61 protein-coding genes, 2 tRNA genes, 3 rRNA genes and 1 pseudogene (1 of these 67 only partly in view) are annotated in these 42945 nt (G+C 41.0%); 60 read left to right on the forward strand and 7 right to left on the reverse strand.

Annotated features, from left to right (window positions below):
- The first annotated feature begins 131 nt into the window (after positions 1-131).
- Positions 132-204, forward strand: a tRNA-Gly gene (locus tag EHW90_RS00005).
- Between the two features lie 33 nt (positions 205-237).
- Here the strand turns inward: EHW90_RS00005 and EHW90_RS00010 are convergent.
- The 3 genes from EHW90_RS00010 to EHW90_RS00020 all read right to left on the reverse strand — a co-directional run bounded on the left by EHW90_RS00010 (position 238) and on the right by EHW90_RS00020 (position 2944).
- On the reverse strand, positions 238-1272 hold the full coding sequence (locus EHW90_RS00010) for a site-specific integrase (protein WP_124950209.1): 1035 nt from the start codon (positions 1270-1272) through the stop codon (positions 238-240).
- Between the two features lie 195 nt (positions 1273-1467).
- A complete protein-coding gene (locus EHW90_RS00015; RefSeq protein ID WP_124950211.1) occupies positions 1468-2328 on the reverse strand; it encodes a hypothetical protein in 861 nt (286 codons plus the stop codon).
- A 235-nt stretch (positions 2329-2563) separates the two neighbouring features.
- Positions 2564-2944 (reverse strand): helix-turn-helix domain-containing protein, encoded by a 381-nt coding sequence (locus EHW90_RS00020; protein WP_124950213.1) that lies wholly within the window; start codon positions 2942-2944, stop codon positions 2564-2566.
- Positions 2945-3113: 169 nt separating this feature from the next.
- On the opposite strand from EHW90_RS00020, the gene EHW90_RS00025 reads away from it, so the two are divergent.
- The 55 genes from EHW90_RS00025 (at position 3114) to EHW90_RS00280 (ending at position 37959) form a co-directional block, all read left to right on the forward strand.
- Positions 3114-3386 (forward strand): hypothetical protein, encoded by a 273-nt coding sequence (locus EHW90_RS00025; RefSeq protein ID WP_124950215.1) that lies wholly within the window; start codon positions 3114-3116, stop codon positions 3384-3386.
- A gap of 51 nt (positions 3387-3437) precedes the next feature.
- Positions 3438-3590 carry a hypothetical protein gene (locus tag EHW90_RS13230; RefSeq protein ID WP_167456736.1) on the forward strand — a complete coding sequence of 51 codons (153 nt, stop codon included), beginning with the start codon at positions 3438-3440 and terminating at the stop codon, positions 3588-3590.
- Positions 3591-3600: 10 nt separating this feature from the next.
- Positions 3601-3759, forward strand: coding sequence for a hypothetical protein (locus EHW90_RS13235; RefSeq protein ID WP_167456737.1), 159 nt, complete (start codon positions 3601-3603; stop codon positions 3757-3759).
- Positions 3756-4505, forward strand: a complete 750-nt coding sequence (locus EHW90_RS00030; RefSeq protein ID WP_124950217.1) for a phage antirepressor KilAC domain-containing protein — start codon at positions 3756-3758, stop codon at positions 4503-4505. The genes EHW90_RS13235 and EHW90_RS00030 overlap by 4 nt, the downstream gene beginning before the upstream one ends.
- An 8-nt stretch (positions 4506-4513) precedes the next feature.
- The gene (locus EHW90_RS00035) at positions 4514-4795 is read left to right on the forward strand and encodes a hypothetical protein (RefSeq protein ID WP_124950219.1); all 282 of its coding nucleotides are present in this window, start codon (positions 4514-4516) and stop codon (positions 4793-4795) included.
- 17 nt (positions 4796-4812) lie between these two features.
- Positions 4813-4968 (forward strand): hypothetical protein, encoded by a 156-nt coding sequence (locus EHW90_RS13240; protein ID WP_207667022.1) that lies wholly within the window; start codon positions 4813-4815, stop codon positions 4966-4968.
- On the forward strand, positions 4928-5170 hold the full coding sequence (locus tag EHW90_RS00040; protein WP_124950221.1) for an XRE family transcriptional regulator: 243 nt from the start codon (positions 4928-4930) through the stop codon (positions 5168-5170). Before EHW90_RS13240 ends, EHW90_RS00040 begins: the two co-directional genes overlap by 41 nt.
- A gap of 2 nt (positions 5171-5172) precedes the next feature.
- A complete protein-coding gene (locus EHW90_RS00045; RefSeq protein ID WP_124950223.1) occupies positions 5173-5820 on the forward strand; it encodes a YqaJ viral recombinase family protein in 648 nt (215 codons plus the stop codon).
- A 49-nt stretch (positions 5821-5869) separates the two neighbouring features.
- On the forward strand, positions 5870-6694 hold the full coding sequence (locus tag EHW90_RS00050; RefSeq protein WP_124950225.1) for a DUF1351 domain-containing protein: 825 nt from the start codon (positions 5870-5872) through the stop codon (positions 6692-6694).
- A 2-nt stretch (positions 6695-6696) separates the two neighbouring features.
- A complete protein-coding gene (locus tag EHW90_RS00055) occupies positions 6697-7614 on the forward strand; it encodes a recombinase RecT (RefSeq protein WP_124950227.1) in 918 nt (305 codons plus the stop codon).
- Between the two features lie 308 nt (positions 7615-7922).
- On the forward strand, positions 7923-8819 hold the full coding sequence (locus EHW90_RS00060) for a hypothetical protein (protein ID WP_124950229.1): 897 nt from the start codon (positions 7923-7925) through the stop codon (positions 8817-8819).
- Positions 8812-9237, forward strand: a complete 426-nt coding sequence (locus EHW90_RS00065) for a RusA family crossover junction endodeoxyribonuclease (RefSeq protein WP_124950231.1) — start codon at positions 8812-8814, stop codon at positions 9235-9237. The genes EHW90_RS00060 and EHW90_RS00065 overlap by 8 nt, the downstream gene beginning before the upstream one ends.
- A 158-nt stretch (positions 9238-9395) precedes the next feature.
- Positions 9396-10328 carry a phosphoadenosine phosphosulfate reductase family protein gene (locus EHW90_RS00070; protein ID WP_167456739.1) on the forward strand — a complete coding sequence of 311 codons (933 nt, stop codon included), beginning with the start codon at positions 9396-9398 and terminating at the stop codon, positions 10326-10328.
- Positions 10325-10642, forward strand: coding sequence for a DUF4406 domain-containing protein (locus EHW90_RS00075; protein ID WP_124950236.1), 318 nt, complete (start codon positions 10325-10327; stop codon positions 10640-10642). Before EHW90_RS00070 ends, EHW90_RS00075 begins: the two co-directional genes overlap by 4 nt.
- 53 nt (positions 10643-10695) lie before the next feature.
- The gene (locus EHW90_RS00080; protein ID WP_124950238.1) at positions 10696-11160 is read left to right on the forward strand and encodes a hypothetical protein; all 465 of its coding nucleotides are present in this window, start codon (positions 10696-10698) and stop codon (positions 11158-11160) included.
- A 49-nt stretch (positions 11161-11209) separates the two neighbouring features.
- The gene (locus EHW90_RS00085) at positions 11210-11533 is read left to right on the forward strand and encodes a hypothetical protein (RefSeq protein ID WP_124950240.1); all 324 of its coding nucleotides are present in this window, start codon (positions 11210-11212) and stop codon (positions 11531-11533) included.
- Complete coding sequence (locus EHW90_RS00090; RefSeq protein WP_124950242.1) at positions 11526-11741, forward strand: hypothetical protein; 216 nt, start codon at positions 11526-11528, stop codon at positions 11739-11741. The genes EHW90_RS00085 and EHW90_RS00090 overlap by 8 nt, the downstream gene beginning before the upstream one ends.
- Complete coding sequence (locus EHW90_RS13605) at positions 11742-12254, forward strand: N-6 DNA methylase (RefSeq protein ID WP_124950244.1); 513 nt, start codon at positions 11742-11744, stop codon at positions 12252-12254.
- The gene (locus EHW90_RS00100; RefSeq protein WP_124950246.1) at positions 12220-13206 is read left to right on the forward strand and encodes an N-6 DNA methylase; all 987 of its coding nucleotides are present in this window, start codon (positions 12220-12222) and stop codon (positions 13204-13206) included. Before EHW90_RS13605 ends, EHW90_RS00100 begins: the two co-directional genes overlap by 35 nt.
- Before the next feature lie 183 nt (positions 13207-13389).
- Entirely contained in the window at positions 13390-13929 is a 540-nt protein-coding gene (locus EHW90_RS00105) for a hypothetical protein (RefSeq protein WP_243113869.1), read from the forward strand.
- A 113-nt stretch (positions 13930-14042) separates the two neighbouring features.
- A complete protein-coding gene (locus tag EHW90_RS13365; RefSeq protein WP_243113870.1) occupies positions 14043-14486 on the forward strand; it encodes a hypothetical protein in 444 nt (147 codons plus the stop codon).
- Positions 14458-14712 carry a hypothetical protein gene (locus EHW90_RS00115; protein ID WP_124950248.1) on the forward strand — a complete coding sequence of 85 codons (255 nt, stop codon included), beginning with the start codon at positions 14458-14460 and terminating at the stop codon, positions 14710-14712. Before EHW90_RS13365 ends, EHW90_RS00115 begins: the two co-directional genes overlap by 29 nt.
- A complete protein-coding gene (locus EHW90_RS00120) occupies positions 14706-14978 on the forward strand; it encodes a hypothetical protein (RefSeq protein WP_124950250.1) in 273 nt (90 codons plus the stop codon). The genes EHW90_RS00115 and EHW90_RS00120 overlap by 7 nt, the downstream gene beginning before the upstream one ends.
- 126 nt (positions 14979-15104) lie before the next feature.
- Positions 15105-15332 (forward strand): hypothetical protein, encoded by a 228-nt coding sequence (locus tag EHW90_RS13330; protein ID WP_207667023.1) that lies wholly within the window; start codon positions 15105-15107, stop codon positions 15330-15332.
- Positions 15332-15745, forward strand: coding sequence for a DUF1492 domain-containing protein (locus EHW90_RS00130; protein ID WP_124950254.1), 414 nt, complete (start codon positions 15332-15334; stop codon positions 15743-15745). Before EHW90_RS13330 ends, EHW90_RS00130 begins: the two co-directional genes overlap by 1 nt.
- Before the next feature lie 169 nt (positions 15746-15914).
- Positions 15915-16331 carry a hypothetical protein gene (locus EHW90_RS00135; RefSeq protein WP_124950256.1) on the forward strand — a complete coding sequence of 139 codons (417 nt, stop codon included), beginning with the start codon at positions 15915-15917 and terminating at the stop codon, positions 16329-16331.
- Positions 16332-16488: 157 nt separating this feature from the next.
- Positions 16489-16968 (forward strand): phage terminase small subunit P27 family, encoded by a 480-nt coding sequence (locus tag EHW90_RS00140; RefSeq protein WP_124950258.1) that lies wholly within the window; start codon positions 16489-16491, stop codon positions 16966-16968.
- A gap of 2 nt (positions 16969-16970) precedes the next feature.
- Positions 16971-17654 carry a terminase large subunit domain-containing protein gene (locus EHW90_RS00145; protein ID WP_243113871.1) on the forward strand — a complete coding sequence of 228 codons (684 nt, stop codon included), beginning with the start codon at positions 16971-16973 and terminating at the stop codon, positions 17652-17654.
- 38 nt (positions 17655-17692) lie between these two features.
- The gene (locus tag EHW90_RS00150) at positions 17693-18646 is read left to right on the forward strand and encodes a GIY-YIG nuclease family protein (protein WP_124950260.1); all 954 of its coding nucleotides are present in this window, start codon (positions 17693-17695) and stop codon (positions 18644-18646) included.
- A 148-nt stretch (positions 18647-18794) separates the two neighbouring features.
- Positions 18795-19916 carry a terminase TerL endonuclease subunit gene (locus EHW90_RS00155; protein ID WP_330507711.1) on the forward strand — a complete coding sequence of 374 codons (1122 nt, stop codon included), beginning with the start codon at positions 18795-18797 and terminating at the stop codon, positions 19914-19916.
- A 1-nt stretch (position 19917) separates the two neighbouring features.
- Positions 19918-21174, forward strand: a complete 1257-nt coding sequence (locus EHW90_RS00160; RefSeq protein WP_124950262.1) for a phage portal protein — start codon at positions 19918-19920, stop codon at positions 21172-21174.
- Entirely contained in the window at positions 21164-21820 is a 657-nt protein-coding gene (locus EHW90_RS00165) for a head maturation protease, ClpP-related (RefSeq protein ID WP_167456740.1), read from the forward strand. Before EHW90_RS00160 ends, EHW90_RS00165 begins: the two co-directional genes overlap by 11 nt.
- A 13-nt stretch (positions 21821-21833) precedes the next feature.
- Positions 21834-22970, forward strand: a complete 1137-nt coding sequence (locus tag EHW90_RS00170; RefSeq protein ID WP_124950266.1) for a phage major capsid protein — start codon at positions 21834-21836, stop codon at positions 22968-22970.
- A 46-nt stretch (positions 22971-23016) separates the two neighbouring features.
- The gene (locus EHW90_RS00175; RefSeq protein WP_124950268.1) at positions 23017-23304 is read left to right on the forward strand and encodes a head-tail connector protein; all 288 of its coding nucleotides are present in this window, start codon (positions 23017-23019) and stop codon (positions 23302-23304) included.
- Positions 23301-23651, forward strand: a complete 351-nt coding sequence (locus EHW90_RS00180; protein WP_124950270.1) for a phage head closure protein — start codon at positions 23301-23303, stop codon at positions 23649-23651. Before EHW90_RS00175 ends, EHW90_RS00180 begins: the two co-directional genes overlap by 4 nt.
- Positions 23644-24063, forward strand: coding sequence for an HK97 gp10 family phage protein (locus tag EHW90_RS00185; RefSeq protein WP_124950272.1), 420 nt, complete (start codon positions 23644-23646; stop codon positions 24061-24063). The genes EHW90_RS00180 and EHW90_RS00185 overlap by 8 nt, the downstream gene beginning before the upstream one ends.
- A complete protein-coding gene (locus EHW90_RS00190; RefSeq protein ID WP_124950274.1) occupies positions 24063-24503 on the forward strand; it encodes a phage tail terminator family protein in 441 nt (146 codons plus the stop codon). The genes EHW90_RS00185 and EHW90_RS00190 overlap by 1 nt, the downstream gene beginning before the upstream one ends.
- 2 nt (positions 24504-24505) lie before the next feature.
- On the forward strand, positions 24506-25612 hold the full coding sequence (locus EHW90_RS00195; protein WP_124950276.1) for a phage tail sheath C-terminal domain-containing protein: 1107 nt from the start codon (positions 24506-24508) through the stop codon (positions 25610-25612).
- 10 nt (positions 25613-25622) lie between these two features.
- A complete protein-coding gene (locus EHW90_RS00200) occupies positions 25623-26057 on the forward strand; it encodes a phage tail tube protein (RefSeq protein WP_124950278.1) in 435 nt (144 codons plus the stop codon).
- Positions 26058-26070: 13 nt separating this feature from the next.
- Positions 26071-26514, forward strand: coding sequence for a phage tail assembly chaperone (locus EHW90_RS00205; RefSeq protein ID WP_124950280.1), 444 nt, complete (start codon positions 26071-26073; stop codon positions 26512-26514).
- 157 nt (positions 26515-26671) lie between these two features.
- Positions 26672-28843 (forward strand): phage tail tape measure protein, encoded by a 2172-nt coding sequence (locus EHW90_RS00210; RefSeq protein WP_124950282.1) that lies wholly within the window; start codon positions 26672-26674, stop codon positions 28841-28843.
- Positions 28827-29492, forward strand: coding sequence for a LysM peptidoglycan-binding domain-containing protein (locus tag EHW90_RS00215; RefSeq protein ID WP_124950283.1), 666 nt, complete (start codon positions 28827-28829; stop codon positions 29490-29492). The genes EHW90_RS00210 and EHW90_RS00215 overlap by 17 nt, the downstream gene beginning before the upstream one ends.
- A gap of 8 nt (positions 29493-29500) precedes the next feature.
- Entirely contained in the window at positions 29501-30718 is a 1218-nt protein-coding gene (locus EHW90_RS00220) for an XkdQ/YqbQ family protein (RefSeq protein WP_207667024.1), read from the forward strand.
- A gap of 1 nt (position 30719) precedes the next feature.
- Positions 30720-31049, forward strand: coding sequence for a hypothetical protein (locus EHW90_RS00225; protein ID WP_124950285.1), 330 nt, complete (start codon positions 30720-30722; stop codon positions 31047-31049).
- On the forward strand, positions 31046-31480 hold the full coding sequence (locus EHW90_RS00230) for a DUF2634 domain-containing protein (protein ID WP_124950287.1): 435 nt from the start codon (positions 31046-31048) through the stop codon (positions 31478-31480). Before EHW90_RS00225 ends, EHW90_RS00230 begins: the two co-directional genes overlap by 4 nt.
- Positions 31461-32534 carry a baseplate J/gp47 family protein gene (locus EHW90_RS00235; RefSeq protein ID WP_124950289.1) on the forward strand — a complete coding sequence of 358 codons (1074 nt, stop codon included), beginning with the start codon at positions 31461-31463 and terminating at the stop codon, positions 32532-32534. Before EHW90_RS00230 ends, EHW90_RS00235 begins: the two co-directional genes overlap by 20 nt.
- Positions 32531-33085: a putative phage tail protein gene (locus tag EHW90_RS00240; protein ID WP_124950291.1), complete on the forward strand. Its 555-nt coding sequence runs from the start codon at positions 32531-32533 to the stop codon at positions 33083-33085. Before EHW90_RS00235 ends, EHW90_RS00240 begins: the two co-directional genes overlap by 4 nt.
- A 3-nt stretch (positions 33086-33088) precedes the next feature.
- Positions 33089-33646 carry a hypothetical protein gene (locus EHW90_RS00245; RefSeq protein WP_124950293.1) on the forward strand — a complete coding sequence of 186 codons (558 nt, stop codon included), beginning with the start codon at positions 33089-33091 and terminating at the stop codon, positions 33644-33646.
- Between the two features lies 1 nt (position 33647).
- Positions 33648-34811 carry a hypothetical protein gene (locus EHW90_RS00250; protein WP_124950295.1) on the forward strand — a complete coding sequence of 388 codons (1164 nt, stop codon included), beginning with the start codon at positions 33648-33650 and terminating at the stop codon, positions 34809-34811.
- A gap of 14 nt (positions 34812-34825) precedes the next feature.
- Positions 34826-35170 (forward strand): hypothetical protein, encoded by a 345-nt coding sequence (locus tag EHW90_RS00255; RefSeq protein ID WP_124950297.1) that lies wholly within the window; start codon positions 34826-34828, stop codon positions 35168-35170.
- A gap of 44 nt (positions 35171-35214) precedes the next feature.
- A complete protein-coding gene (locus EHW90_RS00260) occupies positions 35215-35397 on the forward strand; it encodes a hypothetical protein (protein ID WP_124950299.1) in 183 nt (60 codons plus the stop codon).
- Between the two features lie 20 nt (positions 35398-35417).
- Entirely contained in the window at positions 35418-35903 is a 486-nt protein-coding gene (locus EHW90_RS00265) for a hypothetical protein (RefSeq protein WP_124950301.1), read from the forward strand.
- Positions 35904-35907: 4 nt separating this feature from the next.
- Positions 35908-36120, forward strand: a complete 213-nt coding sequence (locus EHW90_RS00270; RefSeq protein WP_124950303.1) for a phage holin — start codon at positions 35908-35910, stop codon at positions 36118-36120.
- Positions 36121-36996 carry a hypothetical protein gene (locus tag EHW90_RS00275; RefSeq protein WP_243113872.1) on the forward strand — a complete coding sequence of 292 codons (876 nt, stop codon included), beginning with the start codon at positions 36121-36123 and terminating at the stop codon, positions 36994-36996. It abuts the gene before it with no gap.
- A 9-nt stretch (positions 36997-37005) separates the two neighbouring features.
- Positions 37006-37959: a cell wall-binding protein gene (locus EHW90_RS00280; RefSeq protein WP_124950307.1), complete on the forward strand. Its 954-nt coding sequence runs from the start codon at positions 37006-37008 to the stop codon at positions 37957-37959.
- A 43-nt stretch (positions 37960-38002) separates the two neighbouring features.
- Here the strand turns inward: EHW90_RS00280 and EHW90_RS00285 are convergent, their stop codons facing one another.
- The 4 genes and pseudogenes from EHW90_RS00285 to EHW90_RS13915 form a co-directional block, all read right to left on the reverse strand.
- Positions 38003-38401 (reverse strand): hypothetical protein, encoded by a 399-nt coding sequence (locus EHW90_RS00285; protein WP_124950308.1) that lies wholly within the window; start codon positions 38399-38401, stop codon positions 38003-38005.
- Positions 38402-38479: 78 nt separating this feature from the next.
- A complete protein-coding gene (locus EHW90_RS00290; RefSeq protein ID WP_124950310.1) occupies positions 38480-38716 on the reverse strand; it encodes a helix-turn-helix domain-containing protein in 237 nt (78 codons plus the stop codon).
- Positions 38717-38781: 65 nt separating this feature from the next.
- Positions 38782-38991: a hypothetical protein gene (locus tag EHW90_RS00295; protein WP_124950312.1), complete on the reverse strand. Its 210-nt coding sequence runs from the start codon at positions 38989-38991 to the stop codon at positions 38782-38784.
- 261 nt (positions 38992-39252) lie between these two features.
- A pseudogene (locus tag EHW90_RS13915) lies at positions 39253-39648 on the reverse strand (hypothetical protein); the annotation flags it as partial.
- Between the two features lie 512 nt (positions 39649-40160).
- Here EHW90_RS13915 and EHW90_RS00305 point away from each other — a divergent pair.
- The 4 genes from EHW90_RS00305 to EHW90_RS00320 all read left to right on the forward strand — a co-directional run.
- Positions 40161-41692 (forward strand): 16S ribosomal RNA (locus EHW90_RS00305).
- 170 nt (positions 41693-41862) lie between these two features.
- A 5S ribosomal RNA gene (gene rrf, locus EHW90_RS00310) occupies positions 41863-41980 on the forward strand.
- 3 nt (positions 41981-41983) lie between these two features.
- Positions 41984-42056, forward strand: a tRNA-Ala gene (locus tag EHW90_RS00315).
- Positions 42057-42261: 205 nt separating this feature from the next.
- Positions 42262-42945: ribosomal RNA gene (locus EHW90_RS00320) — 23S ribosomal RNA — on the forward strand; it runs 2313 nt beyond the window's last position.
- The 16S, 23S and 5S rRNA genes sit together here with 1 tRNA gene alongside, the layout of an rRNA operon.

Raw genomic sequence — 42945 nt, forward strand, 5'->3', positions numbered from 1 at the left:
AAGCGAATTTGAGGTGTACTTTCTCACTAAGGCTTGAGACAAGCTCTTCGCCAAGTGAGAAATGTAGTTTGGTAGGCAGTTTTGAAGACACATCTTTACAAGTATTTATTATATTGATATAATAGTTGTATGCGCGAGTGGCTCAGTTGGTGGAGTACGACCTTGCCAAGGTCGGGGTCGCGGGTTCGAGTCCCGTCTCGCGCTTAACTAAAACCCTTGAATATTCAAGGGTTCTTTTTATTTGTGTGATATTTCGTGTGATATATTTTTGATGTGTTCAAGCACCTTGCTTGTAAATCTTTCATTGTAGTCGTCCATAACGCCTCTATATATATTCTTTAGTGTGCCGTCTGATGCCCAACCGCCGCGCTGCATGATATACACATCCGGCACACCTATGGCGTGCATCATACTTGCAGCGTAATGCCTTAAGTCGTGAAATCTGAAAGACTGTATCTCTAAATCTCTTAGTATCTTAGCAAAGCGATGTGTAATCTGATTAGGGTTCAGATCTACAAGCTTGCCGGTCGTGGGCAACTCTTTAATTATGTAGCCAGGCATATCTATATCACGCGTGCTTGATGTTGTCTTTGTGGTCTTGATTGTCCAGTCCTTGCCTTCTGTATATACAAGCGCCTTATTTATATGTATTATACCGCCCTCTACATCCTCTGCAGTCAATGCACACACCTCAGAGCGTCTGAGAGTGCCAAACGCTGCAAGGTATACAGCTATGAGCATGTCTCTGTCCTTTTCTTTGCAGTACTCTATGATAGCCTTTATATCCGCATCTGTAGGCACATATAGCCGAGGCTTTATTCTTTGTGGCAAGCTTACATTTATATGCATATTCGGATAGTAGGCTTTAAGGACTGCATACAAGAAGCCGTAAGCGTTTTTTACCGTCTTTGGACTTCTACCGACGGCATAAGAATTTACCCACCTTTGTATCAGATCCGGCGTAAATTTGCTTAAAGGAAGTCGCAAGTAGCCTTCAAAAGCATTATATATAAGTCGCTTGTAATTTACTAAAGTAGTAGGCGACAAGATATTAGATTTCATATTGCAATAATTGAGCATTGCATCTTCAAGCTTTATATCTGAATTTTTAGATACATCTACATTATCAAGCTTGTAAGCTGTGGCCATATGCTCTGCTTCCTTTTTTGTTTTTGCCGTGAAGGACTTGTAATGCTTTTTCCCTTTATCGTCCGTATAATCATAGATTTGGCATCTGTAACTGCCCGACGGTAGTTTCTTTGCTGTAGCCATTTAGACCTCCTTTTGAGTATAAAAATAACGCCTCTTGCGAGGTGCCTGCCTAAATGGTATAATAATAACTGATATTTATTTGCGAATATCGCAGTTGATTTAAGATTAGGCGCGGCCACGCAAGTGGCTAATCCTTGAGAGCCTCCGTATTGGCGTACGGGGGTTCTTTTTAGTTTTAATATTGTTTAAAATAAGTTACTTTTGCAAGATATCACCGTCATAAGAGAAATATTTACCTGCTGCATTTGCCGCCACATCCGACTTGCTAAAAGTTGCGTGTCCGTACTCTCCAAAATCAAGAGTTATCGTATCCCATGCATTGAAATATTCATCACCTAAGTCAAGTATCGGATCTGTTATATCAGACACAGAAGTTTCGGCTATTGCGTCTATAGGCAGTTGTATCTTGCTATTATCATTTACATGAGTTAGGTCTACTGCTATAGAAAGATTTTTATCATTCATAGTAACGCTTTTTAATTCTGCCCCCGGGGTCATGTGGTCAGGAAGTATCTCATTTACTTTTGCCACAAGTTCATCGCTTGAGACAGGGGCAACATCACTTGATGCACTTGCCTCATAAGGTTCGCCAGTCTCGGCATTAAAATACTTTTCTTGTAGAAGTGTACCTTTTCCGAGTGTTTTTGCGGATACTTCTTCTTTATCTATATGCTCCATAACTCTTACATAAAGCATTCCTGCAGTATTCTGTATACAAGTAGTGGTCTTTGTCGAAAAGTTGATTATAAAGTGAATTTCGTCGGGCTGCATGAAATTCTTATAGTAGTCAAATGCAAAATCTATAGGATTGGTTGCACTTGTCATTCTGTTTAGCTTCCACTTACCTGTAGTGTCGTCATTTACACGCATCGGGTCGTCAAGACTGTATTCCTTTTTCATCTCTTCTTTCTTATTTGTAGCCTCTGTGGTAGCGGCTTCAGAAGTTGCCTCGCTACTTGTTACAGTAGTGTCGGTAGTACTCTCATTAGATGCAGCAGCTCCGCCACATCCTGTAAGCACCATGGCCATAGCCACGGCTATCAATTCTTTTTTCATATGTTCCTCCAAAAAATTTATAAAATCCTACCCCCCACCTTGACAACCGAACAAACATTCGATATATTTATTACATCGCTATTTTAGTTGTGCAGGGTAACAGGAGGGGAAAATGTCTGATAAGGAAGTGTTTAAAGAGCTCTGCAGATTGCTCTTGCTTGCAAATCGTAGACAATTAAGATTGATACTCTTATATGTCAAAAATCTGCTTAAGGCTGACTGATGTCGGTCTTTTTTATTGCTCTTTTTCTTCTACTTCATTCGCACAAACGGTAATAATCTTTTCTAAGACCTTCCACTCTTCATCGTTTAATTTTGCGATGGCAGACACAAATCTTTTTTTAAATGTATTAGACGCATCCCACTGAATGTCGCCGATAAAACTGATAATTTCTTCATCTAAAGTCATATCTTTGAACATCTCGCCTGTGCCATATCTCAACCAATCTTCATTTACATTGAATTCACGGCAGATGGCCAAGATGTTTGAGTCACTCAGTCCGACAACTCCACTTTCTATCTTAGATATAGCGGCCTTTTTAACACCAATTCTTTCGCCGAATTTTTCTCCTGACAGACCTAACTCTTTTCTAAGCTCTTTAATTCTGTCGTTCATTACAACCTCCTTTCTTCTCTTCTTTCCCTATGCCTACAGTATATATAGAAGAAGAATAAAAGTCAAGAAAAAAGTTGAAAAAAGATACTAAAAGACTTGACAAAGTAGAAATCAGATACTATAATGTATCTATAAGATACAGATAAAGGAAACACAAAGGAGAACAAAAATGAAAAAATTTGAAGTAGGAAAGATTTACAGAGAAAGAAAGTACGAAGGAAGAATGGATGTGGAAATCAAGATAGTAAAAAGAACTGCTAAAACGGTGACTTTTATCTATACAAAGCCAAATTGGTGGGAGGATGACATAACCAAAGAGTACAGAAAAAAGATTAGCGATATGGGACAAGGTGAAGTTATTTACTTCGGTAGCAACTGGGCTACCCCGACCGTAGACCCTGAGCCTATAGAAGAGATTACAGAAGCTGTGATTGCTTCATAAATAACAGGGGCATAAAGCCCCGCCCCTTACGGGGTAGAAAGGAGTACAGAGATGACAAAGAAGGATACAAAGAAGATTGTAGCAATCTTAAAAGCAACACTGCCAAAGCTTAGCCAGGAAAAGCAAGAATACTTGCTTGGATTGGCGGAGGGAATGGAGATGGCAAGAGTGATTGCGGAGGATAAAGAGGAAAAGGCAAGCTAAAGGAGGGTAAATGACTAGAGAGGAAGCAATAGTGCAATTAGAAGATTTAAGAGAGCATTGTAAGGAGTACATAAAAGAAGACGAAGAAGGATTTAGTGTGTGGTCGGATGATGTAGAAGCATTGAATATTGCCATTGACGCACTTAGAAAACAGGAGGTAATAATTTGAACGAATTAAAACTCATAGAGCAAAGGAAAGTATTGGGAAAAGAGTTCAGAATATATGGAGATTTTGAAAACCCGCTATTCGTAGCCGTAGATGTTGCAGAGTGGATTGAGCATAGCAACACAACGGAAATGCTAAAAGGGATAGATGATGATGAAAAGCTGACTTCAATAATTCTTAGGGCAGGTCAAAGAAGAGCAGTAGCTATGCTGACCGAAGACGGATTGTATGAGGTTCTAATGCAGAGCAGGAAGCCGATAGCAAAAGAGTTTAAGAGGGAAGTAAAGCAAATTCTTAAAACCATCCGCAAGCACGGTTTATACGCTAAAGAAGAGCTACTGGATAATCCGGATATAGCAATAGCAGCTTTCAAGGCGCTAAAAGAAGAGAGGGAAGCAAGGAAAGCATTAGAGGTTGAAAATAACGCAATGAAGCCAAAGGCATTATTTGCCGATGCGGTATCGGCAAGCCACACATCAATCCTAATCGGTGAGCTTGCAAAGCTTATCAAGCAGAACGGCATCGACATCGGCCAAAAGCGACTTTTTGAATGGCTTAGAGAGCAGGGCTTCTTGATGAAATCGGGCAGTAGTAAAAACATGCCCACTCAAAGAAGCATGGAGCAAGGTCTCTTTGAGATAAAGGAAAGTAGCTATATAAATTCTGAAGGCGTGACCGTGGTCACTAAGACTACAAAGGTCACAGGGAAAGGACAGATATATTTCACAAATAAATTTTTATGTAAATAGGAGGAAACATGGAAGGAAGAATGATAAAAGGTGTTGTGATTCCTACATTGGCAAGGGGTACAGCAGAGGAAGAAAATGAAAGGGCTTTGAACGCCTTGGAGAATATAGTTTTTAAACAAAAAATGGATAGTGAGGATTTAAAGCGCAAATACAGGCTTGTATATGACGCTGCATCTAAGCAGCGAGCGGAGTTAAGCGCATTTAAAAATAGAATGTATGTAGCCTTCGCGGGGCTTTGCATGGCCGATGTGGTCTTCATCCTGATGCTTGTAAAGATGCTTATCAAATGACTTACAAGCATCAATGGATGATAGATTTTTTCAGTAATCTACTTGAAGAAAAGAAAAAAGAAGGAAATGACAGAGATGTGGCAGAAATAAAAAAGGCCATACAGGTCATAAAAAAACATGAGGAGGAGAAAAATGCCGAGATTAGCACCGTCAAGGACGGAGATAATGGATAGAAGCTTTAGGGCTGCATATCTGGCAGGCCTTGAGCTTAAAGGACTGAAGACAAAAAACATTGCAAGCCTTATCGGTAAGTGTGAAAAGACGGTGGCTCATAAAAGAGACCACCCGGCGGATATGACAGTGTTTGAGTTAAGAGCGATAGCGGATAAGCTGGACTTCACAGCGGAGCAGGTCGCAAGCATGATATTAAAGTAAAGATGATAGAAAGAAAGATATTGGCCAATCGTGAAGAGTGGCTGAAACATAGAAGCAGGATAGGCGGTTCAGATGCCGCCGCAATTGTGGGATTGAATCCCTATAAGACAAATACCGATTTGTACTTAGAAAAGACGGGGCAAAAAGAAAGCCCTGACATATCCGATAAACCTTATGTGCTGTACGGTACAAAGGCGGAGGAGCATCTAAGAGAGTTGTTCAGATTAGACTTTCCGCAGTATCAAGTACAGTACTTTGACAATAATATGTATTTAAACTCTAAGTATCCTTTTGCCCACGCAAGCCTTGACGGTGAGCTTACAGACGAAGACGGCAGAAGGGGCATACTTGAGATAAAGACAACAAACATATTACAGAGTATGCAAAAAGAGAAGTGGAAGGATAGGATACCCGATAATTACTTTATACAAGTACTGCATTATCTGATGGTCACTGAATTTGACTTTGTAGTACTTAAGGCACAGCTAAAGAGTGAATTTGGCGGTCAGATATACCTGCAGACTAAGCACTACTTTATCGAAAGAAGTGAGGTTGAAGGAGATATAGAGTATTTAGCGGAGGAAGAAGCGAAGTTTTGGAAGTGCGTGGAGGCTAAAAGGATGCCCGATCTGATACTTCCTGATATATAAAGATACTATTTTCCCGACATCGGGAAAATGGCAAAGAAAAAGGAGAACTATGGAATTAAAGATATACAATCCGAGTGAAGATGGATTTATAAAAGCAATTGAATGGAATTATGACGAACTCAAGGCGGAGCTTGTAAAAAAGCTTGAGGACTACAAAGGACTTGTATACACAGAAGAGCAGATAAAAGAGGCTAAAGCCGACAGAGCAAAACTCAATGCCTTGGCGACCGCGATAGATAGCAAGCGAAAAGAGATAAAAAAGCAGTGCTTACAGCCTTATGAGCAATTTGAAGCACAAATAAAAGACCTGCTTGCGGTCATAAAGGAGCCTGTGGCCTTGATAGACTCACAAATCAAAGGCTATGAGGAAGAAAAAAAGCAAAAGAAGCTTGAAGAGGTCAAGGCGCTGTTTGAGAAGCTGAAGGATGCAGCAGGTGAAGAGCTTGAGTTTGTCGGCTTTGAGCAGATATTTGAAGATAAGTTTTTAAATGCGAGCTTGTCACTCAAGATGGTTGAGACTGTAATAAGTAATAAATTTAATGCTATCAAGCACGATATCAAGACTATAGCAGAATTAAAAGAATACAGTTTTGAAGCTACAGAAGTATACAAAGAGACCTTAAATCTTAATACAGCGCTTAAAAAAGCAAAGTATATGGTGGATATAGCTGAAAAGAAAAAGGTTGAAGAAGAGAGAAAAGAGCAGGAAAAGGAAGAAGCAGTTAAGGGCGCTGCATCGGATCCGCAAGAAGCGGAAGAACCTGCAGATGTAAAAAGAGAGTGGACCGCATTTGAAGCGTATATAAGCGCTAAAGAAGCGAAAATGTTAGCTGCATGGCTAAAGTTAAATAATATCAAAATCAGGAGGATTTAAAAATGGTACAAAACAGTTTAGTAGCAAAGAAGAAGGCGACAGGCTTCACAGCATACCTGACAGCGGATGCGGTCAAGGAGCAGATAAATAAGGTTGTGGGAAGCAAGAACGGCACGCGCTTTATAAGCTCAATAGTGTCGGCGGTAAATAATAATAAGGAACTACAGACCTGCAGTAATTCAAGTATCCTATCTGCTGCATTGCTTGGAGAGAGTCTTAATCTCTCACCAAGCCCACAGCTTGGCCAATATTACCTCGTACCCTTTAATAACAAGGATGGCAAGGTGGCACAATTCCAACTTGGTTACAAAGGATATATACAGCTTGCTATCCGTTCGGGACAGTACAAGAAAATCAATGTCCTTGCAATAAAAGAGGGTGAGCTTGTTCGATACGATCCGCTTAATGAAGAGATAGAAGTTAATCTCATAGAGGACGAAGAGGAAAGAGAAAAGGCAAACACAATCGGCTATTATGCAATGTTTGAGTATACAAACGGCTTTAAAAAGGCGATGTACTGGAGCAAAGCAAAGATGGAGGCTCATGCGATAAAGTACTCTGCCGGATATGCAGCAGATAAAAGGAAAGGCAATCAATATACTTTCTGGTCGAAAGACTTTGATGGTATGGCCTATAAGACAATGCTCAGACAGCTGATAAGCAAGTGGGGCATCATGAGCATCGACCTTGTAACTGCTATAGATTCAGATATGGCCGTGATAAATTCAGATGGCAGTAAGTCATATGTGGAGACTGAAGAAGATGTGAATAATTATACAGAAAATAGCAGCGATAAAGTGGTCGACAGTGAGACTACAGAGAAGAAGGAAGGTGCAGAAAAGAAAGAGGATACAAGGAAGCAGGAGGAAGCGAAAGAAGAGGGCGAAGACGACAACATAGGCGATGCGCTTTTTGAGTAATCAAGATTAAGAAAAAATCATAGAGATAAAGCCACGGTGCGAAACTAAAATAAAAAATATTTACGCTTAATTATTTAAGGTATCACAGTAATGCGACCGGGTCGTAGGGGCTTGCCGTGTTGGCCAACCTCTGCAGTGCGTAGCACAAAGAAGCAGATGGAGGACCGTCCAGTACATTCCCGATATGCCGGCTGTATAGAACTTGACCGCAAAATCTTAAAGCTTTAAATACTTCTAAGTTTGGTTATATGTGTCACGACTTAAAAGCGCTGTATGGCTTATCTCTTTGATGATAAAAAGGAGAAGATATGGGCAATAGGATGATAAAAGAAACTATAAGGACAGATTTACAAATAAATAGACTGACTGATTTTCAGTTTAGACTTTGGACATATCTACTCACTTATGTAGACGATTACGGAAGAGGTAGCGCAGACCCTGACTTGGTAAAAGGGTTTTGCTTTCCAAGGCGAAAGGATGTGACAGCTAAAAGTATCAGTGCAGGCTTTAAAGAGCTGCAAAACGAAGGCTTAGTGAAAATCTATAGAGTCGACGAAGAGGTGTATTTTTACTTCCCAAGCTGGGAAAAACATCAAAGGATACAAGCAAAAAGGTCGCTGTATCCGGAGCCACCAAGTTCAGAGGATTGTGACGGTTTTGACAATTCCACCGTGACCCACGGTAACCCACCGTTGCCCACCGTGACCCACGGTAACCCACCGTTGCCCACCGTGACTCACGGTAACCCACCGCCTGAAGTAGAAGTAGAAGTAGAAGAAGAAATAGAATATACATCTACTGACGTAGATGTTTGCGCGGAGCCAAAAAAAGAAAAGCAGGCGACAGATGAAAAAGAGCAGGCAATATTTGAGATACTGACCAATACGGGAGAGGGCTATCCCTTCTTTCAAGCAGATATAGACCTGTACAAGAGTCTGTATCCGTCGGTAGATATCGCTCAAGAGATGCGAAAGATGGTGGGATGGTCGGATGCTAATCCTGCAAAGCGAAAAACGAAAATGGGCATGAAACGCTTTGTAAATGGATGGCTATCAAGAGAGCAAGACAAGTACAAGCCTGCAAGTGCATCTGCTGCAAAGTCCGCAGGTACAAAATTCAATAACTTTGAGCAAAGAAATGACGACATAGATGCAGATATGCAAGAAGCATTTATGCAGCAACTAAAAGGAGTAGCAGATGGCTAAAGATAAAAGATATATAGCCTTCACGGTGCCGGGCAAGCCTTTAGGCAAGCAAAGGCCGCGTTTTTCACGACAAGGCACAGCGGTAAGGACATACACGCCGAGGCAGACTGTAGAGTATGAAAGACTTGTAAAAGAGTCATACATAGCAGCAGGCGGAAAGAAGCTGGAAGGTACTATTGGTGCGACTATACGCGGATATTTCGAGCCGCCAAGGTCGACAAGTAAAAAACAAAGGCAAAAGATGCTTAGTGGAGAAATCGGCTACACAAAAAAGATAGACGCTGACAATTTGGCCAAAAGCATCTTAGATGCGCTTAACGGCGTAGCCTATGACGATGATGCGCAAGTGTGTTTGCTCTTGGTCTACAAAGCTTACGCAGAGACGGCAAGAGTAGAGGTGCAACTCAAAGAACTTTAATAAAATTTGATATTATAAAATTAAATGGCGTTACAAAATGCATTATATGGCGTTTTTATAGTGCAGTAGATAAAAGTATCACTAAGGCAATAAAAATAGCTTCTAGGCATACTGTGGCTAAAATTATGGGGTATATAAAGCGAATCGAAAGGAGAAAAGTGAACGAAGAGAAAATAAATAAGGCTATTGAGGCTTTTAAGACAGCTGAAAAGATAGTAAGAGACTTTTATGATAAGCCTGTAGTCGTCACATACAGTGGCGGAAAGGATAGTGATGTCTTGCTGGATCTAGCAATAAAATCGGGCATAGACTTTGAAGTATCTCATAGCATTACGACTGTTGATGCACCGCAAACAAATAGACACGTAAACGAGGTTTTTGCGGAGCTGAAAGAAAAAGGCATAAAGGCATATAAGAAAATGCCAATCTACAAAGGTAAGCCAGTAAACATGTTTAGCCTGATAGCACAAAAGGGCATACCTCCTACAAGGCTTGTAAGATATTGTTGCGGAGTGTTCAAAGAAGGGACGGAGAGGAATAGAGTAGTCGCATTAGGCGTGCGGGCTGCTGAATCTTCTAAAAGACAAAATAGAGATACCTTTGCCACGTGGGGCAGTAAAACAAGAGATGCTAAGTATTTTAGCTTATCTCATGTGGATGAAGTATTCAAAGACGCTAAAGAGCAAAATGAGGTTTGGGATTGCGTGATAGTATCAACCGCAAGAAAACACAAAACTATACTTGTAAATCCAATATATGACTGGACGTATGCGGAAATCTGGGAATATATACACGAAAATAATATCGCATACAATGAGCTGTACGATATGGGGTACAGTAGAGTGGGCTGTATATTGTGCCCTTTGGCAAATAAACGAGAAAAACAAAGAGATATACTAACATTTCCCGCATACAAAGAACGATACATAAAAGCTTTTGAAAAAATGCTTGAAGTCAGGAAGGAAAGAGGAAAAGGCGATGGAAACGGCGGAGTGTGGAAAGATGCTGAATCAGTGTTTAAATGGTGGATTGAAGATAAGACAATAGAAGGGCAAATGAAGTTTGACTTTGCGGAGGAGAAAAAGGGATGAGAATATATTTATCAGGCCCGATTACAGGCGTTGAAAATTATCACTTAAATTTTTTAAAAGCCGAAAATCAAGTGAGAGATATTTTCAAAAACGACGAGGTAATAAATCCGATGTGGATGGGTAACATGCTGCCGGGCGGTAGTCATGAAGAGTATATGACTCTTTGCTTTGCACTGGTCGGCATGGCGGACAAGATGGTCATGCTTGAAGGCTGGCAGCAGTCGCAAGGCGCGCGTATGGAGAAAAGTCTTGCTGAAGAAATGGGTATAGATGTGCTTGAGCTTGGAGCAAGCGGAGAGATAAAACATATATAAAAAAGAGTATATATGCATAAAAATGAAAAAATACTTATATGGAGTAAATAAAAATGCTAGACTTTGGAAAATTACAGGCGGATGTGATAAAAGACGTTTTCAAGTCAAAATTTACCGGCAAAGTGGCGGATTATAAAGTTTATGGTTTTATCGTAATAGATGGGAATAGGTATATACCTGTAGTGTATAAAAACATATCAATTTTCTTAATACCTGTGACATATTGCTTATTCAGTCTCGCAATTATAGACGTAGGAATTGCAGTAAAAAAGATGTTTGAAAATATAAAAGATGTAGAGGAACTTAAGGACACAAAAACGATAAAACAGGTAGCAGGTGGAATACAACTAAAAGAGCTTAAGACACCTGACGGAAAAACAATCTTTGTGGATGAGAGTCTATTAAAACCTTTTGGCCAAGGCATAAGATATTACGTAAATAAAGATTGCGATACAGTTGTCTACGTAAAAGGAGCAAAAGAATATTTAGGCTTAGTAATGGTTACGCGAAAAAGGTAGATGTTGAAGCAAATTGAAATACAAAAAAATGTTATGTGTGAGGTGAGAAATGAAAAATGATAAAGCTAAAAAAGTTTGGGAGTTGCTTAGTAAAATTACATTTGAGTTAAACCAAATCGAAGTAACACACTCGGACATAGAAATACTGGAAGAATGGATGCAAAATGCGAATATTTGTGTCACCTTCAGTGCTGAGGGATGGCAAGGAGGAGAGTTCCGCCCTTGCTTGTCCACTTCCGATTTTGTAGATATAGCAAAAATGTCTACAGAGGTGATGCATAAGAGAATAATGCAAAGAAACGCTGAGGCGCTGAAATATGTAAAAGAGATACAGGAAATGCTGACGGAGGCGGAAGAGGAGGCAAATGAGTAGTGATTTTTACAATGCTGAAGGCTATAAAGATAGCACAGCTTACAAGGCAATTATGGCAATAGAAGAAACAAAGAAAAGAAAGATGAAGGAGCAGGCCGAACACGATAAGCTTGTACAGCATATTAAGTACATCGTGGAGCTTGCAGGTTTTAGGCTTGGCGACAGAGTTAAGCTTGTACATAAAGAGAGTAGGAGGAGGTATGAGTAATTGGAGTTAAGCGAATTAAAGGCAAAAGTGCTAGAGATTTTTGAGATTACAGAAGTAAAAGACTTAGGATCTGCATTGGCTAAAAATCTTGATAACTATGATAAAATGATGGCCTTTGAGGAGGCTGTAAATGGCGACTTGTCAAAGGATTGGTTACAGAAGATTTATCAATATCATGAAGCGGACCGCAAAGAAAAGAAACAAGACTACACACCGGCAAGCCTAGGAAAGCTTTTGGCCAAATTATCTGGGAATGGAGATACTGTAATAGACCTTTGTGCAGGCAGTGGAGCATTGACTATTCAGAAGTGGAATGAAAATCACAATCAAAGATTTTTGCTATACGAATTAGACGGGAATGTAATCCCATATCTGCTGTACAACTTAGCAATAAGAAACATCGAGGCTGCAGTGATGAGAGCGGATGTATTGAAAAATGAAGTATATGAAAGCTGGGAAGTAAAGAAGGGAGAAAAGTATGGGAAGTGTATTGCTATCAAATCCGCCGTATAACCTAAAGTGGGAGCCACCAAGTATGGCAGGGTTCGACCAAAGATTTATGGGCTATGGTATACCACCGAAAAACAATGCAAATTATGCTTTTATACTTACAGGTGTAAACTTAGCTGATAAGTCTTGCTTTTTACTGCCGCTTTCAGTGTTGAGTCCAAAGCAATTAGAAAGCGACATAATAAAAATGCTTGTAAGTGAAAATTACCTTGAAACGGTCGTATTACTGCCCGGTGACATGTTTGAGTCTACAAGTATACCTATTTGCGTCTTGTCTTTTAATAAAAATAAGACTACTACGAAAGTTGTTTTTGTAGACGCGAGAGAAATGGCAGAAAAAGAGATCAGGGAGCAAAGAGGACAATTTGGCGGAGCTTCACATGAAGGCAGAGTATACAAAAAAGAAGTTAATGTATTAAATGATGAGGCTATAGAGAAGATAGATGACATTATAAAAAAATGTAGGGATGTAGAAGGGATATCTAAATGCGTAAGCATAGACGCAATAGCAAGTAAAGGCTACTCAATAAGGCCACAGGACTACATAACATCTGCCGAGGTGGAAGAGGTACACAGAAGTTATAAAGACATAGCAAGCGACTATAACCGCGTAATACAGAACAAAAACGCGCTTAAAATAACGATTAACGAAACATTAGCCAAAACTTTAGGACTATATAATGCATACGCAAATAAAAAAGAAAGTGACATTAGTAAAAGCTTCGAAGTAGTGGGCGAAAAAGCGGATAAAGAAGATTATATATCTCTTACAAAGTCTGCAATTTTTAAAATCGAATGTAGAAGCGACAAAGCGTTTCCCGAATTGCTTACCGTATTTGTATCAATGTGGAAGCAGCATATAATGTTTTTGAACAACGAAGAAAATAAGATTTTGGCAGAATTTAGAGATGCGCTACTGCCGGATCTAATGCAAGGAAAAATACAAGTCGAATAGGATAAGATAGAGGAGAGAGAAAAATGAATGTATTGGTAGCTTGCGAATGTAGTCAGACGGTCTGTAAAGAGTTTAGAGCATTAGGGCACGAAGCTTACAGCTGTGACATAGAAGACCAATACGGCGGACATCCGGAATGGCATATAAAAGGCGATTGCCTGGAAATTTTGAGGGGGGGGGCAGATGTTTGAGACAGAGGACGGAAGCGCTCACAATGTAGATAAGTGGAATTTAATAATTGCACATCCGCCTTGTACTTACTTGAGCAATGCAGCGACAAGAAGCCACAGCTTGAAGGGCGCCACACTTGAGCAAATCAACGCAAGGACGGCAAAGAGGATACAGGCGCAAGAATTCTTTATGAAATTCGCAAATTCGGATTGCGAAAAGGTAGCGATAGAAAATCCGGTTGGAGTAATGAACACTGTATACAGAAAACCCGACCAAATAATTGAGCCGTACCAATTTGCCGAAAGTGTAGATGATAAAGAAAATTACGTGACAAAAAGGACATGCTTGTGGCTAAAAGGATTGAAACCCTTGCAGGGCAACAACTTAGATAAGCCTAATAATGCCGAATTATACGGCAGATGGTCAAATGGAAAAGCGGGTTGTTGGCATGAAGTACAGGGGCAGAAGAATAAAGCAGCAGTCAGAAGCAAGACATTTCCGGGCATAGCAAAGGCTATGGCGGAGCAGTGGGGTGAAAATGATGGAAGATAATTTAAAAGAACTTATCAAAATACAAAAAAAAGAAATATGAGACTATATCGAAAGCTGAGGAGTTACAAAAGGTTATAGAACTGATAGAGCGCAGGCGTAATTGCATTATATGCGTGAGGGATCGTGATATTTCAGGAGTTATAGATGCAAAATTTGAAATCGGTAGATGTTACGATGAAGATGATGTTCGTAGCGACATAGTTGAAGCGCTCAAGATGATAAGAGACAAGTATATAAAAGCGTTTGAAGATTTAGATGCAGAGGCGAAAAAAAACATGACTAATCCAGCAGATGGCTTAAAGGATGCAATGTGGCATTTCTTAATGACAAAAGGTCAGAAAACAAATATACCAGCCTTGAAAGAATATGTATATAAACTTATAGCTCTGACTACGCAGAAGACTGCGGGTCAGAAAAAAGGCATAAGTTGGAGTGAGCTTGATATGGTGCTGTTTAGTGTGATAGTCGAGGCCACAGCTTTAGTGCTATCAGGGGAATTGGACAAGATAGAGATAGGAGGAGTAAGAGATGGCGATACAAAAAGACATAGTAATTAACCGCAAGGAATATCAGAACATCAAAAAGAAGGACCATAACCAAATGAATTTATACTTGCAAAACATTTATAAAAATGCCTACATGGATGGTTTTAAAGCCGGTACAGAGTCAGTGCCGGGGATAGATATAACGGAAATACAAAAGGTTCTTTTAAGTATAAAGGGTCTAGGCAAAAAGAGGGTGGAAGTCATATTGATGGCCTTGGAAAAGGAGTTGGAATGTTGATACCAAATGTAGATGTGAAAGAGTTTGAAAAATTCGGATTTAAGCTGTGCAGGGGAATTCCTAGAGATTTGCAATGCTATTATTTATGCGTTGCAAGAGGGTGTGAATTTATTTTTGTCAGTCCGAAATGTTTCGCGATTGAAGAGTGGCGAAAAGACGATTCAAGGATACATGAAAGGCCAAATTGCAGGTTCAGAAGCGATCGTACAGCTATAGATATTTTGTACGATTTAATAAAAGCAGATATGCTGAAAAAAGAGAGGTGAGAGATGGACAAGAATTGCGAGACTTGCGCATATCAGACAAGTAGGTGGAAGGTATGCACAAATAAGCGAAAAAATGTGAAAATAAATCAAGAACTATTAAAAGAAAAGGGATTTTGTCACGACTATATGGGAAAAAGTGTACTTTTTTCAAATAGAAAAGCGACTAGACACATGTATGAAATTTTTGCATCAAAAGCAATCGAGGAAGGGAAGGATGAAATAAAAAAAGAAGAAGTAAGAACTAAAGCACGGGCAAAACGGGCAGGGCATATAGAAGAATGGTGTATAAAAGATGTAGAGAACTTTTTTGAGTCTTTAGAAAAGTGTTTAAATGCCGTATTTGGAGGTTGGTAATGACTGCAAAAGAATATCTTAATCAACTTATAAGCATCGAAAAGCTTATACAAGTAAAGACTACAGAGCGTGAGAGGCTTATGGCACTTGCCACAAAGGTCACAAGTGCTTTGAACGATTGCAAAGTCGAAACAAGCCCCGATAACACTAAGACACAGAACATTATTATAAAAATGGCGGAACTTAGAGAAGAAATTGAGGAGCAGGCAAGCAGATACACATCTCTTTATCGTAAGATAGAAGAAGAGATAGACGATATTGAAGACGATCGCTATAAGCTTCTTTTAATGATGAGGTACATGAAGGGCGCAAGCTTTAGCGATATCGCTGACAAGCTTGGATATGAAAAAAGGTGGACTTTAGTGCTACATAAAAGAGCACTAAAGGATTTTGAAAAAAGGCATTGCATATAAGATGTGGTATTGCTTTTTTAATTAGAACATCGCAATGCACCGCTTGACAGTGCTATACTGTAGACGTCAAAGAAGCAAAGCTTTGACTACCTTTTTCTTTTTTTATTGAGTTACAGTTACATGTTCCCCCTAATGTTTCGAGAAAGCGCCCTATGAGCAAGGGCGCTTTTTGTTGTATAAAAGTGGAGGTACAAAGATGATATATAAAAGATGCTCGCATTGTGGACAAAGATACGAGGCGGGAAAAAAATGCGGGTGTAATTTTAAAAGGGACTACCCGCAGCCGACGGGAACAAGGGCGCTATATAAAGGCGGTAGGTGGCAAGCACTACGCAAGGTCATAATAGCAAGGTATCAAGGTTTAGATCCTTGGGCTTTTTTGCATGGCCGAATTGAATACGCTACTACTGTACATCATATAGTCACGGCAGAGGACGACCCTACACTCTTCTACGTAGAAGATAATCTGATACCCTTGTCAAGGTCAAGTCATGATGAAATTCATGCGCTGTACAGAAAGAGTGAGGCAAGCAAGGTAGAGACACAAGCTTTGCTTAGAAGTTTAGTGAAAAAGATAGCATACTAAAGCTTATGAGATGAGATACACCGCGAGGGGTAGGGGGTATCGGGGAAGTTTTCAGACAATTCCCAATGACCGCTGCCCCAGTTTTCAACACGTAAATTTCTAAAAAGTCGCCAAAAGTGGACAATTTCGTTCGCGGTAGGAGCAGGAAGGAGGGCGAATGGGTAGGCCGAGAAAAATAATATCGATGCAAACTGGCAATATAAAAAAGGATGTCAGGGCAAAAAGAGAATATGAAGAGTCATTAATTAAGACCGAGGGGGACGAACTTGACAAAGTGCCCACTTCGGTCTTTTTAGATGCTACAGCCAAAAAGGAATATGGGCGAATAAAGAAAAATTTGGAGAGCATCGACATAATAGGCAATTTAGACCGTAATGCAATGATTGTCTATGCCAATGCTTACTCTATGTACTTGCAGGCGCTAAAGGAGACCAAGAAAAAGGATTTCACTCCGACGGTGAAGACAAGCTCAGGCGAAAAGCCTAACCCCATCTATGCAATCCTTGAGCAGGCAAAGAAAGATATGGAGACCTCCGGCAATGCCCTTGGAATGTCTGCAAGTTCAAGGCTGAAGATTGCAGCAGAAAAGGCAAAAGGACAAGAGGAAAACCTCGTGCAGATGTTCGGGGATATATAGATATGAGTCACTTAGAGGATATAAAGCAATACGCAAGGAGCTGTTTAGCGGATGAAATCCCGTCAGGGCAAAAGCACAAGTGGGCATGTCAAAGATTTCTTGACGACTTGGAAAGAGTAGGCACAGCCGACTTTCCTTATATTTGGAGTGAAGACAATGCAAACAAAATTGTCGCATGGTTCGCTTTGCTGAGACATTCAAAGGGTGCTTTAGCAGGTAAGCCGATAGATTTAACTATGTGGCAAAAGTTCAGAGCTTGCCAGCTGTATGGTTGGGTACACAGAGAGACGGGAAAGAAGAGATTTAAAAAGAGTTTTACCGAAGTTGGGAGAAAAAATGCAAAATCTCAAATGGAAGCAGGCGAAGCGCTCTATGAAATAGCCATACAGGCTACAAAAAACATGGAGACATACGAAGTATACACTGCAGGTACGAAGAGAGAGCAGTCAAAAATTGTATTTAATGAGTGCAACTTGATGACTAAAGGCTCAATACTGCGGTCAAAATTCAATTTCAAGCGTGACGAAATCGTGCATATAAAAACAGGTTCCTTCATAAAACCACTATCGAAAGAGGATGGTAAGACGGGAGATGGCACTAACCCTGCATGCTTGATACTCGATAGAGATTTGTCGAGTATAAATCGAGGTGCATCGGTGAAGGCTAAAAACCATATATTGAAATAATAGATTGAGAGTGTTATAATATATAAAGAGGTGATTATATGAAATCTGGAATATATATTATTAAAAACACTTATGACGGAAAAGTTTACATAGGACAAAGCGTTGATGTAAAACGCAGATTAAGGACTCATAAAAGGCTCCTTAATTTAGGAATTCATAAAAACACATACTTACAAAATGCATTTAATCTATACAAGGAGCACATAGATTTTCAAACTATTGAATTGTGCGATGTAGATGCTTTAAATAAAAGAGAACAGTATTGGATTAGGAAATTCGATTCTACAAACAGAGCAAAGGGATACAACCGTGAGAGCGGTGGCTCAGAAGGCCAGAAATGGTGCGAAGAGTCGAAAGAAGCAAGAAAAGGCGAAGGAAATCCAATGTTTGGTAAGCATCAGTCGACAGAGTTTATTGAATGGATAAGAATGCACAACAGGGCGAGTAGTGATAAATTAACCGTAAACGATGTTGAGAATATCAAAGTAGCATTAACCAAGGGAGTTAGACAAGCGGAGCTTGCAAAGGAATACAATGTTACTATTTCAACGGTAAACAAGATAGCTTCGGCTAAAAATTGGAGTTGGGTTTTACCTGAATTGAATGCTGATATCAAAAAAAACATTGAGGGTGAGAGGAAAAAGAAAAAAGAAGAGATTGCAGAGAAAAAAGCAATTTTTTTGAAAAACGAAGAGGAGCGAAAAAACATAATAAAAAATGTTAGAAGCGACTTTGAAAAAGGAATTCCTAAAAATGAAATAATGAAAAAATATGGAATATCTAGTACAAGCTATGTGAGGTATACAACAGACCTTTTTAACAAACATAAAGAAAAACTTGTAAAATTGTGCCTTGAAAAAAGGGCTAATGGTATGCAGGTTAAAGACATAGCTAAAGAACTAGGATTACATAGAACTACCGTCACAGAATATTGCAAAATGGTTCATGTTAATACCGAGAGTGCAGCAATCAACTGCATTTGTAACGACTAGTAGGTGAGCGTTAAGAGAGCAATAATCCTACCAAGAGCCCTCGACACATTAGAGCATCCGACAAGGGTGCTTTTTTAATGTGAAAATATAGTCTGAACTTATAGGAAACTATAAGAATTATCGGATAAAGAGCCGATAAGATAACAAATTGGAATACCACCAACACCCGACCACCGATTTTTACGACCTTGGACTTGGCTCAAACACCAAGGAGCCAATGCTTACGATAATCACCACAGCGGGTAAGGATTTAACTTATCCTTGCTACACGCAAGAGTACGATTATTGCTCAAAGGTCTTAGATCCTGATGTAGACGTAAAAAATGATGAATATTTTATTGATATTTGCGAAGCTGATAAGGGTGACGATTCTGGAGCATTGGAAACGTGGCAAAAAGCAAACCCGATAAGGGCTTTTTATGAAGAAGGTGTAAAAAAGATAGCTGAAGATTATGAGATAGCCAAGCAAATACCTGAAAAAATGATAGCTTTCATGACTAAAGTCTTAAATATTTGGGTATCGGCTGCAAACAACGGCTACATGGATATGAAAAAATGGAAAGCTTGCGAAGTCAAGGAGTTCCCTATCGACCTAAGAGGGCGACCAGTGTACGTCGGTTTTGATATGTCGTCAAAAATCGACCTTACATCGGTCGCCTTTGTTGTGCCATTTCAGACCGATAAACTGGACAGTAGTGGCAAGAAGATAGTCAATTATGCAGTGTGGACACATAGCTTTATCCCGACAGTGGACAAGCTGAGAGAACACATCATAAAAGATAAGGTACCGTATGACGCTTGGGAGCGTTTGGGATACTTGACGCTGACGAATACGCCGATTGTCGACCAAGCGACTGTAATGCGTTACGTCCTTGATGAATGCGAAAAATATCAACTTGATATACAGTGCTTGTGTTTCGACCCCGCAAATGCTTCAAAATTGATGATGGACTTATCAGATGAGGGATACACAGTCGAAGAAGTTTATCAAAGCCATAAGAGTTTAAATGAGTCTACTCAAGGATTTAGGGAGCAAGTTTATTCGGGCAATGTGGTTTACTTACATAACCCTTTATTTAATTATGCGATGTCTAATGCAGTCATAAGGACAAATAACGGCTTGATAAAGATTGACAAAGACGCAACTACTAAGCGAATCGACCCCGTAGATGCTACTTTGGGAGCGTTTAAATTAGCTTTATATCACGATTTCGAGTCAGAAAGCTATAACGAATACATAGAGAATTTTTTGAAAGGAATGACAGGTTAAAATGGGATTTTTTAATAGCTTAAAAAATTTACTTATGCCCGAATCGGTGGACACGGCAAGCGAAAGGCTCCTGCAGTGGCTTGGAATTGATACAGATAAGCCGAAAGCCTTAGCAGAAACAACATACTTTACTTGCTTAAAGGTTTTATCTGAGACTATGGGCAAGATGCCCTTGAAACTCTATCAAGAGGATGAGTCAGGTGGCAGGGTAAGAGCTCCGACAGCGGACATATTGCTGTACAGGCCTAATAGCGTAATGACACCGTCGACTTTTTGGTCGACTATGGAAGCCAATTGCCAACATTACGGCAACGCTTACGCATGGATACAAAGAGATTATAAAGGTGGACTGCAAAAGGGTGAAATCAAAAAGACGGCTTACTGGATTATGAAATCCGATTGTGTGACTGTATACATGGATGATGTGGGAGTTTTTGGCGACCGTGGAAAGCTGTACTATAAATTCACAAATCCCCAAAACGGTGAGACTGCAGTATTTAGGCAAGAAGATGTTCTGCATATAAAAAATTGGCTGTCGTGGGATGGAGTGATGGGAATATCGGTGAGAGACATCCTGAAAAGCACGATTGATGGTGCCGGATACTCTCAAAGGTATCTTGAAAAGTTATATGAAAGCGGACTGACTGCTTCAAGTGTCTTACAGTACACGGGCGACTTAGATGAAAAGCTGAGAAGTCAATTACAGAAGCAATATAATGACTTGCTTACAGGAGCAAAGAACGTAGGCAAGGTGGTAGCGCTTCCTTTAGGCATGAAGTTAGAGCCACTAACATACACACTTGCAGATGCCCAGTATATGGAGCTAAAGAAGTACAGTGCTTTACAGATTGCGGCGGCTTTCGGAGTTAAGCCAAATCAAATAAATGACTATGAAAAGAGCAGTTACTCTAATTCAGAGTCACAACAGCTTAGCTTCTTAGTGGATACAATGATGTACCGACTCAATCAGTACGAGCAGGAAATCAATTACAAGTGCTTGACTGATAAGCAGAGAATGGACGGACTTGTATACAAATTTAATGAAAAGGTTTTGCTCAGGGCAAACATGGAAACGCAAATGCAGTCGATAACATCGGCAGTACAAAATGGCATATATACCCCAAATGAGGGCAGGCATCTTTTAGACTTACCCTCTAAGGACGGCGGTGATGTGCTTATTGTAAATGGCAATTATGTACCGCTTACACATGTCGGCGCTGCATACAATATCGGAAAGGAGGGCGAAGATGATACTTAAGATAAAAGGCGACATTGTCAGTAATGAGATGAAAGAAATATACGACTGGTTCGGCTATGACTGTACAACTCCGAAGGATGTACTTGATGCAATCGAAGAGATGCCAAAGGGCGACAGGTTGCAAGTTAAGATAAATTCGGGCGGTGGCGATGTCTTAGCAGGTCAGGAGATTTATAGCGTGCTTAGAAGTCGTAGTGATGTAGATATTGAAGTCGAAGGCTTGGCGGCATCTGCTGCATCCGTCATAGCAATGGCGGGCAAGAGCACAATATCACCCGTGGGAATGCTTATGATACATGATGTTAGCGTAAGCTTTACAAGTGGCAATCACGCACAGCTTAGCAAACAGGCTGAGACTTTAAAAGCGTGGGATGAAGCTTTAGCAAGTGCTTATATCGAAAAGACGGGCAAGAGCAAAGACGAAATCATTCAGATGATGGACGCTGAAACATGGATAACAGCCGATAAGGCTGTAGAAATGGGATTTATAGATGCTATAAGTCAATCCGGGCAGTCAGTAATTACAAACAATATGGGAAATTTAAAGATTACTGATGAAATGATACAGCAGTATACAGCCGAGAAGGCTGGTATTGAAGAAGAAAAAAACAACTTGTTAAAAGACCTTGATAAATTCGGGGCGTGAAAGGAGCAAAAATATGAATTTGCAGGAATTACTTAATCAGATAAATGCGAAGAAACTTGAAGTAAAGAACTTGGCAGAGCAGGGGAAAATAGAGGAAGCGAAGGCAGCAAAAGAGGAGCTTGTAGCACTTCAGGATAAGTATAATATTTTAAAGGATATTATAGAGGGTGAGCAGTCCGGTATGACCAATGGAGTTGTAAATGCCACAGGTGTGAAGCAGGTTACAAGCGGTACGGGAACAGATCCTATTCATGATTTTGCGGAGGCTGCAAGACATGGATTTTATACAAATACAATGACTGAAGGCACCAAGGCTGATGGCGGCTATACAGTACCTGAAGATATTCAGACAAAAATCAATCAGTATAAGAAAGCTACATTCTCACTTGAAAGCCTTGTTGACGTGGAGACAGTAAAGACAAGCAGCGGTAGAAGAACCTTTCAGAAGAAGGCGCAGGCCGAGGGCTTTAAAGCTGTGGCAGAGGCTGGAAAAATTCAGGGCAATAATACACCACAGTTTGAGATCTTAGAGTACGCCGTTAAAAAGTATGCAGGTTACATGCCTGTAACATCTGAATTATTGGCTGACTCAGATGCAAATATTACTGCTGTACTTACAAAGTGGCTTGCCGAAGAGGATATTGCGACCAAGAATGCTCAAATCCTTACAGCAATCGCGACAAAGGCTGAAACAGATCTGAAGAACATTGACGGCATCAAGAAGGCTGTAAATGTCACCTTAGGTGCTGCATATGCCGGAGGGGTTGCAATCGTGACTAACGATGATGGGCTTAATTACCTTGATACTTTAGTAGATAAGAACGGCAGATACTTGCTTAGTCCTGATGTTCAGAACCCAATGCAGATGGTGCTTGCGGTAGGGGCAAGAAAGATACCTGTAAAGGTTGTACCAAATGCAATTTTGACAACAAAGACCAATAAGATTCCATTCATTATCGGCGATTTGAAGGAAGCTGTAAAGATTTTTGACAGAGAGAAACTTAGCATCATGACTTCCAACACCGCAGCAGTTGGTCAGCTCAATGCATTTGAGATGGATCTAACACTCTTTAGAGGTATCGAAAGATTTGACTGCAAGGTCAAGGATTCCGATGCTTTCGTGAACGGAACTATCACAGTAACACCATAATTTTAGCCCTTGCATCCGCAGGGGCTTTTTTAGGAGGTATTAGCCTATGACGATTGAAACGGTCAAAGACTACTTAAGAGTAGACGGCGACGACGATGACGGACTCATATCTTTGATAATGGAGACGGCGAAAGAATATATCGTGTCCGCTGTAGGCGAATACGACGAAGAGGATAAGACGGCAAATCTTCTTTTTTGTGCGATAGTGCAAAATATGTATGACAATAGAGAGCTTATGCAATCTGATATACAGCAACGAAAAAGGATAGAGTACACGTTCGGAAGTATCATCTTACAACTACAGCTTAAAAAAGCGCTTAAGGTGGATGTATGAAAGGTATAAACCCTGGAAGGCTTAATAAGAGAGTAAGCATATTAAGATATAAAGAGAGCGAAGATGAGCTTGCAAATATCATAAGTACTCTGAGTTTGTATAAAAAGGTGTGGGCGGAGATAAGACCACTGAGAGGCAATGAACAATTAGAACATTATAAGACAACAAGCAAGCTTGTATACAAAATTACAATCAGGAATACGGATATTACTGAAAAAGATGTAATTGAGTATCAAGGAAGGCAGTTTCTTATAAATTATATTGTCAATCCCTTGGAGGCTTCTTATTATTTGGAGCTTATGTGTACTGAAAGTATGGACCACACGGAAAGGAGTGCGGATGGCTGAGAGTGTAAATTTTATAGGACTTGAAGGGCTCATGTCTGATATGCAAGGCCTGATAAGTAAAGCACCCGACGAACTCAACAAGGCTGTAGAAAAGACGGCCAGAGAGTGGACAAAAGACTGTAATAGCAAGATGCCTTCCACTTACAAGGACGGTAAAAACAGCTTGAAAAAGTGGAAAACAAAGAAAGAGTATACATCCTTGGGCATTATTTCAAGCATTGAGGTCACAAACAAGGCGCCGCACTTCCACCTTGTCGAAAACGGCCACAGGAAATTTATACACGGTGTGGATACAGGCGGATTTGTAGAGGGCAAGCACTATGCAGAAAAGACAAGAGCAGAGTACGAAAGTAAATATCCCGAAAAGATGCAGGAGGCTGCAAACAGGCTTCTAGCAGATAGGGGGTTTTAATGGTTACATATGCCGATATTATCAAAGAAGTAAATTTAATTTTAAAAAAAGAATATCCGGATGTAAAAAGATACGGGACCGACACTGTAGATAATGCAGTGCCGCCGTATTTTTTCGTTGAGGTCGTGCCGCTTGGCATTAGTCGTGAGAGTAAAAACATATTGAAAAAGTCGTGTTCTGTAAAAATTACGTTCGTGCAAAAAACTATAAAACAGGTGGAAGCACTGAGTGCAATAGAACATATATTTGAAGTCTTAGACATGACTTTGGATGTGGGTGGCAGGAAACTTTTAGTAAGCGACTACTCACATGAATATATAGAAGACCACGGCAATATACCGCAAATTTCTTTTGGTCTTGAGTGGTACGAAAGCACAGAGTATCACGACGGCGACCTTATCACGGATATATCTTTGATTATAGAAAAGAAAGGAAGATAAAAATGAGTAAACTCACATCACCAAGTATCACGATTGCTTTTACTGAGCAGGGTGCAAGTGCGGTTACAAGAGGCGAGCGCGGAATTGTAGCCCTTGTCCTAAAGGGTGCAAGACAGCAGACTTTTAAGGTTATGAGTATTAGCGATATCCCAAGCGGCGTTTTAAGCGCTGAAAATGAGCAGTTTGTTAAGGATGCGCTAATCGGATACAGTCACGCGCCTAAGTACATTATCGTCTATGTTATGCCTACGGCTGAGGATATGACAAAGTCATACAAGGACATGATGCAGTACTTTGAGAACGAAAGATTCACATACATGGCCATACCGACCGCGAAAACTGATAACAAGGTGCAGGATATTGTGACATGGGCAAAGAAGCAAAGAAGCGAACACAACCTTGTAAAAGTAGTACTGCCGGAGGTGGCAGCAGACAGCGAAGGAATTATAAATTGGTCGTCTACATTGTACAGAACAAAGGAGCAGGCATTAACACCCGAACAGGGATGCGCAAGAATCGCAGGACTTTTAGCAGGCACAGGCCTTACTGTATCGGGTACATATGCACCCTTGCAGGACTTTGTAGATGTAAGCAGGCTTACAAAGGCCGAGCAGGACGAGGCAGTCGGAGCAGGTAAGCTTATAGCATTGTGGGACGGGGAGAAAGTCAAGCTTAATCGTGCTGTGACTTCACTTACTACCACATCGGCAGATAAGGGTGACAGCTTTAAAAAGATAAAGCTTGTTGAGACTATGGACATGATGGAGGACGACACCAGAAAGACTATAGAGGACAACTATATCGGTAAGTTCTCAAACTCATATGATAACAAGTGCTTACTTATAACCGCCATAAATGCTTATTTTATGGGACTTGTAAATGACGGATTGCTTGATGTTGGACAGTGTCAGATTGATATTGAAGGACAGAAGCAGTGGCTAAAGGCACAGGGCAAGAAGGTAGTTTTGGAAGACGGAAGTGAGAAGGATATTGATGATTGTAACGATGCCGAAATAAAGAGAGCGAACACAGGTTCACAGGTCTTTTTAAAAGCTGTAGTGTCCTTAGTTGATGCGATCGAAGATGTGACTTTGAAGATTACAGTATAAGGAGGTGCATATGCAGAAGTTTGTATCAAATCAGGTAATAAACGGAACATGGGGTGAAGTATGGCTTGACGATGAGTATATCGGCGAAGTCGTATCTTGCAAGGGCGAAGTAACTGTGTCTTATACAGATGTCTCTATGGTCAGAAGCCTGACCGCAGGTAAGAAGATGACAAAGCTTGAAGGCAAGGGAAGCATAAAGCTTCACCATGTCAGAAGCAACATTTCAAAAATGATATCTGACAGGGTAAAGAGAGGACAGACCCCCGACTTTAAAATCATTACAAAGCTATCAGATCCGGATGCCCTTGGAGTCGAAAGAGTAGTCTTTTATCACTGCAAATTCGATAAAGCCATTTTAATGGATTGGGAAGTGCAGAAAAATACAGAAGAATCTTACAGCTTCACTTTTGAAGACTGGGATTACTTAGACAATATAGACGCGTAAAGGAGAATAAAAAATGAATAATTCTTTAATGGAAAAGCTTATGAAGCTTGATAGAAACAAGCTCATGGAGGTACCTACTGAGAAGATAAAGGCGAAAGCCCTATCAAGGATAGCAGGTGAAGATGTGGAGATTACCGTAAAGGCCTTGTCGGGTTCTTTGTATACCGAACTTATTTCAAGTGCGTCAACGGAGAAGGGCGGAATGGATGGAAGTAAAATCTATGACGCACATGCAATGATAGTGGTCAAGGGATGTGTAGATCCAAATCTCAAAGATGGAGGATTGCAGAAGTATTATAATGCGGCAAGCCCGAAGGACTTGGCAAAGATATTATTTCCTGGCGGTGAGCTTACAAAGATTTCTGAGAGAATCGGCGCATTGTCAGGCTTTGGTGCTAACGAAGACGACAAAGAAGATAAAAAGGGCATTGACTACGACGATGTAAAAAACTCATAGAGACTGATGCGGATTTTCAGGCGATGTTTTACTTATTTGTAAATCATCACTGGAGCCCTTCAGTCTTTTTTGATGCGCATTTTTCTGACAAATTGCTTATAAAGCACTTTATCAGAAAAGAAGTAGAAGAAGCTAGAGAAAGAGAGGAGGCGTACTGATGGCAAGGCAAGTAGATGTTGAGTTTCGGTTTTTAGACAATTTTTCAAGCAGTTTCAGGCAGGCTATGGGTACGCTTTCAAGCGGTACTGCTGCAAGTGTTAAAGCGTGGAAGAGTGTCGAAAAGATGGGCAAGGGCATAAGCGACCTTGGCGCGAAGATTACGGCAGGCGTCACAGTTCCGATAGTGGGACTTGGCGCCACTTCTTTTAAGTCGTTCGGCGAAGTAGATAAGACCTTGAAACTCGTGGGAAAAACAATGGGAAGCACGTCCGAAGACGCGAAGATGCTTGAAGGTGCGATAAAGACAGCGGCGTCAAATTCAACTTTCGGAATGAAGGATGCGGCAGATGCTTCTTTGAATTTTGCAAGACAAGGCTTTAATGCGGCACAGGCGGCGGATATGATTTCGCCTGCTATGAACCTTGCAGCAGGTACGGCTTCAGACCTTACGATGGTTACGGGCGGTCTTGGAAATACTTTGAAAGCTTTCGGAGCGGATGCAAATGAGGCGACGCATTATGCTGATATGATGGCCAAAGCGCAAGCACAGGCCAATACGGATGTTACAGGTTTGTTTGATGCTATGAGTATTGCAGGTTCAACCGCAAATACAGTCGGATGGAGTTTTTCAGATTTGGCTGTACTTACGGGCGTATTTGGTGACCATAGCATTGGAGCATCTGAGGGTGCTACCGCACTTAATACGGGTCTTATGAGACTTGCAAGCCCCGCAAAAGAAGGCGCAATATGGATGGAGGCTTTGGGCATAAATGTTTTCAATACAGACGGAAGTCTTAAGTCGATGCCTGAGACGATTGGAACTTTGCAAAAAGGCTTTGCAGGTCTTAGTGACCAACAGCAGCTTGCCGCTGCAGCCGCTATCTTTGGAAAGAATCAAGCTGCGAAGTGGGTAACCTTGATAAATGGTCCGGGAACCGAAGCATTGCAAGGCTATAAAGACAGCATAGAAGGTGCGACAGGTGCGTCGAAAGAAATGGCCGATGCACTTATGAGCGGTCCGGGTGGTGCTATGGAACAACTTAAGTCAACTTTTGACGTATTTAAGTACAGTGCAGGTTCCGCCATAGCCGATGCGGTAGTGCCTTTTATAAATAAAATCACAGAACTACTTGATAAATTTAACAAAATGAGTCCTGAACAGCAAAAGCAGATTGCAAAGTGGGCAATGATGGCAGCAGCCGTCGGACCTGCTATTCTATTGTTCGGTAAAACAGTAAGCACAATCGGCAAAGTCGGTGGTGCTTTCGCAAAGTTGGGAAGATTTGCAAGCATAGCTACAAGAGGATTCCGTGGACTTTCTGCAGGCGGAAGTATCTTAAGAACCGCAATAGCGGCGATAGCGTCACCCGCGGGCATTGTAATAGCCGCGATAGTTGGCATTACGGTGGTAGTGATTGCAATAATTACGCATTTTAATACCTTTAAGGCTGCATTAAATACCACATCTCCGACAATGCAGAAGCTGAAGGCTAATTTTGAAGCTATAAAAGCGAAAATAATGCCACTAATTCCAATTATTCAAAAGGTCGGAGCGGTGGTACTTGATGTACTTGGACACGGCATAGCAGCGGCGGCAGGTATCGCGATATCGGCATTTGCAGGACTGATAAACGGCATTATTGATTATGTTAAAGGCATTATGCAAACATTTAAAGGCCTTATAACTTTTATAAAAGGAGTTTTCACAGGTGACTGGAAGATGGCTTGGCAAGGTATAAAAGACTTCTTTACAGGTATAGTAAAGATGATTATGGCACCTCTCAATACTTTAAAAAGTGCGATTGGTGGTGTAATCGATGGTGCGAAAGGTCTTGCAAGCTTTGTGACGGGTGGTGGAAAGTCCTCTGCTGCCAGTGTACCTGCAAAAGCCACAGGTGACCTTAACTGGATGGGCGGATTAGTGCAGGTAAGCGAAAAAGGTGGAGAGATTATCGACCTTCCACACGGCTCAAGGATATATCCGCACGATGAAAGCGTACGAATGGGCAAGGCAGGCGGTAGTACTAATATCAATATTCCAAAGTTGGCCGACCAAATCATTGTAAGGGAAGAGGCAGACATAGAAAAGATAGGCGATGCTGTAGCAAGAAGAGTTGTAGCGTCTAAGAACAATAGAGGAGGTATGAGTTTCAGTGCAAATATGGCTTAAGAGTAGCAGTCCGATACGCTTCCCTGTACTTCCTTCAGAATACAAAATCCAAGGAAGTAGGGGAGTAGAGACTGTAAATATAAATGCTTTGGGAGAAGTAGACCTTGGCGGAATGAGGGGACTGAGAACAGTCTCCTTTTCTTCCTTTTTTCCAAAGCGGTATAACTCCGGATACTGCGAATTTAGGAGAATTAAAAATCCTATGCAGTATGTCAAGCAGATAGAAAGAATAATGTCAGGCGGCCCGACAAAAATAATAATTACAGGAACGCCTATAAATTTTGCTTGTAGGATAACTTCTTTCGAGTGGGGAGAAGATGACGGCACGGGAGATGTAAGCTTTTCTATAACTTTAAAAGAGCATAGAAAGATAGCGATAAGTCAGTCAAGTGTGGTGGCCGAATCAGGTGCCACGGGCGGAGATACTTCACAGACTGCAGCTGATACAGCTTCAAAGGATGCTACAAAAAGAGAGGATACAAGGGAAAAGCCGAAAACCTATACAGTAAAGCGTGGCGACTGTTTAAGCTCAATCGCAAGAAAGCTTACAGGTTCTTCAGATTGGCACGCTTTGTATGAGCAAAATAAAGGCATTATCGGTAGCAATCCAAATCTTATAAGAGACGGCACAGTCCTAGTAATTCCGTGAGGTTATGCATGAAGATAAATCTTATAAAAGATACAGGAATTATATATAACATCACGAACGCGGTATCTAGGATAGTGTGGAAAGGCTCGGCAAGTGAAGCGGCAAGAAGTGTAGATTTTGACTATATAAATGCGCCTTACGATAATACTGTAAATTTACCGAGCATTTCTACAGGTGACTACATATCACTTGAGGATGTGAAGGAAGGTGAAATCTTTTTTGGTCAAATTTTCGGCATAGAAAAATCAAGCCAAACGGGCACGATATCCTTTACAGCTTATGACATGATGAAGCATCTGCTTGAAAGCACAGGTCAATATAACTTCAAAAACCTCACAGCCGAGGCGATAGTGGCTCAAGTATGTGCAGATATACAAGTACCGATAAGACACCTGCATTCTACGGGAGTTAACATCTCAAGTATGATATGCGATAAGATGAAGATGTATGACATCGTGATGGCTGCATATACAAGAGCACATCGCATCACGGGCGATAAGTACTTTGCGATGATATATAAGCGCGGACTTGGAGTATATAAGACGGAGTGGGCTGTAAAAGGCTTTACGCTTTCTGAAAATTCGAATATTTTTGCGAGTAGTATATCTGAAACTATGGATGAAATTAAAAATAAAATTCTTATATTCGATGATAAAGGAAAGCAAATCGGAGAGGCGAAAGACGATGAAAGCTTGAAAAAGTTCGGCGTCTTTCAAGAGATATACTCAAAAGAAGACGGCGTGGATCCAACCACAGGTGCAAATAATCTTTTAAAGATAACGCCGTCTCAGTCTATAAAAATATCGGCGATAGGCGATATAAATTGCTTGTCTTGCTACTTTGTGGAGGTCAAAGATACGGCAACGGGCTTATCGGGTAAATACTGGATATCTTCAGATACTCACACATTTGAAAACGGCACATATAAGATGGAACTTGAACTTAGGTTCGACAGCTTGATGGATACTAAGAGTGCAAAGGATGAGGCTGAAGAGAAGAGAAAAGAAGAGCTCAAGAAAGAAAAGAGAGAAGAAAAGAATAAGGAAAAGAAGGACTTAAAGTCTCAGACTAAGAGCGGTACACAGCAAAAAGAGAAGAAAGCTACAAAAGAAAAGAGCAAAAAGAAGGGCAAGGGCATGAAGAGAGGCGAAAAGAAGAGGCAAGAAAAGATTGCAGCTATAAGAAAAGCTGTGGCGGAATCAAGAGCAAGGAACGGAGGTGGATGATATGAGTTGGACTGATGCTTTTTTAGAAAGAGCCGAAGGAGACCCTTCGGCGGGCATACAGCTTGCAGAGATGGTCGGCGAAAGCTCGTGTAAAATCGGCGACCTTATACTTACATCTGAAGACCTTCTTTTTGATGAGTCCTTAACCGTGAAGCTTGCAAGCGCCGTGGCAGGTCAGTGCCCTGAGGGTGGTGCTTTGATAGATAAAAGTACATATATAAGCCCGCTTAAGGCAGGTGATAAAGTGGCGGTGATGAAGGTAAAAGGAAGCGACCCGACCGACTACACATCAAGTCTTTATCTTGTACTTGGAAAGATGGTGAAGCTATGAGTATCTTACCTTCCTTCTTAGAGGAGCTTAGCAATATAGATATAGCAGAAAGCGAAGGAAACAAGGTTATAGAGGTACCGCGCGAGTACGGCATAGACTTCACTACAGGACAGCTTACGGGCAAGATAGTGGAAGGGCTTGAAGCTATAAAAGTATGGGTATGGCTTTGTATGCACACTGAAAGATTCAGGCACGCTATATACTCAAGCGATTACGGTACATCACTGGAACAATATTTCGGGCATGTGCTTAGTGATGAGTATATAAATACCGATTGCGAAAGCGAAATAACAGACGCGCTTCTTATGAACGACTATATCGAAAGTGTAGAAGATTTTGAAGTTGTCAGAGACTCCGACAGCTTGAATATAAAATTCAGAGTATTGACAAAGTTCGGAAGTTTGGAGGTGGATGAGAGTGTACGAAGATAAGACTTACAAAAGTATCTTAGCAGATACCAAAAGCGACATAGGCGATGAAGTCATAAAGGTAGAAGGCAGTCTTGTATACAATGCCTTATCCGCCTTGGCTTACGAGATTGAAAAGTTGTATATACAGCTTGACTATATCATAGAGCAAAGCCACGCCGGCACAGCAGACCTTGAGCATCTTGAGATGATTGCACTTGACAGAGGCATACTCAGAAAAGAGGCCACTAATGCTTATGTAAAAGCGGAGTTCAATGTGGCGGTGCCGATTGGCAGCAGATACAGCCTGAAGGGATACAACTACAGAGCTGTAGAGGTTATAAATGATACTTTGCATCAATATAAGATGATAGTGGAAGAGACGGGAGCAGGCCCGAACGACTTAAGGGGTGACCTTATTCCAATCGACTTTACAGAAGGACTTGAGAGCGCAAAGGTGACGGAGCTACTTGTCGCAGGCGATGATGACGAAAGCAAAGAGTCTTTATATAAAAGATACATTGAAAGCTTTACATCTCAAAGCTTTGCAGGCAATATCGCGGCTTACAAGGAGAAATTTGCAAGTATACAAGGCATAGGCGGTTCAAAGATATATCCGACTTGGAAGGGTGCAGGCACGGTAAAAGCTGTATTGATATCTTCAGATTATACTGCAGTCAGTGATTATCTTATAGGTCAAATAAGAGCGGAAGCGGTACCCGCAAAAGGCAGCGGATACGGTTGGGCACCGATTGGCCACAATCTGACTATTGAGTCAGTAAAAGAAGTGGTTATAAGTGTAAGTACTCAAATAACTTACGCGGCAGGATACTCAAGCAGTAATTTGTCTGAAAAGATAAAAGAAAAAATAAAAGAGTATCTTAAGGGTATCGCAGAGGCTTGGAAGGAAGGCGATGAGCATACCGAAGCAATTATATATATATCAAGACTTGAGTCGGCTATATTAGATGTACAGGGTGTGCTTGATGTGAATAATACTTCTTTGAATAAAAACAGCAGTAACTTGACTTTACAAAGTGACGAAATTCCAAAGCTTGGAGAGGTGGCATTGATATGATAGAAGTTGATACGCTTCAATATCTACCGCTTCACATAGCGGAAATAGAGGAGTTTAAAAAGATTGCAAAGACTTATGATAAGTATTTAAGACTTGCGTGGGCATCTTTGCAAAGAGAAGAACTTAACAGGATTTTAGCCACAATGGACGAGAGTGAGTGCGCACAGTGGGAAGAGCTGCTACATATAGTAGTAAATCTGGCTGACAGCTTAGAGGATAGAGTCAACCGCATAAGGGGTTATCATGTGTCCGATTTACCGTACACAATCAATAAGCTTGATGAAGTATTAAAGGTTGTGTGCGGTGCGGATAACTATAAGTTAAAAGTGGATAACTCAAAGCACCTGATTGATTGCGGTGTAAAACTTGTATCAATACCCATGATTGACGTAGTGGCCGACCTGATAAGAAAGAGAGCGCCTGCGAATATGATTGTGAATGTGTATGCACTATTTAACAGATGGGAGCGTTTTAAACAATTAAGGTGGTCAGAGATTACTACAGAAAAGTGGGGTGGTCTTTATGGCGACAAAAAATGGCAGGAGGAATAAAAAATGCAAAAAACGAGATTTTATCAATTAAATAAGCCACAATTATCCGATTTTGCAAATATAGAAGAAGCGATAAATCCGTCTATGGATATAATCGACTCAAAGTTGAAAGAGCTATCTGACGGCAAAGTAAGCGCAAATGACGGAGCGATAGCAGATGTGAAGTTACCGCCTGCTTGGGTGGAACAGATGGCCATATCTGACTTAAATCAGATTGAGGCAAAAAGAAGCATAAAAGGGATTTTAAGTGCCCTTATTGGAGGCCTTAAATTTGTACATGCTTTTTTTAAGCAGACAAGGACTATAAAAGTGACTGCTGCAAGCTTTTCAAGTACAGCGCCTTATACTTTGCGTGTAGCCGTGTCGGGCATGAAAGCGACAGATACCCCCGTTATAAGTCACTTTTTGCCGTCAAATGTCACAGATATCGGAGTAATAAAAGCTTCCTGGAAAGCTTACAGCTGTATAGATAAGATTGAGACAGATGATGGCGGTATACTTATAAAATGCTTTAGAAAAAAGCCACAACAGGACATATGGCTGATGGCGAAAGGAGGTTGACATGGCTGATGCGATATTGATGTCGGGTGGAGTTGGTGGAGTGACTTCTGATGATGTGACAGCAAGAAGAGAACACGTACTGCAGGGATATACAGCACTGACAAGCGACAGTAATGATGAGCCTGTACAGGGATCTATGGTCAACCGCGGAAATATGGTGGATACAGTGAGCTTTGAGAACGCCTATTGGGCTTCAAAGTTTTTGGCACGAATGGAACAAGGCTTTTACTTACAGAATGGTCAATACAAGCCCTGTGTGGCTATACCTTATGAGGTGCTTGCACAAGTTGTAGGGGTAGACAGGTCAAAAATGCTTGATACTCTTACCATAGCGGGTAAGCAAGGGCAGATAAAATCAATTAACACTCAGGACAGCAATTACAGGGCTAATAAATCAACAGCATATGGAATAGATTGGTGGTCCGATACAAACAATCCCGTGTTCTGGATTGATTTTCCACATGGAAATGGCTACTACAATCGTCCGGACGGACATCCGCACACATGCATTGACGCGGTGAATTTAGGCGATGTAACTGCAGATAAGGTTATGCGAGGTTTTACAGCAACAAGCAAACACGGAGTAAAATTCGCAGGCACAATGCCCGATTTGCAGTCGGGTAGAACGGTTTTTAATAGTGCCACTTTCGATAATGAATTAGCATCGGGAGTGGCGAATAAGGGTTTTTACTTAAACGGCACGTATTTTGCTTATAGCTTAAATCAAAATTATGGCTATGCAGGCATATATAACGGCGGTATGAATTTTAATTTGTCCACTGGCTTTCCTGGGTTGAAATCAAGGCGTATTGGCTGTGTACTGTCGCAATCTATAAATTTAACGCCTTTTAGGCAAATTGTTATAAGCTACAGAACACTAGCAAATATTCAAGGCAATCCTTATGCGACCTTGGAGGCGTATGTAGCCCGTGTAAGCACAAGAAGGCTGATTGACGTAGCAGGAGCAGGCAAGGTTGATGCAATAGATGTTTTGAGGCAAGACACCGCAAGCCCTGCAATAAATCGGACTGGTCAAATTGTACTGAATGTGGCGGATATAAACGAGCAAACTTTTGTAAGTTTTGGCGCTTACTGTAATAGCGACAGAGGGTCAGATGTCTTTGCAGGCGCTGTCCAAATTACAAAAATAGACTTTTTAAATTAAGAAAGGAGGCAACAATGAAGTACACTATATTATACAGGTCAAACGGTGATGTCTTGGCGGTAGTGTCCGAACAGTCGGACTTGGAAGCTTTGAAAATCGGTACTTTTGAAGTACCTGACGGCCATATCATAGACAGTATAGACACAAGCAAAGAAGAGCATACGGCAGTATCTCACGCAACTCCGATGGCCGACATTGCAAAGCTTATGGCAGAGGTGGAAGCGACAAAGCAACATCTTGAAGAGCTTAATCGCAAGCGTTCAGAAGAGACAGAAGAGATGCGAAAGGCCATACTTGCAAATGCCACCATGATGGCCACACTTGCACCGCCTGAAGAGGGCGAAGAAGATGAAGGTTAAGACTGTTTAAGCAGTCTTTTTTAATTTAGAAAGGAGATACAAAAATGAAAGCAATTTATGACTTATTTGCAACTGCAATTATTAAGGGGGAGACAAGATACAGAGATATCCTGCCGATTTTCAAGAAGGGTGTTAAGAAGTCTTTAAAAGAAAAAGGACACCCAGAACTTGCTGATGACAATGCGCCACTTGCAACGCCGTCAAATGCTGAGCATATAGAAGAGTAAAAGAGAAGGGGGATTTTACTTTGAGACCTTTAAATGAATGGCTTTTAGCCTTACAAGTGAAAGATATAGCCTCCTTGGTGGCATGGGCAGTCGGTGCGATTAGCATAATTATAGAATTCAATAAAAAAATCCCCCTGCATCCGCTTAGTCATGTATTCAGGTGGATGGGTTCGATTTTAAATAGAGAAACTTTAGAAAAGCTTGACGAAATAGCATTACAGAGTGCGCAAGTAAAAGAAGAGGTTAAGGACATAAGCGACAGGCTCACACGCTTTGAGGAAGAGACAAACGACAAAAGGGCGGTCGATATGCGCAACCAAATAATTGACTTTTCAGAAAATTTGCGACTTGGTAAAGAGTACTCAGTCAAGCAATTTGAGAGTGCTTTGGGAGTGGTCAGTAGGTATTACGACCATTGTGAAAGGCACAATATAAGAAATCACTATATTGACGGTGAAACGGAGTTTATAAAAGAAAAATTCAGAGAAGTAAAAGAAAGGAAGTAATAAGATGAAGTTTAGTAAGAATACTTATGATTTTTTAAAGTGGGTAGCGCAGTTTTTATTGCCTGCAGTCGGAACACTTTACTTTGCGCTTGCAAGCATTTGGAACCTGCCACACGGCGAGCAGGTAGTGGGAACGATTACTGCAGTAGATACCTTTTTAGGTGTGCTACTTGGCATAAGCTCAAATGCATATTACAAGGACTTAAAAAATTTATAATTGAAGTTTGAGGGCTGCAAGGCCCTCTTTTTAATTTGGAAAGGAAATTCAAAAATAATGCCGAAAAGCAAGACATATGATGAATTTGTAGAAAAATTTAAGCCAAAAAAGACCACAGACGACTGCTACACTCCGCCTGCAATATATGAGGCGGTAAAAAATTGGGCTGTAAAAGAATACGGCCTTGAGGGCAAAGAGGTAGTAAGGCCATTTTATCCGGGTGGTGACTATGAAAGCTATGACTATCCTGCAGATTGTGTCGTGATAGATAATCCGCCATTTTCGATATTAACAAAAATTGTTAATTACTATATAGAAAAAGAAGTTAAGTTTTTTTTATTTGCGCCACAACTAACACTTTTTTCAAGCCGCTCAGGATCCTTTATTGTTACCGACTCAAAAATTATATATGAAAATGGGGCTGAAGTGCGCACTTCTTTCATCACCAACATGGACAAATACAAGATAAGAAGTGCTGAAGAGTTACGACTTGCTATTATAAAAGCGCAGGAAGTTGAAGAAAAGCCAAGCTTACCAAAATACGAATACCCCCACCACGTAATTACTTCTGCAAGGCTTGCAAAATTAGTCAATAGAGGTCTTGAATTTTTCTTTGGAGACAAAGATGTATCTTTTACAAGGTCGCTTGATAGTCAAAGACCACTCAAGAAAGCACTTTTTGGTGCAGGCTTTTTAATATCAGAGCAAAGGGCGCTTGAGCAAAGGGCGCTTGAGCAAAGGGCGCTTGAGCAAAGGGCGCTTGAGCAAAGGGCGAGGGAGCAAAGGGCGAGGGAGCAAAGGGCGAGGGAGCAGGAGCAAAGAATTTATTGGGAACTTAGCGATAGAGAAAAAGAAATAATAAAAAATCTTGGATAGGAGGACGATATGGACAATGCATTTACAGCAGGCAAGAAGCTACTTGGTGGAAGCTACTCACAATATACCCCTTCAGGTAAAAGCCTACTTGCCCAAAAGGGCAGAATGGGGAAAATCCCACATTTTGGGGACAAGGTATATTTTTACAGCCCAAAATTAAAAAGAGTGTCGCACGTGGGTATAGTGGTAAGTGTAAATAAAGATAATGATAGATACGACATTGAGACAGTAGAGGGTAATACTTCATCAATCGCATTCGACCGCAACGGCGGTTGCGTGGCAAAGAAAAGATACAGCTTTGCGATTGCGGAAGTGGGCGGAGCAAATAGAATTAATTGTTTTTGCAGTCCGTTTTTTAGCGAGGATACTTGCACAGCTGGGGGATTTGTAAAAGTCGCCCTTGAAGAGGTGGGATACGAAGAGAAGGCAAGCAACACAAATCTTGAGGACAAGCACGGCAATAGAGGGGACAAGAATTATACTAAGTATGGTGCTTGGTATAAAGAAAAGTGCGGAGGCGACCACCCCGCCTATTGGTGCGAGCAGTATGTCAGTTGGTGCGCATATATGGCTTGCAAGGCATACAATGAAACATCAAGAAGCGGATGGGTAAAAGTTGCCGACAGATGGCAGTACATCATAACAGGTGGACCGATAAAAGGCCAATGGGCAGAGGTTGACGGGCGTTATTATGTATTTGATAATTCGGGCAATATGATAACAGGGTGGTTCAAATCCGAGGACGACTGGTATTATATGAACCCTGCCGACGGCGCTATGCTTTCAGGCCAGTGGCTAAAACTTGATGGGGTTGACTACTATCTGACTAAATCGGGAGTGATGGCCAAGAATGTGTATATATTGACGGACAGTGTATATTACAAGGTGGACGATAGTGGTAAGCTTGTAGAAGAGTATAAGAGCGTACCTGCAGATGTTGAGAGTATAGGCATAGCAGAGTAGAAGAAAAGGCAAGAGGTTTAATCCCCTTGCCTTATTTTTTTGACTACTTCCATGTAAGTGCGTGGATGTCGTCAGAGCTTAGCTTTTTTATGTATTTCTTTCTTTCTTCTTCCATAAGCTCAAACGATCCTTTTGAAAAATCTTTATCTTCAAGTTCTTCAACAGTGAAAAAATCCGTCCTATCTCCAACTTCGTTAAAGTGATTTTCAATCTTTTCTGTCAATATTTCAATTGCCCAAGCCTTGTAGTCAAATTTTGGGTTCTTTAAAATTGTATTTAATGAGAAGAACTCTGAAAAGAAAACCCCTTTAACGCATACGGAGTATAAAATTCCATTCTCATAATGTGTGCTATCGTCTTCCGCGTCATGGTGTGCCCAACTAACCGGATTTACCTCTAAATTATCATTCATGTAAGTATTGTATTGAACCTCTGTTAACATTTTTAAACCCCCTAAAAGCTTGTTTTGTTTTCTTAACTGTCTTTATTATACCCTATATATAGGGTAATGTCAAGCTTTTTATAAATAATTTTGTATTATTTTTTCTTTTTCCTCAGGTACCTCTACATACTCAAGAATGTCGCCCGGTTGCAAGCCTGCAAGGCAACAAACCTTGTTGAGCGTATCAAGTGTGATATTCCCACCGTCCTTAAGCGACTGAACAACACTTTTTGAAAGGATTTCTCTTTGCAGCACTGTTTGAGTGTACCCCGCCTTTTTTAATGCTGCCAAAATATCAATTTTAAACCTTATCATCTTTATATATCCTTTGTCTTTTTGTCGCAAGCCACCTTTCGGCGGCTTGCGTTTTTAAGTTTTATTTATCTTTCTTCTGCTACTTCCATAAGTCTTTCAAAAACTCCCGGATCCTCGTCATATCCTTCTACTGTCTTAAGTCCTTCGATGTCCTCGTCTGATAACCTGTAAAGGTTTACTTCAAATTTTGCTCCGTCGTCCATTGCGATGTAAAACTTGTTGTTTGCCTCGTCCATCTCTACGCTGTTTACCATGTTAACTGTGTACTTCTTCATTTTTAAATCCTCCAAAATTTGCTTTTCTTTGTTGTTTTCCTGTATCGCTCTTAACTGTCTTTATTATACCCTATATATAGGGTAATGTCAATACCTTTTATAGATTTTTATAAAAAATTTTTTCGTGTGATATATCGTGTGATACATCTTAGAAATATATCGGAAAAACAAGAAAAATATTTCTTTTTAAAGATAAAAAACAAAGCTAGAAATGGCTTAAAATCTAGCGTTTAGCGAAAAAGCTTGATATATCGTGCTTTTTCAAAAACAGCCTTGACGGGTTCGAGTCCCGTCTCGCGCTCTTTTTGTTTTAAAGGTCTTGTTTTTACAAGGCTTTTTGTTTTGCAAGGCACTTCTTCTACAAGGTTGATTCATTAGTGGAATATAAGACTCTCTATGTTTTTTGTAATCAGGATTCAGATCCTTAGACTTATGGGTTGGTATTTCCTTCGGCACATAAATATCTTTGTTATTAACGCACGCAAACAAAGACCTATCAAATGCCTTGATAAGCATAACTTTTGTTCCTTTTCGATAATGGATCTGCACTCCCTTATAATCTATCATATTATAAAACTTTTTCTCAAATTGAATCGCATGTCCGGCATCAACAGTTCTTTAGGCAAGAACCTCTAAAGTAAGATTTATTTTTTCTCTTATAATTCATTCAAAAAAATTAAAAAAGTATAATTTTCAAAAAATTAAAAAAGTTATTGACAATAGTAGTAAGGTGCTGTATTATTATACCACTGCCTCTGAGGCAGACAAATTTTTAAAATGAAAACAAGACTTTTGAAATATATAATTAAAAAGTTGTTGACAAAATTTTGAAAGTTTGGTAATATATAAAAGTTGCTTATGAAGAATAAAACTTAGACGACTAAGTGAAATGAGTTTATTCTTTGCAACAATGAACCATGATAATTTAAGATTAAACAGTACACACAACCCTGAAAATTCACATATTTTTCTTGATGAGAACAAGCGTAGCGTAGTTCGAATTTAGAAAAATAGCGCACCTCGTCGAGCGCAGCGAGACGATGGTGTTACATATGATATGTAATGAGATTTCAGAAAACAACGTTTAGATTCGAACAGAATTTAAAACCTTTAAAAAACAGTAGATCTGTGAAAACAGATGCAAGCTAGCGACAGGCTAGATTAAACTTTTATATGAGAGTTTGATCCTGGCTCAGGATGAACGCTGGCGGCGTGCTTAACACATGCAAGTCGAACGAAGCTGCTAAAAGGAAGTCTTCGGATGGAATTTTAGTAGACTTAGTGGCGGACGGGTGAGTAACGCGTGGATAACCTGCCTTATACAGGGGGATAACGGAGAGAAATTTCCGCTAAGACCGCATAAGACCACAGCACCGCATGGTGCAGGGGTAAAATATTTATAGGTATAAGATGGATCCGCGTCCGATTAGCTAGTTGGTGAGGTAGAGGCTCACCAAGGCGACGATCGGTAGCCGGCCTGAGAGGGTGAACGGCCACATTGGGACTGAGACACGGCCCAAACTCCTACGGGAGGCAGCAGTGGGGAATATTGGACAATGGGGGAAACCCTGATCCAGCGACGCCGCGTGAGTGAAGAAGTATTTCGGTATGTAAAGCTCTATCAGCAGGGAAGAAAATGACGGTACCTGACTAAGAAGCCCCGGCTAACTACGTGCCAGCAGCCGCGGTAATACGTAGGGGGCAAGCGTTATCCGGATTTACTGGGTGTAAAGGGAGCGCAGACGGCGAAGCAAGTCTGAAGTGAAATGCATGGGCTCAACCCATGAATTGCTTTGGAAACTGTTTGGCTTGAGTGTCGGAGGGGTAAGCGGAATTCCTAGTGTAGCGGTGAAATGCGTAGATATTAGGAGGAACACCGGAGGCGAAGGCGGCTTACTGGACGACAACTGACGTTGAGGCTCGAAGGCGTGGGGAGCAAACAGGATTAGATACCCTGGTAGTCCACGCAGTAAACGATGAATACTTGGTGTCGGGGAGGTAAACTCTTCGGTGCCGCAAGCAAACGCATTAAGTATTCCACCTGGGGAGTACGTTCGCAAGAATGAAACTCAAAGGAATTGACGGGGACCCGCACAAGCGGTGGAGCATGTGGTTTAATTCGAAGCAACGCGAAGAACCTTACCAAATCTTGACATACTCTTGAATAGTTTTGTAATGAGGCTAGTCCTTCGGGACAAGGGATACAGGTGGTGCATGGTTGTCGTCAGCTCGTGTCGTGAGATGTTGGGTTAAGTCCCGCAACGAGCGCAACCCTTGTCGTCAGTAGCCAGCAGTAAGATGGGCACTCTGACGAGACAGCCGGAGATAATCCGGAGGAAGGTGGGGATGACGTCAAATCATCATGCCCCTTATGATTTGGGCTACACACGTGCTACAATGGCGTAAACAAAGTGAAGCGAAGCCGCGAGGTCAAGCAAATCACAAAAATAACGTCTCAGTTCGGATTGTAGTCTGCAACTCGACTATATGAAGCTGGAATCGCTAGTAATCGCAGATCAGAATGCTGCGGTGAATACGTTCCCGGGTCTTGTACACACCGCCCGTCACACCATGGGAGTCATCAATGCCCGAAGTCAGTGACCTAACCGTAAGGAAGGAGCTGCCGAAGGCAGGGAGGATAACTGGGGTGAAGTCGTAACAAGGTAGCCGTATCGGAAGGTGCGGCTGGATCACCTCCTTTCTATACATTTTTCACTTAATGAAAACGAGCCGAAGGCGAGGTTTGAATTCTAGTGAAAAAGTAGTTCTTCATACGAACGAAGTGAGTATGATAGAACATCATTAAAGGCTTTAGTAGGGGTTGTGAGTACTGTTTAGTACTAAATTGAAATGGTACTAAAATCAAACATTATTGGTGTCGATGCGTCTAGGGGATACACCCGTTCCCATTCCGAACACGATGGTTAAGACCTGGTCGGCCGATGGTACTATACTGGAGACGGTATGGGAGAGTAGGTGGATGCCAATTTATGGGGGTGTAGCTCAGTTGGGAGAGCACCTGCCTTGCAAGCAGGGGGTCAAGAGTTCGAATCTCTCCATCTCCATAGTTAAAGCTTGAAAGCTTTAACTATAAATGTACCTTGAAAACTGCATACCAAACGAGAAATTATATAAATATTTTATAATTAGACATCCGAGGTATCAATTACTTTAAAGTGATTGATATTTAATAACAAAAAATAAATTTTTAAACATAGTGTATGATACACGCTAGTGTCATACAAAACACTAAATCTAAAAGATTTAAGAGGTTAAACATAAAGAGCGTAGGGTGGATGCCTAGGCACTGACAGCCGAAGAAAGACGTGACAAGCTGCGAAAAGCTGCGGGGAGAAGCACATATTCAGTGATCCGCAGATGTCTGAATGGGGAAACCCACTTGGATAAACTCCAAGTATCTGTACGCCAATACATAACGTACAGAGGGGAACCCGGTGAACTGAAACATCTAAGTAGCCGGAGGAAAAGAAAACAACAGTGATTGCGAAAGTAGCGGCGAGCGAAATCGTAAGAGCCCAAACCGTGGTGCGTGCACTGCGGGGTAGAGGACTGCAATACGAGTAAGATATATTACCTGAACCGTTTTGGAAAAGCGGGCCAAAGAGCGTGAGAGCCGTGTAAGGGAAAATGTATTGAATCCAGCAGTATCCGGAGTACCACGAGACACGAGAAACCTTGTGGGAAGCAGGGGGGACCACCCCCCAAGGCTAAATACTAGTCAGTGACCGATAGCGTATAGTACTGTGAAGGAAAGGTGAAAAGAACCCCGGGAGGGGAGTGAAAAAGAACCTGAAACCCTATGTTTACAAACTGTGGAACACCGAAAGGTGAACCGCGTACTTTTTGTAGAACGGTCCGGCGAGTTACATGTACAGGCGAGGTTAAGTATTAAAGATACGGAGCCGAAGGGAAACCAAGTCTTAATAGGGCGAT

This window comes from Lachnoanaerobaculum orale, assembly GCF_003862485.1.
GTDB classification, from domain to species: domain Bacteria; phylum Bacillota; class Clostridia; order Lachnospirales; family Lachnospiraceae; genus Lachnoanaerobaculum; species Lachnoanaerobaculum orale.

What these genes read in the sequence shown, in the direction of transcription:
- EHW90_RS00010 (WP_124950209.1), bottom strand. Translation starts at nt 1,272, where the DNA reads ATGGCTACAGCAAAGAAACTACCGTCGGGCAGTTACAGATGCCAAATC.
- EHW90_RS00015 (WP_124950211.1), bottom strand. Translation starts at nt 2,328, where the DNA reads ATGAAAAAAGAATTGATAGCCGTGGCTATGGCCATGGTGCTTACAGGA.
- EHW90_RS00020 (WP_124950213.1), bottom strand. Translation starts at nt 2,944, where the DNA reads ATGAACGACAGAATTAAAGAGCTTAGAAAAGAGTTAGGTCTGTCAGGA.
- EHW90_RS00025 (WP_124950215.1), top strand. Translation starts at nt 3,114, where the DNA reads ATGAAAAAATTTGAAGTAGGAAAGATTTACAGAGAAAGAAAGTACGAA.
- EHW90_RS13230 (WP_167456736.1), top strand. Translation starts at nt 3,438, where the DNA reads ATGACAAAGAAGGATACAAAGAAGATTGTAGCAATCTTAAAAGCAACA.
- EHW90_RS13235 (WP_167456737.1), top strand. Translation starts at nt 3,601, where the DNA reads ATGACTAGAGAGGAAGCAATAGTGCAATTAGAAGATTTAAGAGAGCAT.
- EHW90_RS00035 (WP_124950219.1), top strand. Translation starts at nt 4,514, where the DNA reads ATGGAAGGAAGAATGATAAAAGGTGTTGTGATTCCTACATTGGCAAGG.
- EHW90_RS13240 (WP_207667022.1), top strand. Translation starts at nt 4,813, where the DNA reads ATGATAGATTTTTTCAGTAATCTACTTGAAGAAAAGAAAAAAGAAGGA.
- EHW90_RS00040 (WP_124950221.1), top strand. Translation starts at nt 4,928, where the DNA reads ATGCCGAGATTAGCACCGTCAAGGACGGAGATAATGGATAGAAGCTTT.
- EHW90_RS00045 (WP_124950223.1), top strand. Translation starts at nt 5,173, where the DNA reads ATGATAGAAAGAAAGATATTGGCCAATCGTGAAGAGTGGCTGAAACAT.
- EHW90_RS00050 (WP_124950225.1), top strand. Translation starts at nt 5,870, where the DNA reads ATGGAATTAAAGATATACAATCCGAGTGAAGATGGATTTATAAAAGCA.
- EHW90_RS00055 (WP_124950227.1), top strand. Translation starts at nt 6,697, where the DNA reads ATGGTACAAAACAGTTTAGTAGCAAAGAAGAAGGCGACAGGCTTCACA.
- EHW90_RS00060 (WP_124950229.1), top strand. Translation starts at nt 7,923, where the DNA reads ATGGGCAATAGGATGATAAAAGAAACTATAAGGACAGATTTACAAATA.
- EHW90_RS00065 (WP_124950231.1), top strand. Translation starts at nt 8,812, where the DNA reads ATGGCTAAAGATAAAAGATATATAGCCTTCACGGTGCCGGGCAAGCCT.
- EHW90_RS00075 (WP_124950236.1), top strand. Translation starts at nt 10,325, where the DNA reads ATGAGAATATATTTATCAGGCCCGATTACAGGCGTTGAAAATTATCAC.
- EHW90_RS00080 (WP_124950238.1), top strand. Translation starts at nt 10,696, where the DNA reads ATGCTAGACTTTGGAAAATTACAGGCGGATGTGATAAAAGACGTTTTC.
- EHW90_RS00085 (WP_124950240.1), top strand. Translation starts at nt 11,210, where the DNA reads ATGAAAAATGATAAAGCTAAAAAAGTTTGGGAGTTGCTTAGTAAAATT.
- EHW90_RS00090 (WP_124950242.1), top strand. Translation starts at nt 11,526, where the DNA reads ATGAGTAGTGATTTTTACAATGCTGAAGGCTATAAAGATAGCACAGCT.
- EHW90_RS00100 (WP_124950246.1), top strand. Translation starts at nt 12,220, where the DNA reads ATGGGAAGTGTATTGCTATCAAATCCGCCGTATAACCTAAAGTGGGAG.
- EHW90_RS00105 (WP_243113869.1), top strand. Translation starts at nt 13,390, where the DNA reads ATGTTTGAGACAGAGGACGGAAGCGCTCACAATGTAGATAAGTGGAAT.
- EHW90_RS00115 (WP_124950248.1), top strand. Translation starts at nt 14,458, where the DNA reads ATGGCGATACAAAAAGACATAGTAATTAACCGCAAGGAATATCAGAAC.
- EHW90_RS00120 (WP_124950250.1), top strand. Translation starts at nt 14,706, where the DNA reads ATGTTGATACCAAATGTAGATGTGAAAGAGTTTGAAAAATTCGGATTT.
- EHW90_RS13330 (WP_207667023.1), top strand. Translation starts at nt 15,105, where the DNA reads ATGGGAAAAAGTGTACTTTTTTCAAATAGAAAAGCGACTAGACACATG.
- EHW90_RS00130 (WP_124950254.1), top strand. Translation starts at nt 15,332, where the DNA reads ATGACTGCAAAAGAATATCTTAATCAACTTATAAGCATCGAAAAGCTT.
- EHW90_RS00140 (WP_124950258.1), top strand. Translation starts at nt 16,489, where the DNA reads ATGGGTAGGCCGAGAAAAATAATATCGATGCAAACTGGCAATATAAAA.
- EHW90_RS00145 (WP_243113871.1), top strand. Translation starts at nt 16,971, where the DNA reads ATGAGTCACTTAGAGGATATAAAGCAATACGCAAGGAGCTGTTTAGCG.
- EHW90_RS00150 (WP_124950260.1), top strand. Translation starts at nt 17,693, where the DNA reads ATGAAATCTGGAATATATATTATTAAAAACACTTATGACGGAAAAGTT.
- EHW90_RS00160 (WP_124950262.1), top strand. Translation starts at nt 19,918, where the DNA reads ATGGGATTTTTTAATAGCTTAAAAAATTTACTTATGCCCGAATCGGTG.
- EHW90_RS00165 (WP_167456740.1), top strand. Translation starts at nt 21,164, where the DNA reads ATGATACTTAAGATAAAAGGCGACATTGTCAGTAATGAGATGAAAGAA.
- EHW90_RS00170 (WP_124950266.1), top strand. Translation starts at nt 21,834, where the DNA reads ATGAATTTGCAGGAATTACTTAATCAGATAAATGCGAAGAAACTTGAA.
- EHW90_RS00175 (WP_124950268.1), top strand. Translation starts at nt 23,017, where the DNA reads ATGACGATTGAAACGGTCAAAGACTACTTAAGAGTAGACGGCGACGAC.
- EHW90_RS00180 (WP_124950270.1), top strand. Translation starts at nt 23,301, where the DNA reads ATGAAAGGTATAAACCCTGGAAGGCTTAATAAGAGAGTAAGCATATTA.
- EHW90_RS00185 (WP_124950272.1), top strand. Translation starts at nt 23,644, where the DNA reads ATGGCTGAGAGTGTAAATTTTATAGGACTTGAAGGGCTCATGTCTGAT.
- EHW90_RS00190 (WP_124950274.1), top strand. Translation starts at nt 24,063, where the DNA reads ATGGTTACATATGCCGATATTATCAAAGAAGTAAATTTAATTTTAAAA.
- EHW90_RS00195 (WP_124950276.1), top strand. Translation starts at nt 24,506, where the DNA reads ATGAGTAAACTCACATCACCAAGTATCACGATTGCTTTTACTGAGCAG.
- EHW90_RS00200 (WP_124950278.1), top strand. Translation starts at nt 25,623, where the DNA reads ATGCAGAAGTTTGTATCAAATCAGGTAATAAACGGAACATGGGGTGAA.
- EHW90_RS00205 (WP_124950280.1), top strand. Translation starts at nt 26,071, where the DNA reads ATGAATAATTCTTTAATGGAAAAGCTTATGAAGCTTGATAGAAACAAG.
- EHW90_RS00210 (WP_124950282.1), top strand. Translation starts at nt 26,672, where the DNA reads ATGGCAAGGCAAGTAGATGTTGAGTTTCGGTTTTTAGACAATTTTTCA.
- EHW90_RS00220 (WP_207667024.1), top strand. Translation starts at nt 29,501, where the DNA reads ATGAAGATAAATCTTATAAAAGATACAGGAATTATATATAACATCACG.
- EHW90_RS00225 (WP_124950285.1), top strand. Translation starts at nt 30,720, where the DNA reads ATGAGTTGGACTGATGCTTTTTTAGAAAGAGCCGAAGGAGACCCTTCG.
- EHW90_RS00230 (WP_124950287.1), top strand. Translation starts at nt 31,046, where the DNA reads ATGAGTATCTTACCTTCCTTCTTAGAGGAGCTTAGCAATATAGATATA.
- EHW90_RS00235 (WP_124950289.1), top strand. Translation starts at nt 31,461, where the DNA reads ATGAGAGTGTACGAAGATAAGACTTACAAAAGTATCTTAGCAGATACC.
- EHW90_RS00240 (WP_124950291.1), top strand. Translation starts at nt 32,531, where the DNA reads ATGATAGAAGTTGATACGCTTCAATATCTACCGCTTCACATAGCGGAA.
- EHW90_RS00245 (WP_124950293.1), top strand. Translation starts at nt 33,089, where the DNA reads ATGCAAAAAACGAGATTTTATCAATTAAATAAGCCACAATTATCCGAT.
- EHW90_RS00250 (WP_124950295.1), top strand. Translation starts at nt 33,648, where the DNA reads ATGGCTGATGCGATATTGATGTCGGGTGGAGTTGGTGGAGTGACTTCT.
- EHW90_RS00255 (WP_124950297.1), top strand. Translation starts at nt 34,826, where the DNA reads ATGAAGTACACTATATTATACAGGTCAAACGGTGATGTCTTGGCGGTA.
- EHW90_RS00260 (WP_124950299.1), top strand. Translation starts at nt 35,215, where the DNA reads ATGAAAGCAATTTATGACTTATTTGCAACTGCAATTATTAAGGGGGAG.
- EHW90_RS00270 (WP_124950303.1), top strand. Translation starts at nt 35,908, where the DNA reads ATGAAGTTTAGTAAGAATACTTATGATTTTTTAAAGTGGGTAGCGCAG.
- EHW90_RS00280 (WP_124950307.1), top strand. Translation starts at nt 37,006, where the DNA reads ATGGACAATGCATTTACAGCAGGCAAGAAGCTACTTGGTGGAAGCTAC.
- EHW90_RS00285 (WP_124950308.1), bottom strand. Translation starts at nt 38,401, where the DNA reads ATGTTAACAGAGGTTCAATACAATACTTACATGAATGATAATTTAGAG.
- EHW90_RS00290 (WP_124950310.1), bottom strand. Translation starts at nt 38,716, where the DNA reads ATGATAAGGTTTAAAATTGATATTTTGGCAGCATTAAAAAAGGCGGGG.
- EHW90_RS00295 (WP_124950312.1), bottom strand. Translation starts at nt 38,991, where the DNA reads ATGAAGAAGTACACAGTTAACATGGTAAACAGCGTAGAGATGGACGAG.